The sequence below is a fragment of the Ottowia thiooxydans DSM 14619 genome, assembly GCF_000422885.1.
GTDB classification, from domain to species: domain Bacteria; phylum Pseudomonadota; class Gammaproteobacteria; order Burkholderiales; family Burkholderiaceae_C; genus Ottowia; species Ottowia thiooxydans.
In genome coordinates this window covers 115,344-170,604 of sequence record NZ_AUGX01000015.1, presented here as the reverse complement: position 1 = coordinate 170,604, position 55,261 = coordinate 115,344, and the positions used below count along the sequence as shown (strand labels likewise).

Here is a 55,261-nt window from a genome sequence, read left to right as displayed (position 1 = left end):
CGATTGGGTTACAGGATTGAAGATGCGAAACCATGGTTGTGCATCGCAGCCCGTTGATGCCGCCCACTGCCACCCACCATTGTTGGCAGATAGGTCGTAATCATTGAGGTGCTCAGCAAAATGGCGTTCACCCCTGCGCCAGTCAATACCCAGGTCTTTGGTGAGAAAGCTGCCAACCACCATACGCAGGCGGTTGTGCATGTAGCCAGTCTGGTGCAGTTGCCGCATGGCAGCATCCACCAGTGGATAGCCGGTCTGGGCGTTGCACCAAGCCTGCCAAAGTTCAGGCGCGTCATCCCAGGCTACAAGGTCGTAAGCGGGGCGAAATGATTGGGTCACTACATGCGGGTGATAGTGCAAGATCATGAAGTAGAAATCACGCCAAGCCAGCTCTGAAAGCCAGGTCTGAGCGCCTGGGTCACCCTGCAGAGCGCGCTCTTGAGCCAGCGCAGCGAGTTGGCGAATCGAAACGGTGCCAAAGCGCAAATGCACTGAGAGGTATGAGACGCCTTTGCGGCCGGGGAAATCCCGATCTACGTCATACGCGCGCATGCGCGGCAAGAAGTCTTGCAGCAGTTGCTGCGCCCCTTTCATACCCAAAGGAATCCGCAAGTCCTTCAAGTTGGTCCGGGAGAAGCCAAGGTCTTCCAGAGTAGGCAGGCGCTCACCCCGTGGGAGTTCTGCCAGGTGCCTTGCATAGCGCTCTACCGGATAGGGCTTGAGCTGAAACGCGTCCAATTTTTGCAGCCAGGCGCGTTTGTAAGGCGTGAACACACTATATGGGCTTCCTTGCTGCGTAAGTACCTCATCCCTATCAAGCAGCACATGATCTTTGTAGTCGGTGAACGCAATACCCAGCGAACGCAGATCCTGCGCCACGCGCCGGTCTCGCTCCACTGCTTGAGGCTCATAGTCCCGGTTGGTCAGCACCTCCTGCACACCCAGTTTTTGCGCCAGTTCCACAATGCAGCTTGCCGCAGAACCAGTACGCACCATCACACCGCCGCCCGGAGCTCCGCTGCGCAGCGCCATGGCCTGCAAGGCCTCATGGAGTTCGAGCACGCTGGCGTGGATGAACTCCACGCGCCTGTCCTCCCTATTGGGCAGGACATCCAAAATATCGGTATCGAAGATAAAGGCACAATAAACACGCTCAAACCGACGCAGCGCCTGATAGAGGGCGGATTGATCGTAGCAACGCAGATCGCGCCGTAGCCATACCAGAGCAGAAGAGGTCATGCATGTATTCTCTGCTGTAAGTGCATTGACGCCACGGAAAATACTCATGAGCTTGATTCAGCCCCTTCCCAGCGGTCCGCTAGACATCGTTGGCGATATTCATGGTGAGTTCGAAGCCCTCGTTCAGTTGCTGAGCCATCTCGGCTACGACGATCAGGGCAACCACCCCGAGGGCCGCAAACTGGTGTTCGTGGGAGACTTCTGCGATCGCGGACCTGACAGCCCCGCCGTGCTGGAGTTGGCACAGCAGTGGGTGCAAACGGGTCGAGCCCTGGCCGTTCTGGGCAACCATGAGATCAACCTCCTGCGTGATGACGCCAAGGACGGATCGGGTTGGTTCTTCGATGCCCGCCTTGCACGGGACCAGAAAAAATACGCACCCTTTCGGCGGCCCACCCCGCAGCAGCGCCGCGATATTGTGGAATTCCTATCTGCCTTGCCCATTGGGCTGGAACGCACTGACTTGCGCGTGATTCATGCAGCCTGGCAAAACCCTCAAATTGATGCGGTGCGGCATCTGCCTCTGGGAAGCGTTCGAGACGAATACGACAAGTGGGAACACCTGGGTCAGCAGCAAGCTCGCGAATCCGCGTTGGAAGAACGCATGGCCAAGGAAATGGAGCATTGGGCGCATAGCCTGGAAAGTAACGAGCACCAGCCTCCTTTTCTGCACGCGCACGCAGAGTTCGAGGCGAACAAGCAGATGGTGAATCCGCTCAAGGTGCTCACCTCAGGGGTGGAGCAGAAAGGTGCCATCCCATTTTTCGCAGGCGGTAAGTGGCGATTCGTCTCGCGGGTTCCGTGGTGGGATATGTATGCCGAATCCACGCCTGTGGTGGTGGGCCACTACTGGCGCCGGCTGCGGGCTATTGATCGAACCCTCGTCGGCAAAGGGGACGTAGATCTTTTTGAGAACACTCACCCTCTTTCGTGGCATGGGGCTCGCGGGAATGTGTTTTGCGTTGATTTCTCAGCTGGTGGGCGCTGGCTGGAACGAAAGTCTGGTGGTGTCGTGGGGCATGATTTCAAACTTGCCGCCCTGCGCTGGCCAGAACGAACCCTGCAGTTCGATGATGGGCATGTGCAGCCCACCCAGGGATTTGGAGAAGTAGGCGGCTAAAGGCGGTATCCCTTGGATCACAAGGCGGCCAGTGGGCACTACGGCTTCCTGGCCGCACCGCTCAACTTCAAATGATGACGTAAACCTTGCGGATCCGGGTCTTGATCTCCCAAGTGCCCACAGTGTTTTCCGGGAAGTACAGGCTATCGCCCGCTCCGAAAGATATAGGCTCACCTTCATCTGGTTGGAACACGCAACTTCCCTCCAGCAAATGCATGACTTCGGCGCGAGCGACCTGCCTCCGGAAGCTACCTGGCTCGCACTCCCAGACCCCCGCCTCGGCAGAACCCTCTGGCAAAGTGAAATCTGCGCCGCTAAGTTTAGGAGCAGGCCCAATGGGCATAGACGGTACGCCCGCGTCTGCAAGTGCGGTGATAGAGCTCTGGCGAATGATTTGAATAGACATGGTTTCTTAGTTGTTTAACCTGCTCCGTACTGCACCCAATATGCCGCACTCCAGCCGGTCACTGAAGTGCCAGATCCGAGGTGCAATCCGGGAATAAAGGTGTGGTGCTAGCAGCGAAAATGCCGCAGCGTTTGCCTGTGCAGAGACGTCTTCATGGCCTTCCAAGGAGACCGACGACAGCACTGGTGCAAAAAGCCTCGTCGGAGCATACCAGCAGGGATTGGGCGCCATTCATCAGGCTATGAGATCTGACTGAGGCGCGCGACCGCTGCGGTACGGTTTCCCACCTTCAGCTTGCGCATCAGGTGTCCCACGTGAAAGCGCACGGTGGCATAGCTAATCCCAAGTTGGCGTGCAATCTCTTTATCGGCTGCGCCGCGCTGCAGCAGTCTCGCTACCTCGCATTCCCGAGAGTCGCCCTGGAGTTCTCAAAACTGGCAAATCAGGATGCGCCGCCTTTTGGCTTTAGGCTTCGCTTTGGAAAAACCCATCGGCGCCCTATCAGCTCCTCAGCTTTCGTCGCAATGACAAGGGGATTGGAGAGCCGCGCCTGACGACGCGACAAGACGAGAGAGGGATCAGCCGAGAGGCGGAGTGTTAGGTCCTGGGCTCTTCGGCGCGAGACTCAGGGCTTTTTCATCCGAGCCATCATCAACTCGGTATTGCTTTTTCGATCAGCATTGACCTTCTGCACCGTGGGCCGCTCCCCCAAGCGCTTGAGGTAATCTTTCACGGGCAGGCCGGCCAGCATATCTTGCCCATAGATGATTTTGCTGGCGCTGCTCACCAGGGGTAAGTGCACGGCAGCAGCGCAATCCGCCAGCGTGAAATTCTCGCCAGCAATGAAGGGCGAGAACTTGGCCAGTTGGCCAAACCCAGCGATATTCTTCTCCAGTTGGGGACGAATTTTTTCTTTCAGGTTCTCACTCACCTTGCCGCCAAAGAACGCCTCAGGATAGAGGTTGCGCGCGAGCAGTTCCAGGTGCAATTCAATGTAGCGCAGGATCTCACGCACCTTGGCCGCCTCATAGGGGCTGGCAGGCATGAGAGGCTTCTCAGGATAGGTGTCCTCGATGTACTCGAGGATGACCGTGGACTCGCTCAACGGCCCCTGGTCTGTGATGGCATAGGGCACCTTGCCGAGGGGGCTGGCTGCAGCGTCTGTTTGACCAAGCCACGCCAGTACCTCCTCGAAAGGCACGCCCTTTTCAAGCAATGCCAGTTTGACCTTGTTGTAGTAATTGCTGGCGGCAAATCCGCAGAGCTTCAACATGGGTTGTCTCCCTTTATTTTTTAGAACATCAAAACGTCGTTAGTGAATCAGCTGCTTGTTTTTCCGGCAGCGTGCACGAGCTTGCGAGCCATGCTCCAGCGATGGACTTCGCTGGGACCATCATAGACCCGGAACGCGCGCATATCGGTGAAGATCCGCATCACAGGTGATTCCGCCGTCACGCCCTGCCCGCCCAGCATTTGCACGCATCGATCCACCACACGCCACTCTGCTTCAGAGCAAGCCACCTTGGCCCGGCTGGATTCATAGTTGCACTTCTCGCCCTGATCAAGCAGCCACGCGGTGTGCCAGATATGCAGACGCGAAGTCTGAAGATCTATATCGTTATCTGCCAGCATGAAGCCGACGCCTTCGTGTTCCGCCAGTGGTTTGCCGAAAGCGTGGCGCCTGCTCACATAGTTGAGCGCGATATCGTGTGCGCGCCTGGCTTGCCCCAGCCAGCGCATACAGTGGGTAAGCCGTGCCGGTGCAAGACGAACCTGCGCATAGCGGAAACCTTTGCCGATTTCACCCAGTACATCACTCGCGGGTACCCTGAGGTTTTCGAAGCGCAAGACGCCATGGCCGCCCGTGAAGCACGCATCCATGGCGTCCATGTTGCGCTCCAGAGTGATGCCAGGGCGGTCCATATCAGAGAGGAACATGGTGGCGGAGCCATCTTCCATGCGCGCCATGATGATGATGTAATCAGCGCCATCAGCCCCGGTGATGAACCACTTTACGCCGTTGATCAGGTAATCATCACCATCACGCACTGCCGTGGTCGCAAGCATGGAGGGGTCAGCCCCCGCACCCGGGGAAGGCTCAGTCATGGCGAAACAGGAGCGGGTTTCCCCTGCCACTTGGGGACGCAACCAGCGCTCCTTCTGCTCCACAGTAGCCACTTCTTCCATGAGGTGGATGTTGCCCTCATCTGGTGCATGGATATTGAGTGCCGTGGGGCCTAACCAGGAATAGCCGGCTTCTTCGAACACTGCCGCTTTGGCGATATGGCTGAGGCCCAGGCCGCCCATTTCTTTGGAAGCATGGGGGGTGAGCAGGCCAACTGCCCGCGCACGCCCTACCAGTTCGCGGCGAAGCTCCTCGCTGGGGCCATGATGGGATTTGCGCTCGTCGTTTTCGAGGGGGATGATCTGATCGGCAATGAACTCGCGCGTCTTGTCGCGCAAGGCAATGATTTCCGGCGATAAGGAAAAATCCATGTGAGAGGCTCCTGCTTCTAGGGAAGTGGCGTTGGAATGTCAGGCTAGGTGCATCCTCTCACAGCGGATTCGCCTGAGATGTCACATGCCAGACATAGCAGGGATTTCGGCGGCCCGTCGCTCCCTTCACTCTCGCCATTCCCGGATGGCCGACTTTTACTCCAGCGTCAGGCGCCCGGCATCACCCGCCTGAGATGGCGCGCTCTTCTTTCAGCATGGATTTCGCCTGGGTCGTTAGAACGCCCAGGATGGAAAGAAGCTTCTCGCGATCGCTTTCCGGCAAGGTGGAAAGCAAATGGTCGTGTCGCTGGTGAGCATCTTCCATGCCCTCATGGAAGAGTTTGACGCCATGCTCGGTGAGCGACAGCACCACGCCCCTGCCATCTTCCTCACTGCGCTCGCTCACGATGGCGCCCTTATTGACAAGCGCAGTCACTGTACGGCTGGCGTAGCTCTTATCCAACCCGGTTCGTTGGGCCAGTTGCTTGAGCGATAAAGGACCGTAACTACCCAGGTGCCCCACCGCGCGCCACTCCAGCAAGGTCAGATTCAGCTTTCTACGCATCCGCAATGTGGTCACGGTGGCGGAAATTCCTGCCAACGCGTGAAGCCGCGTCGACAACAGCTCGCCAAACACAAGCTCGGCGGCCTTGGAGCCTTTTTGCTTCTTCATACAACTTTCATCTTCCAGTGCTGGCCCATTTTATCGATCTGATCTAGATCAATCCCGGCGTCAACAACCATTTGAGGAGTCTGCAATTAAGTTGACGATCTCAACTTGTTAGTTTACATTGTCCACAAATTATTGTGATTGCCAAGAGGCAATCCACGCTGAGAAAAGCTCCCGCCAATCGATAAACCCGCCCTAGAGAGACAAATCCATGAGTTCTGAGAAGCACCTTCTGATCGAAGATCACGGCGCGGTTCGTGTTTTGACCATGAACCGGCCAGAAAAGCACAACGCGCTGAATACCATCCTTACCCGCGAATTGCTGGAAGGTTTGCGTGCTGCGGACGCGGACCCAGCCATCAACGCGGTGGTTCTGATAGGGGCAGGAAAATCCTTCTGTGCAGGCGCGGACACCACCGAGTTCTCCGCTTTGCTCCCAGACGCGCCGCAAGCCGTGAATGCAAGAGCAGACCTCACAACATCGCTCCACCTGGTGTTCTCTCAGATGAACAAGCCAGTCGTAGCCGCCGTACGCGGCAATGCCCTGGGCGGCGGCGCGGGCTTGGCGATCGCTTGCGATCTGGTGGTGATCTCCGAAACCGCCCGTTTCGGATATCCCGAGTTGAAGCACGGCATCGTGGCGGCCGTGGTGCTTGCGAATTTGGTACGGCAACTGGGTAAGAAGCAAGCATTCGAGCTTGTTTCGATGGCAGAAGCGATCAATGGCCACGAGGTCAAGGCTCTGGGCCTGGCCAACCGGGTAGTCCCCGATCAGGATGTCTTTGACACCGCCATGCAAATGGCCTCCAAGATGGCGGCCTGGAGCCCTCTGGCCATGGCCACGACCAAGCGCACCTTTCATCGGGCCAGCGACCTCTCCCTGGGCGACGCGCTCGGCGTGGGCCGCGACGCCAACGTGATGATGCGAGGCTTCCGCTCGGCCAGCTCTTCTAGTGAGAAACACTGAGCATGCGACCACTGGAAGGCCTCACGATCCTGGATCTTTCGCGCGTGTTGGCATGCCCATTCGCATCGATGATTCTTGCCGAACTAGGAGCCGATGTCATCAAGGTGGAGCAGCCCGGCTCTGGAGACGAAACGCGCTCCTTCGAGCCGGTGGTGCACGGCAAAGAAGGCGATGTGTCTGCGTATTACCTGGCTTTCAATCGCAGCAAGAGATCCGTCACCGTCAATCTGCGTTCGCCTGAGGGGCAAGAGATCATTCGCCGGTTGGCAGCTAAATCAGATGTGCTGCTCGAAAACTTCCCCACGGGAACGCTTAAGCGCTATGGCCTGGACTATGAAACCCTGAAGCCACTCAACGACCGGCTCGTCTATGTGTCCTGCACCGGTTTCGGAATGACCGGCCCCTATGCACATCGCAAAGGGTACGACACCGTGTTCCAGGCGATGGGCGGCATCATGAGCCTCACTGGCGAGCGTGGTGGCGGCCCTGTGAAACCGGGACTACCAGTCGCTGATCTGACCTCTGGCTTGTGGGTGGCCATTGCCATTCTCTCGGCCATCAATGGCCGTCATAACAGCGGACACGGCAGCCATGTGGATTTCTCCATGTTTGATGGACAGGTCGGCCTGCTCTCGCTCGCAGCGGCTCGCTGGTTCACTCTGGGGGAAATCCCGGAGCGGCTGGGCACGGAACACCCAGGACGCATTCCCTCTGCCGCGTTTGAGTGCTCCGACGGGAATTGGGTCCAGATCACCGGTAGTGACCAGCACTGGAAGCCTCTGTGCGAGTTGCTCGGCCTGGAGGCTTGGGCCAACGATCCGACGCTGCTCAAAAACGCTGACAGGTTGGCCAGACGCGAGGAGGTCATGCAGGGCCTGGGCGACGCGATCAAGAAGCTCAGCCGGGATGAGCTTTGCAAGCGTTGCGACAAAGTGGGGGTGCCAGCCGGCCCCATCCTGAACGTTGAGGAAGTTCTCAGCAACGAACACGTCGCAGAACGCGAAATGGTGGTGAAGTACGACCACCCACACATCGGTGAATTCAAGGGTCTGCGGATTCCATTCCGCTTCGACGGCCTGGATGACCCCGAAACGCAGCGCCCCCCCCTGCTGGGCGAACACACCGAAGGCGTGCTCTCGGACCTGCTGGGACTCCAGCCCGCCGAGATTGATGCTCTACGCGCTCAGAACGCCATCTGATCCATCACTTCCTTCCGACCTCTTCCAAGAAAGTAGCCAACCATGCATATTTTCCCCAAACGACTGCTTGCCGGCCTTTTAGTCGCGGTAGCAGCCGTGGCCCAAGCCCAGGGTGACGCGTTCCCCACCAAACCGATCACCATGGTGAACCCCTACGCTGCCGGTGGTCCGGCAGATATTCTCGGCCGCGAGTTAGCCAAGCGATTGGGCGATGTTCTCGGCCAGCCAGTGATCGTGGACAACCGCCCCGGTGGCGGCGCGTCAGTGGGCGCAGCCTACGTCGCTCGGGCCCCAGCCGACGGCTATACGCTTCTGATGGGCACCGCCGCCGCGCACACTGTCACACCGCTGGCGACCAAAGTGCCCTATGACGGCATCAAGGATTTCGAGTTCGTAGGCATGATCGCCAACGTTCCAAACATCTTGACGGTGAACCCCGGGGTCAAAGCCGGCACTCTCAAAGAGTTCATCGCTCTCGTGAAGCCTCAACCCGGCAAGCTCAGCTACGCTTCTGCGGGCATGGGTAGCTCACCGCATATTGCCTTTGAGATGTTCAAGCACGCTGCGGACATTTCGCTGGTTCACATCCCCTATCGAGGCGCAGCGCCTGCCACCACCGACATGGTGGCAGGTACCGTACAGGCCGGCATGCTCAATGTCTCGGTGGTGGTGCCGTTCATCAAGGATGGGCGCCTGAAAGCGCTGGCTTACGGTGGCGCCAAGCGCTCCCCGGAACTGCCGACTGTGCCCACCTTTGCGGAGGCAGGCCTCAAGGGCATGGAGACCGGTAGCTGGTACAGCTTGGCGGCTCCCGCCAAAACGCCCCCTGCTGTCGTCGAGCGTTTGGCGCAGGCCCTTGAAAAAGTGAAAGCCTCGCCCGAATTCCGGGCTGCGCTGGACAAGCAGAACTCCGAGCTGCTTCCTCAAATGCGCACGCAGGCCAGAGATTTTGCTGCCTTGGATGGCAAGCGCCTCGAACAGCTGGTGAAAGACACCGGTATGAAGCTGCAGGAGTAACGAGTGATGAGCCAACCTGATTTCCAAGCCATTCAAGTGACCATCGCCGGGAGCATTGCGACTTTGCGTCTGGCTCGGCCAGACAGCCGCAATGCGCTGAATCTTCAGATGTGCCACGAGATCGTAGCCGCATGCGAAGTGCTGGACGCCGACGACAACGTCCGCGTGATCTTGCTGCGCGGAGAAGGCCCCGCCTTCTGTGCCGGCGCAGATCTTAAGGAGCGCCAAACCATGAGTGGTGCGGAGGCGCTGGCGCGACGAGTGGACGGTTTCACGGCCTACGCGGCGATGGAGCGTCTAAGCAAGCCCGTGATCGCCGTCGTGCACGGCCCGGCATACGGCTCAGGGTGTGAAATCGCGGGCGCATGCGATTTCGTCCTGGCGAGTACAGAGGCCGTATTCTGCTACCCCGAAGTGGGCTGGGGAACCATTGGCGCGACGCAGCGCCTGCCACGCATCGTGGGAAGACGCATGGCGAAGGAGCTGCTGTTTTCTGGAAGAAAAGTGGCAGCGGAAGAGGCTCGAGAACTCGGGCTGGTCAATCACGTGTACCCCACCGCCGAGTTGGACGCGCGCGTTCAAGAACTTGCGGAGCGCATCGCCAAAGCCAATCCCCTGACCGTCGCGCTGACCAAGCGCAGTATCGACACCGGACTGGAATCAACGCGCGAAGGTGCCATGGCCCAGGAGCTGCTCGCCATTCAGGAAAACCTGCGACACAGCGACTGGAAGAAGGCGATCTCCGGATTCGGCGGATCAGATGCCGCCGCCCCGGCCGCACAAGCTTCGGGAGCGCAGGGTGCTGCTTGATTCAAACCAGATTCCCCTGCCTAAAACGCTGGCCGATGTGCTTGCTTCCACCGTGGCTAGCCGCGGAGCACTGGAGGCGTACGTTGGCCCAGGTGAACGGCGAACGTGGTCCGAGCTTCAGGCATCGGGCACTCGAATGGCTCGGGCCCTCCTTCAATCAGGTGTGCGCCGCGGCGACCATGTAGGTATTTTGCTTGGCAATGAAAGCCTGTGGATTGAGGTTTTCTTTGGCTGCGCCATGATTGGCGCAGTCGCCGTGCCTGTGAACACCCGGTTCAAGCCAGATGAGCTCCAGTATTGCCTTCGGCAGGCCAACATCAAGTTGCTCATTTACGCGAGCAACTTTCTCGGCATTGATTTCCAGTCCATGCTGGCACAGGTGGAACCGGCTGTGCAGTCGAAGTTGCCCGGCACAGCCCTTCCGTCGCTTCAAATGGCGGTTCAGGTAGGCGGCAGCAACTTGCCGGGCAGCGCCATCAGCCTTCAGCAGTTTCTGGCCGCCGGTGAACTCGTCAGCCAAGCAGAGCTGGAAGCAGCCAAGAGTGTGGTGAGCCCCCAGGATATTCTGTTGATTCAGTACACCTCAGGCACCACCTCGTTTCCCAAGGGTGTGATGCTGACGCACTTGAACATGATCGGTGACGCCGCATCAGTGGCTCGCCGTATGGGCGTTCAGCCGACGGACCGCTACTTCAGCATTCGGCCATTCTTTCATGTGGCCGGCAGCACACTTTCGATTCTGGTCAGCCTGGTCTCGGGATGCTGCTTACTGAGCCTGCCCAAGTTTGATGTCGCCCAGGCACTGGACGTGCTTGATACCGAGCGCTGCACGCTAACTTCCGGGAACGACACGATCTTCCTGATGCTGATCGGTCACCCCGATTTCGACAAAGCCCGCATTCATCTGCGCGGAGGTTGGGCGGCGGCCGGACCAGAGGTCATGCTGAAGATCAGCGAACTGATGGGCGTGCCACACATGTGCAATGCCTATGGGCAATCCGAGGCATCACCGAACGTCTTGCTCTCTGATTGGGACGATAGCCTGGAAGACCGCAGGGATGGGTTCATGTTTCCCCACCCTGGCGTAGAGGTCCGGCTGGCGGATGCAGAAACCGGCGAAGCTCTCTCAGAGGCCGGAGCGCAAGGCGAGATTCAGGTGCGCGGCTGGAACGTGATGCGCGGCTATCACAATCAACCTGAGGCGACCGCCAAGGCTTTCACGCCAGAAGGCTGGCTCAAGACAGGCGATCTCGGAGAACGCAACGCGCAAGGGCGTTTTCGCATGGTCGGGCGTTTGAAAGACATGTTCCGGGTCGGTGGTGAGAACGTGGCCCCTGCCGAGGTTGAAGAGGTCTTTCACTCGCACCCTGCCATACAGCAAGCGCAGGTAATTGGCGTGCCGGATGCTCGTCTCGGCGAGGTCACCGCGGTCTTCATACTGCTGAAGGACGGCTGCACGGCAGAGCGGGGTGAACTGATTGCGTGGAGCAAACAGCGCTGTGCCAACTTCAAGGTTCCGCGTTACCTGGACGTAGTGGACACGTTCGAGCATATCGGCATGACCGGCAGCTCCAAGATTCAGAAAAACAAGCTCCGCGAGCATGCCACCCGGCTTTGGAACATCACCGCGACCACCATCGCGCCTTCGCCATGACACCCACCCCCATGAACAACCAGCTTGAGCGCGACGTCGTTCTATGCGAGTGCTTTCCCCGTGACGGCCTCCAGCATGAATCGGCGTTCCTGCCAACGCCCCAGAAGGTGGAGCTCATCAGCCGAATAGCCGATCTGGGCTTCGAGCGCGTCGAGGCCACGTCCTACTCGAACCCGAAGGTGATTCCACAGTTCGCCGATGCGAGTGAGGTCCTGCGTACCCTGCCACGCAAGGAGGGCGTTTTCTACAAAGCCACCTGTGCCAATGTAAGAGCCGTGGAGCGCGCACTGGTGGATGCTGATGCAGGTTATGGCGCGAACGAAATCAGCTTGCTGATTTCTGCCACGGACACCCACTCGAAGAAGAACCTGGCGCGGACCCGAGAAGAGCAATGGCGAAACATTGAAGAAATGATCGCTGCCGCGCAAGGCCGGTTCCGTCTGATTGGAACGATATCAATGGCCTTCGGCTGCTCGTTCGAAGGTTGGGTCGATCCCGCTCAGGTGGTCAAAGACTTAAAGCGCATGTTCGATCTTGGTGTGCATCACATCACTTTGGGCGACACCACCGGCACAGCCACTCCGCTGACCACCCGTGCTTTGTTCAATAGCGTGGCAGACGCCATTCCCGATGCCACACTCATCGCCCATTTCCATGATGCGCGAGGCACAGGCATTGCCAACTACGTAGCAGCCTATGAAGCAGGCGTTCGCTACTTCGACTGCGCACTGGGCGGCGTGGGCGGGCATCCCAGCAAGGTCAAGTACGGCGGAGGTCACACGGGTAACGTGGCCTCGGAGGATTTGATCGATCTGTTCGAGAACATGGGAATACGCACCGGCATCGATCTGAACCGGCTTCTGGAAACGGTAGAGGCCTGCGAGGCGGCCTTGGGGCGCGAGCTCGACGGACGTGTGGCTCGAAGCGGTTTGAACCCTTTGCGAGAGGCTCATTCCCACGCTCGGCAGCAGAACGCAGCAAGCGGGAGACCGGGTTGAGCGCATCTTCCGAGATTCGCTTTGAGTGGGCGGAGCTTCGGCAACGCCAGCAAGACCCGACCTGGCGGTTTTCCCAAGGCCACATCGAGCACGTTCATGGTTGGCTGGTGTCAACCACCACCGCACAAGGCTTGACGGGTTACGGATACGTGCTGACCACACCCATCGGCAAGCCTAATCCGCCCCGCACATACGAGGCGCTGAAAGCCGGTGCCATGGCGCTTCGGGGCATCACGCTGTTCGAGACCGAGCGAATGCATCGCACGCTGTACGAAGCCTGTTCGGGAGTGGCGCCAGTGAGGGCTGGCATCGTTGGCGCAGTCTATGACTTGATGGCCAAACAGCATGGTGTTTCCTTGCACCAGATTCTCGGCGGAGCCATCACGCGCACGGCGCTTGCCGCACGCTTGCTTCCGATCAAAGAGCCCGAGGAGATGGCTCAAGCCGCACGGGAACTAACGGCGGAAGGTTATCGAATCCTGAAGATCAAGCTAAGTGGTGAATGGGAACTGGATACGCAGAGGGTTCAAGCGGTGAGGCAAGCGGCCGGCCCCACCGCCTTGCTGACCGTGGATGCCAACCAGGCCTACGAGACAGATGCTGCGGTGGAGTTGTGCAAGGTGCTCTCGGGTTTTGGCGTGAGCCTGGTGGAGCAACCTGTGGCTGGCACCGACTGGGAGGGCATGGCTCGGATCACGCGCGAATCCAGCATTGCTATCGAGGCAGATGAGAGCATCGCTGGATCACTACAGAACCTGCTCAAACTGATTGAGATGAAAGCGGCTCATTCGTTCAACCTGAAGGTTCCGTACTTCGGTGGCTTGCGCGATACCTTGCTAGCTGCCCAACTGTGCCAGACCGCGGGCATGCAGTGCCGGGTAGGAGCGATCTTCGGGCCACGCCTGGCATCGGCCCAAGCCGCCCACCTGGCGAGCATTCTTCCTGCACCCACTCTGGGGGTCGAGTTGGCTGAGTCCGAGCACATTCTCGACGACCCGTTCTCTGGATTCGACGTGAAGAACGGATCCATCACCGTGTCTGACGCCATAGGTACAGGCGTTGATTTCAATAGCTCGAACCCCGAGCAGCTTTCTATTACCTGGGAGACAACCACATGAGTTCTTTACACACCGGATCAACTTCAGCGTCTCGTAGAGCCATTCTTCAAGCCTTTGCAGGTGGCCTCGCGGCCATTTCAGTTGGCGTCCATGCCGAAGAGTTTCCGAGCCGCGTCATCAAGATCGTGGTGCCCTATCCCCCAGGCGCGATCAATGACGTGTTGGCACGAGCCATTGCCGATCAGATGACGCAATCCCTGAAGCAGTCTGTCATTGTGGAAAACCGCGCGGGAGGCAATACGCTGATTGGCACTCAAGCAGTGGCCACCGCCAAGCCCGACGGCTACACCTTGCTCCAGATGCCGGCCGCTCACGCCATCAATGCAAGCCTGGTTCCCAGCCTTCCCTACGATTCAGTCAAAAGCTTCACCCCCATCACGCTCGCCGCGAGCGCGCCCTTTCTGCTGCTGACACGCAAGGACTCTCCGGTTAAAAACGTGAGAGAGCTGGTGCAACTCGCCAAAGACAAGCCAGGCCACTACTCCTTCGGTTCTTCCGGTACGGGGGGCAATGCCCACCTTATGGGCGAGTTGCTGCAGGCCGTGGCGGGCATCAAGATGCTGCATGTGCCGTACAAAGGCACCGCGCCCGTCATCAACGATTTGATCGGCGGGCAACTGGATTACACCTTCAGCACCTACTCGGGAGCCGCCGCAGCGCTGAAGGCCGACCGCGTGAAGGTGCTTGCCATCACAAGCGCAGAACGCTCACCAGCCTTCAAAGACTACCCCACCATCGCGGAAGCGGGCTATCCCACCTACGACATTGAGGGCTGGTGGGCTTTTGCCGCTCCGGCCAACACGCCGCCAGCGATCGTGGAGCGATTGAACAAGGCTGTCGTCGATGCCGTCAAGGCGCCGGACCTTGCGCCCAAGCTGGCCATGGAAGGAATCCGCGTCAGGGGGACCACTCCCAAGGAATTCGAGACCTTCCTCAATAAGGAGATTGAAACCTGGAGAAAGATCATCAAGGACCGCGGCATCAAGCTTGACGCCTGATACGCTGTGACCTCAAACACATCCGCGCCGCTGGCCGGCATTCGCATCGTTGATCTGACTTCCGCCGTCGTAGGCCCCTATGCCACTCAGGTGTTGGGGGACTACGGTGCCGATGTGATCAAGGTGGAAGAGCGCTCCGGCGACGTCATTCGATGGATCTGCGGACGCTCGCCCACCCCTGGCATGCCAGGCAAGTTTCTGCATCTGAATGGCAACAAGCGCAGCCTCTGCCTGGATCTCAAGCAAGAGGAAGGCCGGCAAGCGCTGCTCAAGCTGGTCGATAGCGCGCATGTTTTCCTGCACAACATGAGACCAGCGGCGTTGGCGCGCCTGGGCCTGGATGCCGAAACCTTGTGCAAACGCCATCCCACGCTGGTTCATGCCTCGGTGGTTGGTTTTGGAAGCAAGGGGCGCTATGCCGGCAGGCCCGCCTACGACTCGATCTTGCAAGGCGGAACCGGACTGGCCAGCTTGTTCGCAAGCCATGGGGCAGAGCCGCGCTATGTGCCGTATGTGGTGGTCGATAGAACGGCAGGCCTCATTGTGTCCAACGCGGTGCTCGCCGCCCTCTTCGCCAGGCAGAGAGATGGCATGGGGCGGACGCTCGAAATTCCGATGTTCGAGAGTTTCGCAGCGCTGCTTCTCAGTGAACATATGTATGGACACACCTTCGACCCTCCCACCGGCCCACTAGGCGATCAGCGGCTGCTCGATGCCAATGCCAAGCCGGTGAAGACCAAGGACGGCTACGTCTGCATCACGACCAATACGGACTCCCAGGTCAAACGCCTGTTCGAAGCCCTGGGACGAAATGATTTGGCGGAAGACGCGCGTTACTCAAGCTCGCTGGCAAGGATAGAGCACGTATCGGAATTCTTCGCGGCCCGCGCGGATGTTGTGGGTCAATTCAGTACAGATGAACTGATGGAACGCCTGCTGAGCCATGACGTTCCCATCATGCCGTGCCATACCCTGGAAAGCCTTCTCGCAGACCCTCATCTGCGTGATGTGGGTCTGATTGAGGACGACACGCACCCTTCCCAAGGCCGCATCAAGCGGATCAATGTTCCTGTTTCGATGTCCGGCTTTGAAGCGAAGCTGCGGCATCACGCACCGCATATCGGCGAACAGACGGAGGAAGTTTTGCGTGAACTCGGTTACTCACCCACTCATATCGAAGACCTGATCACACGCGGGATCGCCCGGGCCCACCGCCCTGCCGATTCCCAGCGCCCCACTTAAAGAAATGATCCACATGCCTCATCTCAACCGCCGTGCATTCGCAGCGCTTGCCGCTTCCGCCCTTTCGAGCCCCGCGCTTTTGGCCCAACCCAAATGGCCTGTAAAACCTCCCAAGCTGGTCGTGGGTTTTGCCGCAGGCGGTGGAAGCGATTTCGTGGCGCGCGCGCTGGCCCAGGAAATCGGAGGGCCTCTTGGGCAATCGCTGATCATCGAAAACCGACCTGGCGCCGGCGGAATCATCGCCGCCCAGCAAGCGGCCTCCGCCGAGCCAGATGGCTATACCTTGCTGCTGGGAAGCGCCGCCACGTTCGTCATCAACCCCGTCTTGATGCCTAACCTGCCTTACGACCCGCAGAAGGATTTCGTGCCGGTGGGTGGCGTAGCGCGTTTCGCATACCTGCTGCTGGGCCGCCCCGGGCTTGAAACCAAGACTGTTCAAGAGCTCATAGCCTTCGCGCGCCAGAACCCCGGCAAGCTCACCATAGGCTCCGCAGGCAACGGCTCCAACACGCATCTGGCCGCTGCAGCCTTCCAGAGAGCGGCGGGCATCCAACTGAGACACATCCCGTACAAGGGGACCAACCCCGCGCTCACTGATTTGCGCTCAGGCACCATCGACCTGCTCTTTGATTCCGTGCCCACGGTGTTGGGGCAGGTCCGCGCCGGGGCCCTACAAGCCCTGGCCTCCAGCGGCAAATCCAGAGAACCGCTTTTTCCTGAAATTCCGACCATTGCGGAAAGTGGCGTGCCCAGTTTTTCTGCCAGCAACTGGTTCGCCGTGTTCGCTCCTGCAAGAACACCTCCTGCAGTGGTTGCCACGCTGAACGCTGCCATCCAACGCGCACTCGGCTCAGACAAGCTCAAGAACCAGTTTGCCTCTACCGGAAACATTGCACTTCCCGGCTCCAGCACTGATCTGGCCCAGTTGGTAGATGAGGAGCGCAACGCCTACGCTCGTCTGATCAAGGAATCCGGCATCCGGCTCGACTAATTTGCCCGTGCGCTCCGTAGGCGCTCAGGTTCTACGCTCCCCGTATCCCCTTTGAATTGAGAGCTTCAGATGAAGACAAGAATCACCGAAATGCTCGGAATCGAGCATCCGATCGTACAAGCCGGGATGAGCTGGGCCTCTTCCAGTGCGGCGCTACCCGCTACGGTTTCGAACGAAGGAGGTTTGGGCGTCATCGCTGCCGGGCCGATGTACGTCGAGGCGTTCAAAGGGGTCCTGGATGAGATGTCAGCCCTCACGAGCAAGCCGTTCGCGGTGAACATCCCTCTGTATCGGCCACAGGTGGATGACATCTTGAATGTGATGTATGAGCACCGGGTTCCCGTCATCATTGCGTCTCAAGGTGGGCCCAAGGCGCATCTGCCGCGCTTTCGCGAATATGGGGCCAAGTGGATCCACGTGGTCTCTACGCTTGAACATGCGCTCAAAGCTGAGGCCGCGGGAGTTGACGCGCTGGTCGTCGTGGGCGCGGAAGCAGGTGGGCATCCGCCTGTGAGCGGGGTCAGCACGCTAGTCACCGTGCGCCAAGTGCTGCGTGAGGTCTCCATTCCCGTCATTGCGGGCGGTGGAGTGGCCGATGGTTGGGGCATCGCCGCGCTCCTCGCGCTTGGCGCGGATGCCGTGCAACTGGGTACCCGTTTCCTCGTGACACCAGAAGCCACCGTGCATGCGGCTTACAAAGAGGCAGTTCTGAACGCCCGCGCAGCAGACGCCGTGTTGGTTGGCCGCCGCAGCCTGCCCGTACGAGCGCTGAACAATGCATTCACAGAGGCGATTTTCGATGCGGAGCAGCGCGACGTTAGCAAAGAGGAATACGAAGCTCTGTTCAAGAAAAGCACGCTCAAACAAGCCGCACTTGACGGAGATGTGGCGTGGGGGAAAGTCGAAGCCGGCCAATCTGCTGGGCTTGTGAAGACTTTGGAGCCTGCCGGCGAACTGATGAGAACTTTGGTTCGCGAGCTGGAGGACGCTTGCGGCCGGATGGAGGCCATGGCTCGAAGGACGGCTTTGGCGTAATGGACCGATCAATGGCCTGATTAATGGCCTGACTCTAAGACGCCCCTGGTGTCAGAGAACTCGCAAAGCCCGCTATGCATGTTGCATACGGGCTTTTTTTTGAGAATATTTAACACTGACCTACTCCACCTGCACGCCTGCCCGGCGGAGTGCCCCGTTATCCAGCTACTATTCGCAGATTAAGCACTGTCGCTCAAGCGCTACGTGATGTTCGGGTGACTGCGGAGCGCCCGTGCCGCGCGCCTGGGGCTGGTAGTCAGGAGCGCCATGTCGGCCCGCCATCGCGGCGAACAAACTTTCTCAAGGTTAATCTCATGTCTGTCGAAGGAAGCGCGGGCGATCTGATCAAGGTCGTAAGTTTGCTGGGCGCCGCCGTAGTGGCCGTCCCGCTGTTCAAGAAAATCGGCCTCGGTTCGGTGCTGGGGTATCTGGCCGCCGGCTTGGCGATCGGCCCGTTCGGGCTCCAGCTGTTCAATGATCCGCAAGCCATCTTGCACGTGGCCGAGCTGGGCGTGGTGATGTTCCTGTTCGTGATCGGGCTGGAAATGCAGCCCTCGCACCTGTGGAGCCTGAGACGCCAGATCTTTGGCCTGGGCAGCCTTCAGTGCCTGGTCTGCGGCATTCTGCTCACGCTGGTAGGCATAGGCTTCGGCTATTCGTTGGCTGTGTCCTTCGTGAGCGCGATGGGCTTTGTACTCACCTCGACGGCCATCGTCATGCAGTTGCTAGGTGAGCGCGGGGATATCGCCGCACCACGGGGGCAGCGTATGGTCTCCATCTTGCTGTTCGAAGACCTGCTGATCGTCCCGCTGCTGGCCATTGTGGCCTTCATCGCACCTCCAGCGCTCGACCCCACCGCAGTGGCTCCCTCACGCTGGGGCACGATAGGCTTGGCACTGGGTGCACTCGCCGCGCTGGTGGCAGCAGGCGTGTGGCTGCTGAACCCGTTCTTCCGTATCTTGGCGAACGCGAAAGCGCGTGAGGTGATGACGGCCGCTGCGCTGCTGGTGGTGTTGGGTGCTGCGCTGCTGATGCAACTGGGTGGCTTGTCCATGGCCATGGGCGCTTTCCTTGCCGGCGTGCTGCTGTCCGAGTCGACCTTCCGGCATCAACTGGAGGCTGACATCGAACCCTTCCGCGGTTTGCTGCTGGGGCTGTTTTTCCTGGGCGTGGGCATGTCGCTGGATCTCAGCGTGGTTGCCGCCAATTGGCAACTGATCGTGGCGGGCGTGCTGGCGCTGATGGCCACCAAAGCACTGTGCATCTACGGCGTCGCACGTTTGGCCAAGAGCTCGCACGCTGACGCGCTCGACCGGGCTGTACTGATGGCACAAGGTGGCGAATTCGCTTTTGTGCTGTTTGCTGCAGCCCTGGGCGCACGTGTGATCGACCCCACGGTCAATGCCAACATGACCGCCATCGTGGTGCTTTCGATGGCGCTGACGCCGTTGGTCGTGCTGGTGCACCGGCGATTCGGTCCACGCGCGGTGGTGTCCATGGAGGGCGTGGAAGCGGCGCATGATAGACAGGCCAGTGTGCTGGTGATCGGTTTCGGCCGTGTAGGCCAGATCGCTAGTCAAGGTGTGTTGGCGCGCGGCGCGACGCTGACCATCATTGACAACGACACACAGGTCATCCGAGACGCACATGCCTACCTGGGCTTCAAGGTCTACTACGGCGACGGCGGTCGGTCCGATGTTCTGCATGCCGCAGGCGCACACAATGCAAATGCCATCTTGGTCTGCGTGGATGACAAAGCCGCCGCAACCCGCATCGCTCAGAGTGTGAGGGAAGAATGCCCGCACGCCCGCGTGCTGGTACGCGCCTTCGATCGCGAACATGCGGTCGAACTGGTCAAGACCGATGGCGCTGATGTGGTGGTGCGCGAGACCTTCGAATCAGCCATGAAGATGAGCTACGAAGCCATGCTGGCCACCGGCGCCACCGAAGATGAAGCCGACGCCGTACTCTCAGATCTGCGCCGGCTCGATGGTGAACGCTTCGACTTGGAAGTTGCAGGGGACGCCTTTGCCGGCCGAGCCTTATTGAAGGCAGGACTGGCCAAGCGTGAGAACCGCGACACTGGAGCCCAAGCGCCCGCCTGAACGAAGCAGGCTTGGCCCAAAAGCAAAGCCCGCAGGAGTTAGCACTCTGGTCTTTAGGCTATAAAACTGCGGCAAGCCATAGCGCAGCACTGTGCCGCTCTCGCCTGAGTGAGCCAGCTCAGACAGCCATAGCCATCGACCGTCAAAAGCAAGGTGAGACCGAGGCGGTGAGACGAAGCCGGGCGCAGGTCAGTCTCACAAGTGGGCGCAGTGGGGGTTTCCATGGTGAACACCAACGTACGAATGCCGTCGGCGCATGTCGGGGGTTGAACGGTTTGCGGGCTAGCACCAAATAGTGGAGTTCCAGATATTTCAATATGTGGAACTTTTTTTCTTTATTCGTTCTGCCAGCCTCTGTTCGATCGACTTGGCGTGCGACTGCAGGATGCTCAGCACTTGCGGCAGCCGCCGCGGCCCCACGCGCTCCTTGATCGCGGCTACGCTCATCGAGGCGACGACCTTGCCATCCGGCCCCATGATGGGCACGGCGACTCCGCCCACACTTTCCACGACGAAGCCATTGCTCAGTGCATAGCCCTTTCGCTGAGCTTGCTCCACTGCAGCGCGAACCTGCGCCACCGTGACACGGTGAAGCGGCTTGAGATACTCATGCACGCGTTGGTAGGCAGCCTCACGCATCGTATCGTCGAGCGTACCCAGCAGAATGATTCCGCCAGCTCCCAAGCCCAGCGGGCGGCGCGAACCCACGTCCACCGTAAAGGCTTTAACAGGGTATGAGCCGGTTTGCCGGTCCAGGCAAACGGTGTCGAACCCCGAGCGAGCCATCAAGAAACTGGTGTCTCCAGTGCGATGGGCGACTTCCAACATGTGTTCACGGGCGAGTTCCACCAGATCTATACGCGAGGTGGCCACGCTGGCCGCCAACAGCGAGATCTCCGGCCCCAAGGCATACCGGCGGCTAGCAGGATCACGCGCGGCGAGGTCGTGATGGCACAGCGTATCAAGAATGCGATGCACCGTTGGCTTGGTCAAGCCTGTGGCAGCCTGCAGATCAACGAGCCGAGTCCCCTCAGGGGAGGCGGCGAGGAGGCGCAACAACGCGATAGCGCGGTCTAAGGTCTGAGTGGTCATAGTCAGCTGAGGTTCGCCATAAATGGTCCAAATTATGGACCATTCTCAAAACACTTGATCCAGGCATCCAGCGAAATGTAAATTTCCCGAATGAGTATTCCGCAGTGCGGACCATTCATTACCTCCCACCCCTACTTTTGACAACCGTTCTCTAAATCCGGCCTGGAGCAACCCCTCACATGTACCAAGTTTTCGACCTGCTCAATGGCGCCCGCATGACAGCCCCCTATGCCGAAGCCTGCCTAGCCAACGGTGTAACCGCCGTTCACATTACGCTGAACAATTTTCATGGCATCAATCCGGTACCCGACCTGCGCCATTCGCTCAATCAACTGGCCAACTACCGCAAGCACCTGAGGAGCTTGTCCTCGCAAGTCATGCTCGTGGAAGAGTTCGCAGACTTCGAACGCGCCAAGAAGGCCAACAAGCTGGCTATCGTGATGGGCTACCAGAACGTTCCAGGTGTCGAGCATGACCTCAACTTGATATCACTCTTCAAGGACCTGGGCGTGCGTGTGATACAGATTGCACACAATATTCGTAATCTCTATGGCGATGGCTGCGCGGAGCAAGCCAACGCGGGTTTGTCCTCGCTGGGACGTGAACTGGTGTCAGTTCTTAACGAGCTGGACATCGTGATCGACTTATCGCATGTTGGCGACCAGAGCGGACTGGATGCGATCAAGTACTCGAAGCAGCCAGTCGCGGTCACCCATGCAAACTGCTTCACCGTTTGCCCAAATGCCCGCAACAAAAGTGATGCCGTGCTGGACGCATTGAAAGTCAACCATGGTGTGCTCGGCATCACCTACCTTCCACCGGTCGTGCTTATGCCAGGCCAGAAGCCGGCCATGGCTGACGTGGTCACGCACATCAAATACGCGGTCGACCGCATCGGATACGAACATGTGGGTATCGGATCTGACTTCATACATGACCAACCCGCGGAGCGCTACCAGGAGTTTGGTCGCAAACCCGAGGTGTATGGCACCTGGCCATGGCTCTACCCGATCAACAGCATGGAAGAGCAACAACAAATGTTGTCCTCACTGAGTGGCCTCGGTCTGGATCAAAGCCAGATACAGACTGTGGCTTACGACAACTTCATGCGCCTTTTCCGCACGGTCATGGAACACTGAACCAAGTCTCCCGCACTACCCTATCCACGCCTAAAGTCCAATCGCCAATGTCAACAAAAGTCAGTGCCGGTCCCCATGCGAACATGATCCCGCTAAAGATCGTCAGCACACTGGCTACCCGCCGTGCGATCGAAATGGTGGTGGCCAATGCTGAAACTGCACAAAGGCATCCCGCGGTAGCCATCATTGGGGCAGGCTCGGTACTTGTGAAAACCTTGCGTGACAACAGCGGCGACTGGTTCCTGGGACCCGAAGGCCTGACGCAGCAGCTCATCGCGCAAGGCGTTTTGCGTGAGGGTACGACTGTGAACTTGTTGCGCTCGCCTACGGCCATGGCATGGACGGGCGGCCCTCCTCCCGAACTCGCTGACCGCCGCGACGTGCGAACGCTGCTGCTGTCAGTTCGGTCTGTGAGCTACAGCATGGCCGAGAGCGGGCGCCACTTCCTTCGGATAGCCGACGAGCTAGGCATCGGCGATGCGGTTCGTTCAAAAGCCGTGCTGCCTGCACCTGGGGAACTGGTGGGCGAGGTGCTGCGGACTGCTCGTGCCGAACTCGGCTTCCAACAACTCGCCGAACTGCTCGAATTCGACGAGCTGCACATTCTTGCGCTGCCTACCGAATTCAGCTCGAGCATCACTTACCAACTTACCCGTTTCAATGGATCTCGCGACGATGAAGCGGCCGCAGCCTGGTTAGGGCACCTTCGCTCGCCCACCTTGCACGCTACATGGCAACGCCAGGGTCTGAACCCTTTCTGCTGACGCAAGACTGCAGACAGCACTGCTGCGACACCAAAACCAACATCCACGATTGAAAACAACATGAAAACCGTCAAGCAATCCTTCGCAGCCCTACGAGGACTGTGCGTTACTCGCCACTTAGGACTGGCTCTCGCCATGACCGCGCTCGCACCTGGGCTCGTACAGGCGCAGGCCTACCCCGCACGCCCCGTCAAGATGGTGGTTCCATTTCCAGCGGGAGGCGCCACCGACAACCTTGCTCGCGTGATAGCGCCCAAGTTCGGAGAGATGCTGGGTCAGCCCGTCATCATAGAAAACAAAGCCGGAGCCAACACCATCGTTGGCGCGGATAGCGTGGCCAAAGCGCCGAATGACGGCTATACGCTGCTGATGACCACCGACTCCACACTGTCCATCAACCCCTGGCTGTACTCGAAACTGCCCTACGATTCCATCAAGGACTTCGCGCCCATCACCATGATTGCGGCGGTTCCGCAGGTGCTCGTCGTGCATCCCTCCGTCCCAGCCAATAGCCTCAAGGAATTGCTGGCGCTTGCCAAAGAAAAGCCCGGTAGTCTGAACTACGCGTCATACGGCGCGGGAAGTCCTCCGCAGCTGCTGACCGAGCTTCTCAAGGCATCGACCAAGACAGACTTCGTTCATATCCCCTACAAAGGCGGCGCCCCCGCCACCGCCGACCTGCTGGGCGGCCAAGTGCAAATGCTGTTTGGCAGCGTACCCACCAATCTGCCTCACATCAAGGCCGGCAAACTGCGAGCGCTCGGAGTCACCGGTAGCCAACGTTTCGCGGCCTTGCCCAATGTGCCGACGATCAGTGAGTCAGTTCCTGGCTACGATGTCACAGTGATGTTTGGCCTGCTCGCCCCAGCAGGTACCGCCAAGCCCATTCTGGAAAAGCTGAACGCGGCCATGGTTGCCACCCTCAAAGACCCGGAGATCGCTCGCAAGCTCCGTGAACAGGCATTTGAGCCCGCGGGGAGCACCCCCGAAGAGTTCGTGCGCATCGTTAGCAAGGACAGCGCCCGCTGGTCCAAGCTGATCAGTGACCTGGGCATCAAAGGTGAATGAAATGCACACTACAAATTCCAATGCGGTAGATCCCCTTGCCGAGCTTCGTGTACCCCACATTCGCCGTGAAGACGTGGACAGCGCCGAGTGGCAGGCTCGGGTCGACCTGGCTGCGGCCCACCGCATCATTGATATCTACGGCTGGACCAACCTCATCTATAACCACGCCACGTTGCGAGTACCCGGCCAGCCCGACTTCTTCCTCGTCAAGCCGCACAATTTGCTCTTCAATGAAGTCAAGGCATCGAACCTCCTGAAGCTTCGTATTGACGGGAAGATGACGACTGAAGCCGAGAACGTGAACACTGCAGGCTTCACCATCCACACGGCAGTGCTGCAGGCAAGAAGTGACTTGAACAGCACCGTACACGTACACACAGAGGTCGGTATGGCGATGTCAGCCCATGACAAAGGGTTGCTACCCATCAATCAGGGGGCAATGCGTTTTTACAACCGGCTGTCATATCACGCGTACGAGGGTATGTCCAAGGACTTGGACGAACGCGAAAGCATCGCGAGCGATCTCGGTCCCAGCAACAAAGCCATGATCATGTACAACCACGGCTTGCTCACCGGTGGAAGCACGATGGTGGAGGCGTTGACCTCCATGCTCTACCTCATCACATCCTGCCGCACCCAATTGCTGCTGGAAGCCACAGGTTCACCGATCCGCATTCCTTCACCGGAGATTTGCGAACACGCAGCACTTCAATGGGAGGCCATTGCCAATTTCGGTACCCGCGATGAATGGCCAGCTTATCTGCGCATGGCGGACCGAGTGGACACTTCATATCGCGACTGATTAACGCCCTCAGTGGTGGCCGTTCAATGAACGGCCTCTGACACGCACATCTCCCAGATCAATCGGCCAATCGATCTATTGGCGAAGTTGCAATTCTTCGCCTCGTACAGCGCTCGCGATCAGCCTCCATATAGATTGATGCGATTGACGGAACCAGTTGAGATGTCCCAGCGCGTCCAAACCATACGCGCGGGGGTTCACTTGCACCACCTCGCTTGGCGCGTGAGGGAGCGTGCGTAGCAGGTCGCTGACTGTGCTCGGGGTTGCGATGTCGTCATCATCGGCGTAAAGCAGCGTGAGTGGTGTCCGAACGCTTGCATGAAAGTCTTCTTCGGGCAATCGGCGTACGGCGTTGGTGGCATAGCCACCAGCCGCGCACCATTGGCCCCATTGGCGCCCAACTTCAGAAGGCAGGTTTTCACCGAGGCCTAAAGCAGATGTAGGAGCGTAGCCCTTCAGACGGATGCCAAGCGGCACCAATAGAAGCAAGCCCAAGCGTGCCTTCATGGAGAAGGCCAGCCGCATGCCCTTGAGCCAACCGGTGGAGGCCGACACCCCAACCAGCCGCGCGACTTTTTCGTGGTTCGGCAACAATCCGATCATCTGGCCGCCCGCGCTGTGTCCGATCAAAACAACTTTCGGGACGCCCGTACGCGCTACAAGCCAATCCACTGCCGCCACTTGGTCAAGCTGACCCCACTCCGCTAATGTGGCTCGGCAGTTCGCCAAAGGCCCGCGCAACGAAAGCCCTATGCCGCGATAGTCGAACACGAGCACATTGTGGCCTTGATCAGCCAACCAGCGCGCGAAGCGCAGATAGAAATGCTGCTTCACACCTGTGGCTGGAGACAGCAACACCGGCAACCCGCTTGCAACCGGCGACGCGCGAAGGAAGTGTCCGCACAGCAGTTGCCCATCAGCGCAGACGATCTCAACGACTTCAGCGTCTTGATTGGCGATATTCTTGAAGTTGGTCATTTGGGGCGATGCTCGGTTGCACTGGGGGGACTAGCGGAACTAGCGGAGATGGCGTCTATGCTCTTCACGTGCTCGAGCCATCGAACCACTGTCTGAAGTTCTGCCTCGCTAAAGCCGGCCGTCAATTGAGCGTTGATCCGGCCGAGGGCCTCGCGCAAGCTGGGCAACTGAGCGCTGCCCAGGGGTTGAATCCAGACCCGCTGTGTGCGGGCGTCTTTTACGCAAGGTCTGCGCCTGACCCATTCAAGCGCCTCCATTCGCTGCACCAATCCGGAAACGGCTGACGGCACCAGATCGAGCTCCTTGGCGAGCTCGCCCATCGTGGCGCCGTCATTTTTTAGCAGGACAAAAAGCACGCCACCTTGCGCCGGTGAAGGTGCCGGGCCATCCGCGGATGTATACCGATCCTGTTCTGATGCCGTCCACAGTTGCAGTCGACGCTGTGCGCTGTTGATCAAATGAAGGAGACGTGGTCGTGCTGGCATGACATTGGCTGCTTAAATTATTTCGCATGCGAAGTATATATCGCTTAGCCCTCCCATTCGATAACTAATTCAAACATGTAGACGGGCCGACCGCTCCATCTTTAACGAGTCAGCAGACCACGCTGAATACGAGCGTCTCTGAGAGGGGGTTTTCGCGAGCGGGACGCTCATTTGCCCGTGCGTCAGTCACACAGGAAGATGCAAGGCAACAAAAAACCCGCTATGCCTATGAAGCATGCGGGTTTCGGAAGGTTCTTTTGACTATTTTAGATAGTCAAATGGTGCCGCTTGTCGGATTCGAACTGACGACCTACCGCTTACAAGGCGGGTGCTCTACCAACTGAGCTAAAGCGGCGAACCAACTAGCATTCTAACCTGGAAATAGAGGGTAAATCTCTACTTGATGCGTTTTAGTGCAGGACGTTTGTGTTTTCCTGGCGACGCTGGAGCTGGCGGCTCCGGGTCTGTGTCTTGCGTGCCTTCAGGCTCCGGACTTGGCACCAGTTGAATCCCACCACGAGCGGGCTCTGGCGCGACGAGTGCAGTCACCGAGCCATCTGTTTCGCCGTTATCGCTGGCTGATTCTTCCACTGGCGCGGCACCCGGGGTTGCGATCGGGAACGCCATGCCTTGCCCATTTTCACGTGCATAGATAGCGATGATGCGGTCCATGGGCACGATGATTTCACGTGCCACTCCACCGAAGCGAGCTTTGAACTCAACAAAATCATTGCCCAGCTTAAGAGAGCTGGTGGCATCGAAGCTGATGTTCAGAACAATTTCGCCGTTTTGCACAAACTCACGCGGGACCTGCACTCTCTCATCGACCACTACGGCGATATAGGGAGTCAGGCCATTGTCAGTGCACCACTCGTACAGCGCCCGTATCAAGTACGGCCGCGTGGACGTGGAATCGAGCGCGCTCATCATCGGCAAAGTATCCTATCTGCGCATTACTTGCGCATGACCTTTTCGGAAGGCGTCAGCGCTTCAATGTACGCAGGGCGCGAGAAAATGCGCTCTGCATATTTGAGCAGCGGAGCCGCGTTCTTGGACAGATCAATGCCGTAGTAATCCAGGCGCCACAGCAGCGGCGCCAGAGCGACGTCGAGCATGGAGAAGTTGTCGCCCAGGATGTACTTGTTCTTGAGAAACACTGGCGCCATTTGCGTCAGGCGATCGCGGATATTCGAGCGTGCTTTTTCAAGCACTTTATCGTTGCCCTTGATGGCACGATTTTCCAGCGAACTGACATGCGCGAACAGTTCTTTCTCGAAGTTGAGCAAGAAGAGGCGAACGCGCGCGCGATCGACTGGATCGCCGGGCATCAACTGGGGATGAGGGAAGCGTTCGTCGATGTATTCGTTGATGATGTTCGATTCATACAGAATCAGATCACGTTCGACCAGGATTGGAACCTGACCATACGGATTCATCACGCCGATGTCTTCGGGCTTGTTATAAAGATCTACATCACGGATCTCGAAATCCATGCCTTTTTCGAACAAGACGAAACGGCAGCGATGCGAGAAGGGGCAGGTTGTTCCTGAATACAGCACCATCATGGTGAGAGGCTCCTTAAAACCAAAAGAGTGGAGAGGGTGCCGCTACCGGCGCCCCCCCACTCTGTGTCGAACCAGCCATGACAGCCGGTCGAAGAATGAAACTTACTTGACGTCTTTCCAGTACGCCGCGTTCAAGCGCCATGCAATGAAAGTGAACACAAGCAGGAACATCAGCACCCAAACGCCAATACTCACACGCTTGTTTTGACCTGGCTCACCCATCCATTGCAGGTAATTGACCAGATCGCCCACCGCCTTATCGTACTGCAGTGGCGTCATCGTGCCGGGAGTGACTTGCTCCCAGCGCCCGGTGAAAGCATGGACTTCATGACCGTGCTCTTGGCGGGTTTCAAAAATGGGCTTGCGCTCACCTTGCAATTCCCACAGGGGATGCGGCATACCGATATTCGGGAAAGCCAGATTGTTCCAGCCTGGAGGACGGCTGGAATCACGGTAGTAGCTGCGGAACAACGTGTAGATGTAATCAGCGCCAGTACCGCCAGAACCAGCACGCGAACGTGCGATCAAGGTCAGGTCTGGTGGATTGGAACCGAACCAGGCTTTGGCTTGGCGCGGATCAATGTTCGCCTTCATGGTGTCGCCCACTTTTTCGGTGGAAAACAGCAGGTTGTCCTTGATTTGCTGCTCGGTCAGACCGATGTCGGTCAGACGGTTGTAGCGCATGAAGGCCGCAGAGTGGCAGCTCAGGCAGTAGTTAACGAATAACTTCGCGCCATTTTGCAACGAGGCGGTGTCGTTTGTTTTACCAGGGGCTTTATCCCATGGGATGCCTGCCGATGCGGCATGTGCGCCGGCGACCAGGTTAACAGCGAGCAGCAGGCCGAAGACCAGTTTCTTGCAGAAGTTCATTTTTGGCGTCTCCAGCGGCTTCAGTGTGGGTTGAACGTAATACGTTCAGGCACAGGTTTAGGCTCGCCAATTTGGCTCCACCACGGCATGAGCAGGAAGAATCCAAAGTAGAAAATAGTTCCTACCATAGCGACCAGTTCGTTGGTCATCCAGCTGAGAGAAGGGGTGCTGAAGATGGGGCCGGGCGCCATGATTCCAAGGATCATGAGGACGATGAACCACACCACAAAAACGCCGTAGAGCACTTTGTGCCAATCAGGCCTGTAGCGGATGGAGCGGGCAGGACTGTGATCCAGCCATGGCAGGAAGAACAAGATAATGACCGCGCCGCCCATGACCACCACGCCCCAGAACTTGGCATCGAAGGTCTTGAGCAGGACGATAGCCACCAGAGCCACCACAGCGATGGCTATTTTTATGACCATCGAAGACTTGCTCTTGAGGAAAGTCAGTACTGCAGCCAGCGCAATGATGATGGAGAGCACATTGACCATCAGGTCAGTGGTGGCCCGCAGCATCGAATAGAACGGCGTGAAATACCACACAGGGGCAATGTGCGATGGTGTTACCAGCGGATCTGCCGGAATGAAGTTGTTGTACTCCAGGAAGTAGCCACCCATCTCTGGCGCGAAAAACACGACAGCGAAGAAGATCATCAGGAATACGCTCACGCCAACGATGTCGTGTACGGAGTAGTAAGGATGGAAAGGAACACCATCCGCAGGCGCATCAGGCGACCAGCGGTTGCCCTTGGGACCCGCCTTGATTTCAATGCCATCCGGGTTGTTGGAGCCCACATCATGCAGTGCCAACAAGTGAGCAACCACCAAGCCGATCAACACCAGCGGCACAGCGATGACGTGGAACGCGAAGAAGCGGTTCAGTGTGGCATCACCCACCACGTAATCTCCACGGATCAGCAGCGCCAGATCAGGGCCGATGAAAGGCACAGCGGAGAACAAGTTCACAATCACCTGCGCGCCCCAGTAGGACATCTGGCCCCATGGCAGCAAATAGCCCATGAAGGCCTCAGCCATCAGGCACAGGAAGATCGCGCAGCCGAAAATCCACACCAGTTCGCGTGGTTTACGGTAGCTGCCGTAGATCAAGCCACGGTACATGTGCAGGTAAACCACGACGAAGAACGCCGAAGCCCCTGTGGAGTGCATGTACCTGATGAGCCAGCCCCACGGTACATCACGCATGATGTACTCGACTGACTCAAATGCCTTGGCAGCATCTGGTTTGTAGTGCATCACCAGGAAAATGCCGGTGACGATCTGGATCACCAGCACCAACATGGCCAGTGAGCCGAAGAAGTACCAGAAGTTGAAGTTCTTCGGTGCGTAGTACTCCGACATGTGTTTGCGGTATTCCGCGAACGCCGTCGGAAAACGGTTGTTAAACCAGTTGCCCACTTTGGCGCCAATAGGCGCGTTGGGAGAGATTTCCTTGAATTCAGCCATGTCCCGCCTCTACCTTCTTCAAGCTTTTTTGTCTTCGCCAATTAACATCTTGGCGTCTGACAGGTACATGTACGGGGGCACTTCGAGATTATCTGGTGCCGGCTTGTTCTTGAATACACGGCCCGCCAAATCGAAGGTGGAACCATGGCAGGGGCAGAAAAAGCCGCCTTCCCAGTTGTCTGGCAACGAGGGCTGAGGGCCCGTTTGCAAGCGATCGACTGGCGAGCAGCCCAGGTGCGTGCAGATGCCCACCACCACAAGGAACTCTTCCTTGATGGAACGCCATTCGTTCTTGGCATATTCCGGCGTAGGAAAGGCTGTGCGATCCGAGTTGGGATCAGCCACCTCGCTGTCCGTCTTTTTGAGGTTGGCCAGCATCTCCGGTGTGCGCCGAAGAATCCAGACTGGCTTACCGCGCCATTCGACGGTCATTTTTTCGCCGGGCTTGATACTGCTGATATCAACTTCCACAGCGGCCCCGGCAGCCTTGGCTTTTTCCGAGGGCAGGATGCTGGATACGAAGGGCACGGCTGCAAAGCCAGCCCCCACGGCACCAGCACAACCCGAGGCGATCAACCACGTGCGCTTGCTGGCATCGAGGGGAACGGGGGTAAATGTGTTGGACGGAGCGTCACTCATGGCTGTCCTATGGGTATGTTCTTGGTATGTAATGTCGCGACACCAGCGTCTTTAAACTGGAAGTTGGCCGGGAAAAACTGCCTGAATCAGCCCCAGCCAATATACAAACCATAGCAATACTTACAAGCACTGCAAGGGTTTGAACGCTGCATGGCGCCGATTTTCGGCGGAATTGCTCCCATGAACTTCCAACTCATGACACTACGGTCAACGCGCGATTGTAGCGGAGCCAATCGAGGTCATGAACAGGAGGGAATGTCTGTGCCCGTTCTCGCACGCCGGGGTTGACAAGCATCAACGCCTGACAATACTTGCGCGATCATCAACTTTCACAGAAGAGGGCAATTATGGGAATGGTTTCGGAGTTCAAGGAATTCGCGGTCAAGGGCAACGCCATGGACTTGGCGGTGGGCGTCATCATTGGCGCAGCCTTCGGCAAAATCGTCGATTCGATCGTGGGCGACTTGATCATGCCCATCATCGGTAAGTTGATAGGGGGCTTGGACTTTTCCAACTACTACATCCCGTTGGCGGGTCAATCTACAGGCATGGCTTTGGCCGAAGCCAAGAAGCTGGGCGCCGTTTTCGCCTATGGTAATTTCATTACCATCCTGGTGAACTTCGTCATCCTGGCCTTTATCATTTTTCTGATGGTCAAGCAGATCAACCGTCTGAAAAACGAAGAACCCGCTGCCGCACCGGAAGCTCCCGCGGAAGAGGTTCAACTGCTGCGCGAGATTCGGGATAGTCTGAAACGCTAATTTTTTTCTCAGCGTTGCGCTACACACACGTAGCGCCGCCTTTCTGGCGAAACAGCGGAATCGGCTTTACGCCGCGGCGGCAGGGCATCCGAGATCCGCACTAGGCGAATTTATTCAGGGACGAGTTGGCGTGCCATGCGAATGGCGGCCATCAGGCTGGCAGGGTCTGCCCGGCCGCTGCCGGCGATATCGAACGCGGTTCCGTGGTCAGGGCTGGTACGCACGAAGGGCAAACCAAGCGTGACGTTCACGCCCTGCTCCACGCCCAGGTATTTCACCGGAATCAAGCCCTGGTCGTGGTACATGGCTACCACTACATCGAACTCGCCCGCGCGCTGGGAAGTGGAGCGAGCACGCATAAACACGGTATCGGGCGCGAAAGGCCCGAGTGCATCGATCCCCTCTGCCCGCGCCGCTGAGATGGCAGGGGCGATGATTTCGATTTCTTCACGCCCAAAAAGCCCGCCCTCCCCCGCGTGTGGATTCAGCCCCGCCACCCCGATGCGGGGTGGCCTCTGGAGCGCAGCACCCACAGATTGATGCGTGATGCGCAACGTTTGAAGAATATTTTCCAGGGTGACCTTTTCAATGGCGTCACGCAGGGACAGATGAATGCTGACCAGCACCGTGCGCAACTCATCATTGGCCAGCATCATGCGCACTGGCACGTCCTGGACGGGCTTACCCAGATGCGAGGCGGCTTCTGCCTGCAGCAGCTCGGTATGGCCAGGAAACCGCGTGTAAGGCTCGCCCGCCGCGGCCAGAGCCTCCTTGTGCAACGGTGCGGTGATGACAGCGGCCACCTCACCGCGGAGTGCCGCGCGCGCAGCCCAGAACACGCAATCACCGGCCAACTTTCCCGCAGCAGCGCTCACCTCGCCAAACAAGACCAATGGCGCTGGCTCCACGATCTGCAGCACAGGAATGCATCCCGGAGGAACGTTCCGAGCGTCAAGGGGTGCCTCTATAACGGCCACGGACAAGCTGGCTCCATGGTCCCCTTGCACGATGCGCGCCGCACGGCGCACAGTTGCGACGTCACCAGCCACAAAGCAGCCCTGCGTCAACTCAGGTGCTTCCTGGAAGGCTTTGGCGATGATCTCGGGCCCGATACCCGCAGCATCGCCCAAAGTGATGGCCAGGGGCAGCTCTCGTAGGTTCTTGGTCATTTGGTTTAGCGCACTTTCTCGCGCACGGAAAATCCAGGCGGGATCACGCGGGATTATCGATATCGATGAACTCGTGCGAAATACCCAATTGCGCCGCCACGTGGGCGCCCAGCGCTGGCGCTCCGTAGCGCTCGGTAGCATGGTGGCCGCACGCAAAGAAAGAGACACCGCACTCGCGCGCCAAGTGAGCCTGTGGCTCGGATATTTCGCCAGTGATGAAGGCTTGAGCGCCGGCCGCGATGGCCGCCTCGAAATAGCTCTGCGCTCCGCCAGTGCACCACGCCACTCTTTCGATGGCCTGGCGTTTGCCGTGAATGCCCACTACCGGGCGACCCAGGGCATGCTCCAGTTGCCAAGCCAGTACGTCGGCGTCGGCAAAAGTTTCGCCATCTGCCCGGCCACCAATGAAGCCCAGATCCTGTTCGCCGAAACGCCCGGTGGCCTGCAGGCCCAGAACCCTGCCCAATTGAGCGTTATTGCCCAGCACGGGATGTGCATCGAGCGGGAGGTGGTAGGCCAGCAGATTGATCTCGTTCGCCAGAAGCAGGCGCAGGCGTTCTTTCATCCAACCGGTGACCGTGCCGTTTTGCCCTCTCCAGAACAAACCGTGATGGACCAGAATGGCATCAGCGCCAGCCTCTACGGCGGCTTCAATGAGGGCTCGGCTGGCTGTCACACCGGACACCAGCTTTCCAATTTGAGCGCGTCCTTCCACCTGCAGGCCGTTGGGCCCGTAGTCCTTGAAGCGCTCAGGCTGCAGTTCGGCATCGCAGGCAGCCACCAGGGCGGTGCGGTCAGTAGGGAAAGTTTCAGACATGGAATCCATTGTCGGTGATCACGCCGGTCAAACGAGGTTCACTTGGCAGGTGTTCAAAAAGCTGTCAGCCTCAGCCTACAATTGTTTGCGCTCCGCATTCAATACGCCGTCATCAGGCTCTTCATGAAACGTCTTTGGCTTTTGTTCGCCCAAGTGGCCACTGTGCTGCTAGCCGCCTATTTTGTCGTTGGCACACTCAAGCCCCAGTGGCTGGGCCGTGCGGCGAACAGCGTGGGCACGGTTTCCATCCTGGAGGCGCCAGCCCCTGTCGCCGGCACCACAGCGGAAGGCAGTTTCAGCGCGGCAGTCAAACGCGCTGCACCTGCGGTGGTCAGCATCAACACCAGCAAGACTTCGCGCCATCCCAACGCGAAGGACCCGTGGTTTCGCTTTTTCTTCGGCGACCAGGGCGAACAACAGCAAGCCGGCTTAGGTTCAGGCGTCATCATGAGCCCGCAAGGCTATGTGCTAACCAACAACCATGTGGTCGAGGGCGCTGATGAGATTGAGGTACTGCTGGCCGATGCACGCCGCGCGCCGGCCAAGGTGATCGGTACCGACCCGGAATCCGATCTGGCCGTGCTGAAGGTCGATCTGGACAAGCTTCCGGTGATGGTCTTGGGCAGCTCAGACCACCTTCAGGTGGGCGACAGAGTCCTCGCCATTGGAAATCCCTTTGGGGTTGGACAGACCGTGACCAGCGGGATCGTCAGCGCCCTGGGGCGCAACCAGCTGGGGATCAATACCTTCGAGAACTTCATACAGACCGATGCCGCCATTAACCCGGGCAATTCAGGCGGAGCCCTTATCGACGTGAATGGAAATCTGATGGGGATTAATACCGCCATCTATTCACGTTCCGGCGGAAGCATGGGTATAGGCTTCGCCATCCCGGTTTCCACCGCTAAACAGGTGATGGAAAGCATTGTCAAAAATGGCCAGGTGGTGCGTGGCTGGATCGGCATAGAGCCAGGAGAGCTGACGCCCGAGCTGGCACAGACCTTTGGCGCCAACACCCTTCAAGGGGTGATCGTGACGGGTGTGCTCAATGGAGCACCCGCGTCGCAAGCAGGCCTGCGGCCGGGCGATGTGATCACCCAGGTGGGTGGAGAACCCGTACGCACGGTTTCTGAGCTGCTGACGCGCATCGCGGCACTCGTTCCGGGCCAAGCATCGGATTTCACGCTGCAGCGGCGTGGCGAGCAGGTCCAGGCCAGTGTGACCCCTACGCAGCGGCCACGGCCACGCCAGCAGCAAGGTCGTTGAGAGCTGCACTCTGAGGGGCCTCTGCCAAAGGAGCGGGGGCGGCTCTCAAAACAACTCAAAACATTTGTCCGTCAGACTGGCTCGCAACCTCCGAGCAAACAGTCTGTTTAGGAACGCCATGATGGATGTTCGCGGGCTAGGCGCGGATCTAAAAAAATTGAACCGTTCACGCTGAGGTCGAAGTGCCGCGCAAGGCTTCGACAGGCCCGAACGGTATTTTTTTAAGCCACTTCTCGCTTGGGCTATACCCTGGAACCTCAGGACAGGCCGAGCTCGACCCCCATTAGCAGCTTGCCTATCAATTTAAGCAGAGGAGCCTTGGCCGAATACTGGACAAAAGCAGCCGGGCCTTCAGGCTCTCAATCTTGCTTCACCACATCAGCAGCCTTCTCGCCTTCCTCTGCGTCTTCAGGCTTTTTGGTATGCCGGATAAACAATTGCGCCGCCCAGATACCCACTTCGTACAGCAGGCACATTGGAATCGCCAGCGCCAACTGGGAAACCACATCGGGCGGCGTCACGACGGCAGCGATCACGAATGCCAAAACGATGAAATAGCCGCGGAACTGTTTCAACTGCGCAATGGTCACTACGCCAATGCGGGCCAGAACGACCACGGCGATCGGCACTTCAAACGACAGGCCGAATGCCAAAAACATCGTCATAACGAAGCTCAGGTACGCCTCAATATCTGGAGCCGCCGTGATGCTCTTGGGCGCAAATTGCTGGATGAAGGCAAATACCTTGCCAAACACGAAGAAGTAACAAAACGCCACCCCCGAAAAGAACAGCACGGTGCTGGAAACCACCAGTGGCAGCACCAGCTTCTTCTCATGCATATACAGGCCAGGTGCCACGAACGCCCACACCTGATAGAGCACGACCGGCAATGCAATCAGAAAGGCCGCCATGAGCAGAATCTTCAGCGGCACCATGAATGGCGAAATGACCGATGTGGCGATCATGGTCGCGCCCGCGGGCAAATTCGCTATCAGCGGCTGGGCGAGCAAGTCATAGAGCTCTCCAGGGCCTGGGTAGAACGCCAGAACCCCGGCCACCACCCCGACTGCCAGCAAAGCTTTGATAAGCCGATCGCGCAGCTCCATCAAATGCGTGACGAAAGGCTGCTCGGTGCCTGCGAGTTCGTCTTCGGATTCGGGCTTGGGGTTGGACATCTCGGTTTTTTACCTACAACAGATGACTTCGCCGCTTCACGGCGTCAATTACGAATGGAGATCGCGGGATCTACCGCCGGTCATTGACGCTTGGAAACGTAAATTCAACCGCCATTTTTCTACTATTTAATCTTGGGTCGATAGCGCGCCACACGCGCCGCCCCTGATTGCGCTTGGCGGCGCACACCATGACGCTGCTTGTACCACTGAGGCGTGGCACCTCGCTTCACACGCCACTTCTTGCCTGGATTTTTGTACGAAGGTGGAGGCGGCTCCCAGCTGTGGGTGCTGGCGCTACTGTCTGATCCTTCAGAATTTTCCAGGCCTGAGGTTGCGCTGGACCACTCTTTTTCAAAATCGGATTGGGTAGAGTGGATGCTTTTTTCGACCTCGCGGCCGGCATCTTCCACCGTTTCCTTCATTTTCTTGAGTTCATCTAGGTCCATGGCGCGATTGACCTCGGCCTTGACATCAGACACATAGCGCTGCGCTTTGCCCAACAAAGTGCCAACGGTACGCGCCACGCGTGGAAGCTTCTCCGGCCCGATGACGATCAACGCCACCGCGCCGATGAGCGCCATCTTGGAAATGCCGAGATCTAGCATACAGGTTTGATTTCAGCGTAAGGCAGCGAGCAGGCAGCGGGTTCGCTGCCAAAGCTCAGGCGCCGGAGCCTAAAAGGAAAGATCAGCTCTTTTCTTTGGCTTGCACGTCGATGGTGGTCTTCTCGGCCGCTGCGTTGGCGACTTGACCGGCTGGTGACTTCGTGCCATCAGCTTCGGTAGAGCCGTCTTTCATGCCGTCCTTGAAGCCTTTCACAGCACCGCCTAAGTCGGTGCCCATATTTTTCAGTTTTTTGGTGCCAAAGATCATGACCACGATCAGCAGCACGATCAGCCAATGCCAGATAGAAAAGGAACCCATTGCAAATTCTCCTTGCGAATCAGTAGATTTTAGACGCCGACAGACCCATTAGGGTTCCCCGAGGGCTCGATAGTCGTTTTAATTGAGGCATCTTCACCTCAAAAGCTTACCCGCGCAACCAGGGGCGCGGACCTCCCATCACGTGAACGTGCAGATGATGCACCTCTTGACCGCCTTCAGCGCCTGTGTTGGTGACGATACGAAACCCGCCTTCCGGATAGGGCCGGCAGCCCTGCTCCATCGCCAGCTTGGGCGCCAACACCATGAGCCGGCCCAGCAAAGCCTCATGTTCAGTGCCAACGTGCGCCATGGAGGGGATATGTGCCTTGGGCACAATCATGAAATGCACTGGCGCCCAGGGAGCAATGTCATGAAAGGCGAACAGTTCATCGTCTTCATAGACTTTTTTGGATGGAATCTGGCCGGCGATGATCTTGCAAAAGATGCAATTGGGGTCGTGAGGGGTGTTCATGATCGATGAGTGTGTTCCGCGCTGGATCGTACCCCGACGTCATGCAAGTGCTGCTTGATCCAGTTGTCGCCGGTGGTACGGCCAAGATCAAACAGCCGGCGTATGAAGGGCGCGTCGGCACGTGATTTGGAAGTAGAGCCGAATTCAGCCAGAGCAGCGCCGCCGTCTACCCGGTGCAACAGCACGTTCTTGTAGCGAGCGGGATCGATCCGGCCTTCGGCCAGAAGACGCCGCACAAACTCTATGGCGCGAATTTCAGCGAGAAGCGGCGCATTGAAGGTGATCTCATTGACCCGCTCTATGATCTCATGCGAAGTCGCGCCGGGCACGTAAGGCGTCTCAACGGGATTGATCTGCACGAGCACGACATCACATGACTCGGTTTCATAGATCAAAGGGTAGATCGCCGGATTCCCGGAATATCCCCCATCCCAGTAGTGCTCGCCGTCTATCTGCACAGCCTGGAATACGCTGGGCAGGCAAGCTGAGGCCATGACCGCATCTGCGGACAAACGCGCCCCACTAAAAATCTCTCCACGCCCCGTACGCACGTTGGTAGCGGTCACGAACACCTTGATGCGGCTGTGCCTGGCCAGAAGGTCGAAATCGACTTCGCGCTCAAGCAGATTGCGCAGCGGGTTGAGGCCAAGCGGATTGACCTGGGAGGGAGAGAACCACTGCGTGAACATACTGGCCATCGCTTGGGCGCCAGGCAAGGGCAAGCCGGCCATGAAGGTGCCCATCACCCCGACGCCATCCCAAAAGCGCGCGAGCGCTTGCCGAGCGGCTTCGCGCGCATCCTGACCCTCCAGGCCATCCAGCTCCGCCTTGGCGAACGCGTAAGCCAGCACGACCGCATTCATGGCACCCGCACTGGTGCCGCTGATGCCATCAAAATCGACGCGCCCGTCTTCCAAAAGCGCATCAAGCACGCCCCAGGTAAATGCGCCATGCGAGCCGCCCCCCTGGAGTGCCAAATTGACAGATTTGCTCTGGTGCCGATGCCGGCCACCGGCCGGCCGGGCCGGGCTGCCTTCAGGCATTGATCGCCTGATCGGCGTTCATACGCATCATCCCTTTAACGATGCGGTACAGGAACCACAAGGAAATGATGGCCCAGGCAATGGCTCCGGGAATATAGAGCAGCAAAAACAGTGGGAACGTCACGAGGTAGAGCACCCCAGCCCACAGCACCGAGCGGATACGCCAGCTGAAATGGCTTTCCTGCCAGCTTCCGGCAGCGTCGTCCTTTTTCACGAGATCAATGATCAGCGCGACGACCAAAAGCCCGATGCTGACCTGCGCGCCAGGCACCACGGCAGCCACGGCGACGATGAGATGCAGTATGTAGCTCACCCACCCCCAGGTCTTGAGCGACTGGTTGCGTTCGGAGCTGATCGCCTGCACATCGATGATGTCTTTACTCATGGCTTGGGTCCTTTTTCGTCGGCGTCCCGCGCAAGGGCCTTGCGCAAAGCTTTTTCCTCAATACCGCTGACACCTTCACGGCGCGCGAGCTCCTTCACCACGTCATCAGGTGAAAAACCATAGTGCGCGAGCGCGATCATGCTGTGAAACCAGAGATCGGCCACCTCATAGACGATTTTGGCAGGCTCGCCCCCGTGATCTGCATCCTTGGCAGCCATCACCACCTCTGTGGCTTCCTCTCCAATTTTCTTCAGGAAGGCGTCAGGGCCTTTGGCCAGCAGCCGAGCCACATAGCTGGAAGACGCGTCGCCCCCCGCCGTGGGCTTGCGGCTTTCGATGACGGCGGCTAAACGCGCCAGGGTGTCTTCTGAACTCATGCCCTTATTTGTAGATGGATGCGGGGTCTTTCAAGACCGGCTCGACCGAGACCCAGGCCTCTTTTTCATATTTCTGGAAAAAACAGCTATGGCGACCAGTGTGACAGGCTATACCAGGCTCATGACCGAGCTGAGTCACCTTGAGGAGCACGACGTCATTGTCACAATCCATGCGGATCTCATGCACAGTCTGCACATGGCCGGACTCCTCGCCCTTGGGCCAGAGTTTGCCGCGGGAGCGGCTGTAATACACGGCACGCCCCGTCTCGGCGGTCTTGGCAAGCGCCTCGCGGTTCATCCAGGCGAACATGAGTACGTCGCCTGAAGATTGCTCCTGTGCAATCACTGGCACAAGGCCCTGGGCATCCCAGCGGATTTCATCGAGCCAGTTCATGACACTCCAAAGACTTTTTGCTTAGTTTTTCAAGTAGTGCGCGCAAAGATCAGAGCACGCCTTGCGCCAGCATGGCGTCGGCGATCTTCACGAAGCCGGCCACGTTGGCACCTTCAACATAGTTGACACTGCCATCTGTCCGCTCGCCGTGGCGCACGCAGTTGCCATGAATGTCTTTCATGATCTCGTGCAGGCGCAAATCCACTTCGCTGTGCGACCATGAAAGGCGCATGGCGTTCTGGCTCATTTCGAGACCGGAAGTGGCCACGCCACCGGCGTTACTGGCCTTGCCAGGCGCATACAGCGTGCCAGCTTCCAGGAAGTGATCCACCGCATCCAATGTACTGGGCATGTTGGCACCTTCGGCCACACACACAACGCCGTTGGCGATGAGGTGCTTGGCATCGGCCCCGTCCAGTTCGTTTTGCGTAGCGCACGGCAACGCAATGTCGACGGGGACATGCCAAGGGCTCTTGTCAGCTTCGAAATTGAGTTTGTGCAGTTGGCAGAAGTCGCTCAAGCGGCCACGCTTGACGTTCTTCCATTCCATGATGTCTTCGAGCATGCCGGGAGTAAGACCGGCCTCGTGCACCAAGGTGCCACCAGAATCTGAAAGCGTGATGATCTTGGCGCCCAGCTCCATGGCCTTTTCTGCGGCGTACTGAGCCACGTTGCCAGAGCCGGAAATGCTGACGCTGCGGTTTTCAAAGCCCATCTGCTTGCGGCGCAGCATCTCCTGCGCAAAATACACCGTGCCGTAACCAGTGGCTTCCGGGCGCATCAGGCTCCCGCCAAAGGCAATGCCCTTGCCAGTGAAAACACTGCTGGCGTCATTTGCCAGCTTTTTCATCATGCCCGCCATAAAGCCAACTTCACGTGCGCCCACGCCGATGTCACCCGCAGGGACGTCAGTGTCGGGGCCGAGATGACGGTACAACTCAGTCATCAAAGCCTGGCAAAAACGCATGACTTCGCCGTCACTCTTGCCCTTGGGATCAAAATCAGAACCGCCTTTTCCACCGCCCATGGGCAGAGTCGTCAATGCGTTCTTGAAAGTTTGCTCGAAACCCAGGAATTTGAGAATCGACAGATTGACCGACGGGTGAAAGCGCATACCGCCCTTGTAGGGGCCAATGGCCATGCTGTGCTGCACGCGGAACGCACGATTGACCTGTGTCTGGCCTTTATCGTTCACCCAGCTCACTCGAAACTGTATGGCGCGGTCTGGCTCAACCAAGCGCTCCAATACGCCGTACTCGCGATACTTAGGATTTTTTTCCAGGAACGGCCAGAGGCTGACTACGACCTCTTTCACGGCTTGCAGAAACTCGGGCTGATGCGGATCGCGCTGTGTCACTGAATCCAGAAATTCCTGCATGCTCGCTGTCGTCAAAATGGTTCTCCTAGGTTTTTGTTTGCTTGATAAAAATCCAGCTCTTGCCGTCTTCACGAGCTTGCCGGCAGGCTAAAAACCTGCTCCAGATTGCCTCTAGTCGAACCTATGATCGAGTTCGAAGAAGCTCAAGCCTTCAGATGCGTACGGTAATGCCTCGCTCGTCCATGCGATGCTTGGCCTGGGCCACCGTAAACTCCCCGTAGTGGAAGATGCTGGCCGCCAGCACCGCGTCGGCGCCACCGATCTGAACGCCGTCGGCCAAGTGGTCGAGTGTACCCACGCCGCCGGAGGCGATCACAGGCACCGGAACGGCGTCAGCCACGGAGCGCGTCAATTCGAGATCGAAACCAGACTTGGTGCCATCCCTGTCCATGCTGGTGAGCAGGATTTCTCCGGCGCCGTACTCGGCCATCTTGCGAGCCCACTCTACGGCGTCCAGGCCCGTGTTCTTGCGACCGCCGTGGCTGTAGACGTCCCAGCCTGGACCGCGCTCGAGCAGGTCATCGCCTCCTCGCCGCTTGGCATCAATGGCAACGACGATGGCTTGGGCGCCATACTTTGCCGAAGCATCACGGATAACCTGCGGGTTCGCGATAGCCGCTGAATTGAAGCTGGTTTTGTCCGCACCGGCGTTTAAGAGCCGCCGCACGTCTTCCACCGTACGAACACCACCACCCACCGTGAGCGGGATGAATACCTGCGAAGCCACTGCCTCGATGATGTGCAAGATCAGATCACGCCCATCGCTGGTGGCGGTGATATCTAGAAACGTCAGTTCGTCTGCGCCCTGCTCGTTGTAACGAGCAGCAATTTCAACTGGGTCGCCAGCGTCTCGCAACTCGACGAAGTTGACACCTTTGACCACGCGGCCACCGGTGACGTCAAGGCAGGGGATGATGCGTTTAGCAAGCATTTATAGGCGCTTCAACCGTTGAGCTCGTCAGCCCGCTCCTGGGCCTTGGCAAAGTCGAGGTCACCGCTGTAGACGGCACGGCCACAGATGACCCCCTGAACGCCCTCACCCTCAACCGCGCACAAGGCTTCGATATCCGCCATGTTCGAGAGTCCGCCGGAGGCGATGACGGGAATGCTCAGGGCTTGCGCCAGCTTCACAGTGGCATCGATATTGATGCCACTCAACATGCCGTCGCGGCCGATGTCGGTGTAGATGATGCTCTCCACGCCCCAGTCTTCGAATTTTTTGGCGAGATCTATGACTTCATGGCCGGTCAGCTTGCTCCAGCCATCGGTGGCTACTTTTCCGTCTTTCGCATCCAGGCCAACGATGATGTGCCCGCCAAAGGCCGTGCATGCGTCTTTCAGGAAGCCGGGGTTCTTGACCGCTGCTGTGCCAATGATGACGTACGCCAAACCGGCATCTATGTAGCGCTCAATGGTGTCCAGATCGCGGATTCCGCCTCCCAGTTGCACTGGAATGTCATCGCCAACTTCCTTCAAAATGGATTTGATGGCATCCATATTCTGTGGCTTGCCAGCGAAAGCGCCATTCAGATCGACCAGATGCAGTCGGCGCGCGCCGCGTTCGAGCCACTTTGCGGCCATGGCTGCGGGGTCTTCGCTGAATGTAGTGGCCTGGTCCATATCGCCTTGTTTGAGGCGAACGCAGTGACCGTCTTTGAGATCGATGGCGGGAATCAGAAGCATGGCGAATAGATGGAGCGTTGCGTGGAGCCAGGAAGGACGCTCACGCCGAATGCGCAAGCGCCCAACCGGGCGGCCTTGAATTCAAGGTTCCCAGTGGAGGAAATTGCGGTAAAGGGCGAGCCCTTGAGCCGCACTTTTTTCAGGGTGAAACTGAGTCGCGAAAATATTATCGCGTGCGATGGCGGCGGCGAAACGTCCGCCATAGTCTGCCTGACCCGCGCAGTGGCGCGCCTCAGACGGCTGTGCGTAGTAGCTGTGGACGAAATAGAACCAGCTGCCATCCGGCACATCTTGCCACACGGCATGAGGCTGGGCTTGCGCCACACGGTTCCACCCCATTTGCGGCACCTTGTAACGGCTGCCATCGGGCGCGTTACGCCCCGCTAAATCGAATTTCACCACCTGACCGGGAATCAGCCCGAGTCCTGGAGTTCCTTCGGCGGTACGGCCTTCGGCGCTGTGATCTAGCAACATCTGCATACCCACGCAAACGCCGAACAGCGGCTTGCTACTCGCCGCCTCCAACACTGCCTCAAGCAGGCCAGAATCATTGAGCTGGCGCATGCAATCCGCCATGGCACCCTGCCCAGGCAGCACCACACGATGGGCGTCTCTCACCACGTTGGGGTCAGAGGTCACGACCGCCTTCACGCGCGTATCAGCCGTGGCATGCATGACCGCCTGCGCCACGGAGTGCAGGTTGCCCATGCCGTAATCGATTACCGCGACTGTCTGGTTAACTATAGGATTCATATTTCGTTGCGCGTTTTGAGTGCGCAGAGCGATGATTTTATTCAGTTTTTGGCTGCGGCCGGTTCGCGTGCCCAAGGACGGCCGGAGCTAATAGGGAGATCGCCCGAAAGTACAACCGGCCGCTGGATAACGAAAGCATCTGATGCCGTCAGCTCGTATCGTCTCATACAGAAAAATAACCGCTCTGTGGGTTACCATCATCTGCGTCATCTGGGCGAGATCGCCACCCAGGTAGTTCGGTGAGGATTTCAGGAGGCGGACAGCCCAAGACACGCCCCTCAGATGAGCCGCTCATTCAACGTTCAATGCGTTCATGCGTTCTTACGATTTCATCTTAAGGCCCACAGCCTGCACCATCACTTGCCTGATTCTTTCAGGTCTTTCGGGCTGCGGTGGTCCCAGCGCGCCTAGCCACGTTTTTTTCGGGGCTTATTTCCCTTCCTGGCTTCTGTTTGCGGTGCTCTGGGTATTGCTGGCGGTGGCGGTGCGCCTGCTCATGGTGTTGACGGGCTCCGGTACAAGCTGGCCATGGCCGCTTGCCCTTTGCCTGGCGAGCGGATTTCTGCTCGCATTGGCCTCCTGGTTTCTTATTGCAGGAGCACTGCCATGAAGGCTGCTGGCGAACATAGCCCGGCCGTCTGGCGGCGCGCCGTGGTGATCATTCTGGTGGCCGTGGCGGTGGGCGCCGGGGCATGGCTGGTGCATCAACAGGGCAAGGCGATTTCCTCGGATGATGCAACGCTGGATGCCGAGGTGGTGCACATTGCTTCAACGGTGGGCGGTCGTATCAGCCGCATCTCAGTCAAAGAGAACAGCAGCGTCCGTGCCGGTGAAGAGCTGTTCCAGATTGACCCGGAACCTTTGCAACTGGCCGTTAACCAAGCGGAAGCCGATCTGGCTCTTGCCCGTGCCACCCTGGCCACGCAGCAGCGTGGTGTAGCAACGCAACGCTCCGCGGTGTCACAAGCGGCGGATCAAACACGGCGAGCGGAGACAAATCTCGCCCTTGCTCGCCGCACGACAGAAAGGCTGCGCCCCCTGGCAGCCAAGGGCTACGTACCGCAGCAGCAGTTGGACCAAGCGGAAACCGCAGAGCGTGATGCGCAGACCACCCTGCGCCAGGCGCAGGAGCAAGCGCGCGCTTCCGTACAGGCGGTGGGAAACGAAGACGGCGGCCTGGCGACCGTCCGCGCCCGCGAGGCAGCTGTAGGGCTGGCCCGGCACGCGCTAGCCAGTGCGACGGTTCGTGCACCCCATGATGGCCGAGTGGCGGGGTTGACTGTTACCAGCGGGGAAATCGTGGCTCCCTCCCAATCGCTCTTCACTCTGGTGGTGTCCAAGGAGTGGTCGGCCGTCGCCAACCTGCGCGAGTCTGATCTCTCAAAAATAGCTGTGGGCGACTGCGCCACTGTGTATTCCATGATCGACCGGCGCACGGCCCTGCGAGGCACGGTACAGGGGATTGGGGCCGGTGTGCTCGATGCCGAACGCATTGCATTGCCCCGTAGCCTGCCTTATGTGCAGAAATCAATGAATTGGGTCCGTGTGGCTCAGCGGTTTCCGGTGCGCGTGGACATCCATCAGCCGCCCGATACTCTGATGCGGCTGGGCGCCAGCGCGGTGATAGAGATCCGCCATGGCAGCGCCTGCCCCTGAATCTTTGACGGCGCGGCCGATGCCCATGCCAAGTGCTCGCGCTTTGCTCGCCCTGCTCAGGCCAACCCCGGGCCGGCTTGAATTCGCTTTCCGGCTGACACTTGTCTGCACGCTCAGCGTAGCAGTGGCTGAGTGGTTCCACACGCCTGAGGTCGCATTAACGGCCTATGTGGGATTTTTCTTGTTACGCGCAGATCGCACCACCAGCATCGTGATGGGCATGGGAATGCTGGTGATGGCTTCTCTACTCATCGGGCTGGTTGCCTTGATAGCCAACGGCCTTATTGGCCGGCCAGCAGCCTTGCTGGCGAGCATGACGCTGATCGCCTTTGGATTGTTTTTCCTCACTTCAGCGAGCAAACTGGCGCCTGTGGGAGGCATCCTGGCCTTGATCACCACGTATGCGCTCTCGCTGATCGGAATGCTGCCGGTTGGAGAACTCGCGACACGCGCCCTGCTCTACGCCTGGCTCATGGTGGCGATCCCTGTGGGCGTATCCACCGTCGTCAACCTGCTGATAGGGCCCGCACCACGCCGCCTGGCCCAATCGGCGTTGGCACGCCGGCTGTGGGCCGCAGCCGGCGTACTTCGCTCCGGCGACGATGAAAGCCGCAGCGAACTGCGGCAACTGCGGATGGAAGGCACAGGCGACATCCAATCCTGGTTACGGCTGGCCAGTTTGGAGCACACGAGTCCGGCGAAAACGATCAATGCCTTGGGCCACGCCAATGAAGCCACCGCGCGGGTACTGGTCCTCGTGGATACGCTTGATCCGGTTCTGCCAGACGAAAACGCACGAAGCGCCATAGCGAACACGCTCGAAGAGATGGCACGCATCCTGGATCGCGGCGCGTACCCTGTAGAAGTGCAATTGCCGGCGCTCGCAGATGCATCGCTCTCCGAACAGGCCGGCCGGGCCCTGATGGCTTTGCGTCATGCGCTCACGGGCTTTACGGATGCGAATGAACCTGCACCGCCCAATCCGGACCCGCCTTCAGGCTTTTTCGCGGCCGACGCGTTTCGCAATCCCACGCACGTGCGGTTTGCGATTAAGGCCACCGGCGCGGCCATGTTTTGCTACCTTTTCTATCACGCGCTAGGTTGGAATGACATCCACACGGCGTTTATCACCTGCTTCATCGTGGCCCTGAGCACAACGGGTGAAACGGTTCAGAAACTCAGCCTTCGCATGACGGGCTGCCTGGTGGGTGCGGCCATTAGCCTGGCGGCGTTGCTGTGGGTGCTTCCGGCTATAGAAGGCCTCGCAGGCCTTTTGGCACTGATTTTTGTGGTGACCTTGGGGGCCACCTGGGTGGCCGCAGGAAGCTCGCGCATCTCCTACGCCGGCTTTCAGATCGCTTTCGCTTTTTACCTGTGCGTGCTTCAGGGAAACGGCCCCTCCTACGACTTCGGGGTTGCACGTGACCGAGTCATTGGCATCTTGATCGGTAATGCCGTCATGTACCTCGTTTTTACGCGCCTATGGCCAGTGAGTGTGGCTTCGCGGATCGACTCCGCGCTGGCATTGCTGCTGAGCCGACTGGCACGCATTGCCGAAGCTCCGGGATCTCGCCTGGCCAGCGTTCAGCTTGCAAGCTTGGAAAGTGGCCAATCTGCCGCCGCCGCCGACCTGGCTCTTTTGGCTTATGAGCCGGCTAGCGTGCGGCCCAGCCCGCAATGGATCGCTCAGCGCGAGCAGACCTTGCACACCACTTACGCACTCGCCGGCCCCCTGATACTCCAACCCGGCAACCCTAAGCTGGCCGGGGTGCTCAATACATGGGCCCGACAGCTTGAAACTGCAGTACCAACACCAGCGGTTCAGTTGCCAGCGCTCCCCTCCTGGCTGCGGCAACCCTTGCTCGCAGTGTCAGATGCCGTACAGAAGCAAACCGATGCCACTCTCCCCCCCACAGAGGCTCCGCATGCCGTGCGTTAGGCTCATCGTCTCTTGCATCGCACTTGGGCTGCTGGGCGCCTGCGCCGCCCCTACGCCCCAGTTGGCACCTCCCCGACCCGACGCCGCCTGGTATCCCAACGCCCCTCAGAAGGATTTCGTTCTACCTTCCCAGCCAGCTCTGGCTGAACTAGCCGCCACGCCGGACGTCGACCCCTCGCGCCTGTATTCACTTGCAGAGCTGATCGACCTCGCACAGCGCAACCATCCTGCGACCCGAATTGCATGGATCGCGGCGAAAAATGCGGCGACGACGGCCGGTATCGCTCAACGAAGCTGGTTGCCCAGGCTTTCAGCCACAGTGCTGGCAGGTGCGCGGCATCGGCAGGGAGATGCAGGGGGCCAATCCGTTTCCATTGAGAGCGAAAGAAATGGTCACGCGGCAGCCGGGGTGCTTTCCCTGCAATGGCTACTGTTCGACTTTGGAGAGCGCGCGGCTATTGCGCAAGGGGCTGAGCATGAGGCCATGGTCGCCAACATAGGGTTCACCGCGGCCCATCAGCAAATTATTGAAGCCGTGAGTCTGGCCTACTACTCTCATGGAGCTGCGCGAGCGCGCATAGGCGTGGCGCAAGGCGCGCTCGCCAATAGCCGCGAGATTCTCGAGGCTGCCCAGGCGCGCTTCAAACAGGGCATTGGCACAGTGATTGAAGTGGCTCATGCAAAGCAAGCGGTCGCTCAAGCGGAATTTGCAAGAGTGCAGGCCCAAGGAAGGGAGCGCGACACCTATCACTCATTGATTGCCGCCATGGGTATCTCTCCCCTGACCCCTCTGAAGCTGGCGGAGGCGCCTACACCTCGGCTTGGGCTGGCAGACAAGGAGCCCATCGAACGACTGGTGGCTGATGCCTTGGCTCGACGCCCGGATATTCAGGCCGCGTACGCAACACTTCAGGCCAGCCGCGCAGGGGCCAGGGCTTCGGAAGCCGCCCGGATGCCCAAAGTGTTCCTGGCAGCCTCGGCCTCCCGCAGCAGCGGCGCCAATGTGACCACTTTCCCAAGCGCTGGGCAAGACGGCCCCACGCTCAACCTGGCTGGCAGCGGCTCAGGCGTCGGCGCTTTCATTGGCGTTACGGTACCTCTTTGGGACGGGCAGACACGATCTTCCATGCAGATGCAGGCGCAGCAGCGCGTTGAAGCAGCCCAGGCACGACTTGATCGAGTACGTCAGCAAGCAGTGCAACAGATCGTCGTGGCACAAGACGCACTTTTCAGCGCGCTTGCCTCTGTGCAGGCGGCGACCGAACTGCGCCTGGCTGCTGGCGTGACCCAGGATGCGGCCTCAGACGCTTACCGCCACGGTGTAGGAACCGTGACCGCAGCCACCTTGGCGGAGACACAACTGATCGAGGCGGGTCAACTCCTCGCCGATGCACGTGCAGCCGCCCAATCAGCGGCGGTGACCCTGGCTCTAGCAACGGGCGCGCTGGGCTCAGCGCCAGCCCCCTAAGGTGTAGAAAGCGCCGCTTGCGGCGGCGCCTCACGCCCTAGAGCACGCCCTTGGTAGAAGGAATCTGCCCTTCTGAACGCGGGTCTAAGGTAAGGGCCATACGCAACGCACGGCCAAAGGCCTTGAAAACGGTCTCGGCCTGGTGATGCGCGTTGACGCCTTTGAGGTTGTCTAAATGCAGCGTCACAAAGGCGTGATTGACGAACCCCTGGAAAAACTCGTGGAAGAGCTGGGTGTCAAAGCTGCCAATCATGCCGCTGGTGAATTTCACATCGGCCACCAGCCCGGGGCGGCCAGAAAAATCGATCACCACACGTGAAAGTGCCTCATCCAGGGGCACATAACTGTGGCCGTAACGTGTGATGCCTTTTTTATCGCCCACGGCCTCCTTGACTGCCTGCCCGATGGCAATGCCCACGTCTTCCACGGAGTGGTGACCATCGATATGCAGATCGCCCTCGCATTGGACATCCAGATCAATCATGCCGTGGCGGGCAATTTGATCGAGCATGTGGTCAAAAAAGCCAATTCCTGTAGACAGGCGCGATTGCCCGCTGCCATCCAGGTTAAGGCGTACTTTGATTTTGGTCTCAGCGGTGTCGCGGGAGACTTCTGCGGTGCGTGGAGTATTCATAGGGATGCTTGCAGAGCGGCCAGCATCTGCTCATTTTCTCTCTCGGTGCCTACAGTCAGGCGTAGGCAATTGGCCAGTAAAGGATGCATTGTAGAAACGTTCTTCACCAACACCTTGCGCGCCTTCATTCCTTCAAAGGTTTTGGGGGCATCCGGCAAGCGCACCAGCAGCATATTGGCCTCACTGGAATAGGCGTGAACTCCTGGCAGAAGGTTCAGCGCAGACAGGAGTTTTTCCCGCTCCGCACGAATATCAACCGCCTGGGCCGCAAACACCTCGCGGTGCTCGAGCGCGAACAGCGCGCACTCTGCGTTCAGCACGCTCACGTTATAGGGGGGGCGCAGCTTATCGAGCTGCGCCACGATGCGCGCCGGGCCCATCAAATAGCCAAGACGCACGCCTGCCAAGCCGAATTTGCTGAGCGTTCGCATCACCAGCACGTGCCGATGGCGCTCAGGCGCAGCATGCACCGATTCGATCCAGCTGCGCGCAGCGAAGGGTTGATAGGCCTCATCCATAACCACCAGCCCTCCCTGCGCGCCCTGGGCATCTATCAGGCGCTCAATCACCCCTTGGTTCCACAGGGTGCCGGTGGGGTTGTTGGGGTAGGCCAGGTAAAGGACAGCGGGGCGATATTCATCGATGGCATTCAGCATCGCGGATTCGTCGAGCTCAAACTCGGCCGTGAGCGGTATACCACGAAAGGCGAGCCCCTGGAACTGCGCGCTCATGCCATACATCACGAATCCCGGCAGAGGTGCCAGGATGACCGCGGGCTCTGCAGAACCCGGGGTGTCGCAGGCCATGGCCAGCAAGCTAATGAGCTCGTCCGAGCCATTGCCCAGCATCAAGGACCAATCCGGGGGAAGGGCCGCGTAATGCGCCAGTGCTTGCTTCAAATCATGTACTCGCTCGCCCGGGTAGCGATTGATGGCCACCTCACCAAGCCTGCGGCCCAGTTCGGCACGCAATGCCGACGGCAGCCGGTGCGAGTTTTCCATCGCATCCAGCTTCAGCATGCCGGAAGAATCTTGCACGGCGTAGGCGTGCATGCCTTGTACATCCTGGCGGAGACGCGAGAGCGGATCGTGGGAGTGGGTTTCCGTATTCATGAAGGGGGCAATCGTGGAGCGGCTCATTCAACACAGCGCGCTCAGAACGTGTTGACGATCTATTCGGACTCCGAATAGATCGTCAACACGCTCCAAGCAGGACGCCCATGCTACAAGAACTCACCCGCACGTGCCTCGGAGGGCGTCATGCCATACCGCTCTCTGAAGTTGCGGTTGAAATAGGACAAATCACCAAAACCCGCGTCAAAAGCGAGCGTTTGGATAGCACAACCACTCAATCTCGGATCTACCAGCCGGCGGTACACCAGCGCCAGGCGCTGCTCCATGACCAACGAACTGAAGGAGAGTCCCTCCTGGGCCAGCAACATATGGAGGTAACGGGGCGTAATGCCATGCCGCCGGGCTACCGCACCTACAGACAGCGCTCCATCCGTGAAATGCGCTGTGATGTCGCGCTTGATAGCCAACAGGCGAGCCGCGCGCGCGCCACGACCTTGAGCTATGTGGGCCACGTCTCCCGTAGCGCCCGCGGCGAGGGCCGCGAGATCATGCAAGTGCACGGTGGCTGCACGGCGCAATTCGGGCGTGGTCAGATCGTCGTGATCGCGCAGCATGTACGCATAGCGCATCAACATCGAGACTACCGGATGCCCTCGTAGCGGCTGCAACATGGCGGAGTCCACATCGACCTGCATGGAGCTCAGCATTGAGCGGTTCAAAGTAACCTGGCACAAGTGCGTAGGGATGTACGTCACGACCGATTCCGGGTGGTGGGATCCAGCAAAAACCATATCCCCGCCGCCCAGACGACATTCACTGCCACGAACGCTTATGGAGCCACTTCCCTCATAGATCCCCATGAGCAAAACGCTGTCGTCGGGGACCATCGAAGCGGGGTGGGTACAGCGAGATGGCGAAGCCTCCCCGATCTGGATGGACACTTGCTCGAACCTGGTCACCGTGCCTTCAATAGCTAGCGGAGAACCGTTCAGCGGTTCGACATGAATTCCCCCAAGAAACGCCTCAAATTGCTCTTGAAACGCCTTCAGGCGACTCAGATCATGAATCGGTGGGCAGCTTAACCGCTGAGTAGGGGATTGATCGCTCGGCGGAGCTCCCATGTTGACCTCCTCTCCTTGCTTATCTTTGTTTCTTCGCTTCAGTATGGCTCAGTACAAAAAGTTACCTGGACCATTTCACTTTAGTCCGTGTCGATTTCGCTACAGCCCAAGGAGAAAGCACCACTTCGTTCTATCGTGCATTTTCAACAAATGAATTTGGGAGGAACTAAAGGTTACGGCGGCGGGGCTGCTTCAAGTCTCTGCCCTGGTCTTAGAGCGTTTCCATGATCTTTTCGAGAGTCCGAAAAAACACGAACACGTTCTCACACACCGATTTCGGACACACGGTTCGCTGGGGCAGCACATCATGCTTGCGCCGGTTTTTCACGCCCATCTTTGAACTTCCGCACTTGCTAGAAACGTTCTGTCATATGAAGCACAAAATCCTCGCCCTCGCCAGCCTGCTCCTGCCCTGGACACTCGCTCAGGCTCAAACCCCCGCCCAGGCCTACATAGCGCTTGACGGCTCCGTTAGCCAGATCCGCTGGCTTGATTTCGCTGGCATGGTGGGTGCGGGCCCCACCTATGCGCAGGACTTCCTGTTCGACGTACCCCCCTCCAGCGGTGTCGCCACCAAATTGGGGCTCCACATCGAACGCGGCTCGCTGCTGGCCACTTATCACGGAAATCTAAGCGCCCAGCCCCTGCCGGCCTATGTAGGCTCAGTGATAGGTCGCGGTTCCGCATTTGGTCTGCCTCTCCGTTACCAGCCCGACACCGCCGCACGCAAGCCGGCGCTGCGCAGCATGGGCGGAATCATGCGTTTGAATCTGAGCCAACTGGTGCTCAGAAACAGTGCCGGACACGATTTGCAATTCGAATTGTTCGCCGTGGATGCCGAGGAGACGACGCCCATTTCAGGTTCAGACTCCGAATCCATCTACTTCACCACCGATGGCGGAGACTGGGGCAACCCGGCTCAGCTCACGCCCGTCGCAGGAAACCTGCCCGCTACCGTACTGGCCGCCTACCCCGATCCGAAGCGCGTGGTCTTGCGAAGCAAGTTGCCCCTGCTTCCTACAGAGTACGCTGCGAGCGCCTGGATGCACTCAACCGTGAACCCAAGCTCAATCATCGCTGGCCTGGATACCGAACCTGGCTCCGCAGAGCAGTCCGAAGCGCAAGCGGTTGCATTCGGCATCATCCCATCCATTCCTGAAGTCAGCGTCAGCTGCGCACCCGCCACGCTGCTCGATGCGGCGGGCCAGACCGCCACCTGTACGGTCGGGGTGACGAACCCTCCCCGTTCGGCCTATGCCATTGCGCTAAGCTTGGCCGGCGATGCAACCCGTTTCAGCAGCGACTGTGCCAGCGTAAACTTCGCCGCATTCCAAAACGAGGCTTCCTGCACGATTACCGCCACCCCGAATACCACGCGTGGAGACGGTGCGGCACCTATCAGCGTATCAGCCAGTACAAATCCAGACGACCCAGCCTGGATCGTCAGGGGTGACCCGCAAACAGTGACTGTGCAGGACAATGACAATGGAGCTCCAGTGGCTGGCGTCACCGCCGTGCCAACGCTGAGCGAGTGGACGCTGATGGCACTGGGCCTGCTGTTAAGCGTATTGGGAGTGAGCCGGATGCGGCGCGGCTGAAGCCGGACTCTCTGAATACGTTTACGAGCGCATTCAGAGATCGTCAACACATTCTCAGGAAGACAGCCGCATTTCCGCTGCAGCCGCGTGTGCCTGCAGTCCTTCGCCCAGCGCAAGAACACGGGCGATTCGGCCGAGCGTTTGAGCGCCCGCCTGGCTCACCTCAATCAGGCTGCTGCGCTTTTGGAAATCGTAGACCGACAGCGGAGACGAGAAACGTGCCGTACCGCTGGTGGGAAGCACATGGTTGGGGCCAGCGCAGTAGTCACCCAAGGACTCACTGGTATAGGCACCCAGAAATATGGCGCCAGCGTGTTTGAGCAAGGGCTCCCAGCGGTGCGGATCATTGCTGCTGATCTCCAGATGTTCTGGAGCGATGCGGTTACTGATCTCGCACGCTTCTTCCATGCTTCGCGTGTGGATCAAGGCGCCGCGGCCTGAAAGGCTTTTGGCAATGATCTCAGCGCGAGGCATGGTGGGAAGAAGGCGGTCAATCTCCCGCTTGACGGCATCGATATACGCCGCATCCGGGCTGAGCAAAATGCTTTGCGCCAATTCGTCGTGCTCGGCCTGACTGAATAGATCCATGGCTACCCAGTCGGCAGGCGTACTGCCATCAGCCAGAACCAGAATCTCGCTCGGCCCGGCAATCATGTCGATGCCCACGGTACCAAACACGTGTTTCTTGGCACTGGCCACGTAAGCGTTGCCGGGGCCGGTGATCTTGTCCACCTTAGGCACCGTCGCCGTACCGTAGGCCAGCGCCGCAATGGCTTGCGCGCCGCCAATGGTGAAGGCGCGACTCACACCGGCGACGTGGGCGGCTGCCAGCACGAGCGGGTTTTTTTCGCCCCGCGGCGTGGGTACGACCATCACAATCTCACCCACACCGGCCACGTGGGCCGGCATGGCGTTCATCAGCAGGCTGCTCGGGTAGGCCGCTTTGCCACCGGGTACGTAGATACCTACCCGATCCAGCGGAGTGATCTTCTGCCCCAGCAAAGTGCCATCTTCATCGCGATAGGTCGCCGTTTCTCCGCCTTGGCGTTTTTGCCATTCGTGATAGCGCCTGATGCGAGCGGCCGCAACCTCCAGAGCTTCGCGCTGAACGGCAGGCAGGCTTTCAAAAGCTGCCTTCAACTCTTGCGGTGTCAGTTCAAGGCCACCCATGCTGGCAGCCGTGACGTGATCGAATCGTTCGGTGTATTCCAGCACCGCCGCATCGCCACGACTGCGCACATCAGCCAGGATGTCCCTCACCCGATGCTCGATGGCCGCATCCTGCTCAGCGCTCCAATGCAGGCGCGCTGCAAACTGCTGCTCAAAATCAGAACTGGCGGTGGATAAGCGGGCGGGTGTGGCTGTGAAGGTCATTGTTGGGAGGTTCCTCTCGGCTCCATCAGGCAGCTACTGGCACTGGGCCAACGGCTGCGGCGAAAGAATCGATGATGCGGCGAATGGGGGCGGTCTTGAGCTTCAGCGCGGCCTGGTTGACCACCAGGCGTGAGCTGATATCCATGATGTGCTCAACCTCCACCAGATTGTTCGCCTTAAGCGTCTTGCCGGTGCTCACCAGGTCGACGATGGCATCGGCCATGCCGGTGAGCGGGGCCAGCTCCATGCTGCCGTAAAGCTTGATGAGATCGACGTGCACGCCCTTTTCCGCGAAGAAATTGCGTGCAATGGCGGTGTACTTGGTGGCCACGGTGATGCGGCTGCCTTGGCGTATGGCGCGCATGTAATCAAAGCCCGCAGGTGCGGCCACGGCCATGTGGCATTTTGCAATCCGCAGATCCAGCGGCTGATACAGGCCTGCACCGCCATGCTCAATCAGCACGTCTTTACCGGTTACGCCAAGATCAGCTCCGCCGTACTCCACATAGGTGGGTACATCAGTAGCACGTACCAGGACCACACGAACACCTTCCTGGTTCGTGGGCAAGATGAGCTTTCTGGACTTTTCAGGGTCTTCGAGCACCTCAATGCCTGCAGCCGCCAGCAAGGGCAGCGTTTCTTCAAAGATGCGGCCCTTGGAGAGCGCGAGAGTAATCATGATGCAACCCTCTGAATATCTGCCCCAATCGCCCGCAGCTTCTCTTCCATCTGGTCGTAGCCGCGGTCGAGGTGATAGATGCGGTCAATCAAGGTTTCACCTTCGGCCACCAGCCCGGCGATGACCAGGCTGGCAGAAGCTCGTAAGTCGGTCGCCATGACGCTGGCACCGGACAAATTCTGCACACCA

General features: G+C 58.8%; 57 protein-coding genes, 1 tRNA gene and 1 pseudogene (2 of these 59 only partly in view). 24 read left to right on the top strand and 35 right to left on the bottom strand.

Annotated features, from left to right (window positions below):
• Positions 1 to 1,239, bottom strand: the 5' portion of a protein-coding gene (locus G518_RS0115155; RefSeq protein ID WP_028603281.1) for a cryptochrome/photolyase family protein. It extends 240 nt beyond the left edge of the window; only the first 1,239 of its 1,479 coding nucleotides appear in the window; its start codon is at positions 1,237 to 1,239; its stop codon lies beyond the left edge, outside the window.
• Positions 1,240 to 1,285: 46 nt separating this feature from the next.
• Between G518_RS0115155 and G518_RS0115150 the strand changes: the two genes are divergently transcribed.
• Positions 1,286 to 2,359 carry a metallophosphoesterase gene (locus G518_RS0115150; protein ID WP_028603280.1) on the top strand — a complete coding sequence of 358 codons (1,074 nt, stop codon included), beginning with the start codon at positions 1,286 to 1,288 and terminating at the stop codon, positions 2,357 to 2,359.
• Between the two features lie 67 nt (positions 2,360 to 2,426).
• On the opposite strand, the gene G518_RS0115145 is transcribed toward G518_RS0115150, so the two are convergent.
• The 5 genes and pseudogenes from G518_RS0115145 to G518_RS0115130 all read right to left on the bottom strand — a co-directional run bounded on the left by G518_RS0115145 (position 2,427) and on the right by G518_RS0115130 (position 5,934).
• Entirely contained in the window at positions 2,427 to 2,765 is a 339-nt protein-coding gene (locus tag G518_RS0115145) for a cupin domain-containing protein (RefSeq protein ID WP_028603279.1), read from the bottom strand.
• A gap of 239 nt (positions 2,766 to 3,004) precedes the next feature.
• Positions 3,005 to 3,166, bottom strand: a pseudogene (locus G518_RS41540) (helix-turn-helix domain-containing protein); the annotation flags it as partial.
• Positions 3,167 to 3,390: 224 nt separating this feature from the next.
• On the bottom strand, positions 3,391 to 4,038 hold the full coding sequence (locus G518_RS0115140; protein ID WP_028603278.1) for a glutathione S-transferase: 648 nt from the start codon (positions 4,036 to 4,038) through the stop codon (positions 3,391 to 3,393).
• 47 nt (positions 4,039 to 4,085) lie between these two features.
• On the bottom strand, positions 4,086 to 5,261 hold the full coding sequence (locus G518_RS0115135) for an acyl-CoA dehydrogenase family protein (protein WP_028603277.1): 1,176 nt from the start codon (positions 5,259 to 5,261) through the stop codon (positions 4,086 to 4,088).
• A gap of 181 nt (positions 5,262 to 5,442) precedes the next feature.
• The gene (locus G518_RS0115130) at positions 5,443 to 5,934 is read right to left on the bottom strand and encodes a MarR family winged helix-turn-helix transcriptional regulator (RefSeq protein ID WP_028603276.1); all 492 of its coding nucleotides are present in this window, start codon (positions 5,932 to 5,934) and stop codon (positions 5,443 to 5,445) included.
• Between the two features lie 208 nt (positions 5,935 to 6,142).
• Here G518_RS0115130 and G518_RS0115120 point away from each other — a divergent pair, with 208 nt between their 5' ends.
• The 12 genes from G518_RS0115120 to G518_RS0115065 all read left to right on the top strand — a co-directional run bounded on the left by G518_RS0115120 (position 6,143) and on the right by G518_RS0115065 (position 20,065).
• Entirely contained in the window at positions 6,143 to 6,898 is a 756-nt protein-coding gene (locus G518_RS0115120) for an enoyl-CoA hydratase/isomerase family protein (protein ID WP_028603275.1), read from the top strand.
• Positions 6,899 to 6,900: 2 nt separating this feature from the next.
• Positions 6,901 to 8,097 carry a CaiB/BaiF CoA transferase family protein gene (locus G518_RS0115115; protein WP_028603274.1) on the top strand — a complete coding sequence of 399 codons (1,197 nt, stop codon included), beginning with the start codon at positions 6,901 to 6,903 and terminating at the stop codon, positions 8,095 to 8,097.
• Positions 8,098 to 8,139: 42 nt separating this feature from the next.
• Positions 8,140 to 9,114 (top strand): Bug family tripartite tricarboxylate transporter substrate binding protein, encoded by a 975-nt coding sequence (locus G518_RS0115110; protein WP_028603273.1) that lies wholly within the window; start codon positions 8,140 to 8,142, stop codon positions 9,112 to 9,114.
• 6 nt (positions 9,115 to 9,120) lie between these two features.
• Positions 9,121 to 9,924 carry an enoyl-CoA hydratase/isomerase family protein gene (locus tag G518_RS0115105; RefSeq protein WP_051236733.1) on the top strand — a complete coding sequence of 268 codons (804 nt, stop codon included), beginning with the start codon at positions 9,121 to 9,123 and terminating at the stop codon, positions 9,922 to 9,924.
• A complete protein-coding gene (locus G518_RS0115100) occupies positions 9,914 to 11,578 on the top strand; it encodes an AMP-binding protein (RefSeq protein WP_028603271.1) in 1,665 nt (554 codons plus the stop codon). The genes G518_RS0115105 and G518_RS0115100 overlap by 11 nt, the downstream gene beginning before the upstream one ends.
• On the top strand, positions 11,575 to 12,576 hold the full coding sequence (locus G518_RS35295) for a hydroxymethylglutaryl-CoA lyase (RefSeq protein ID WP_245597974.1): 1,002 nt from the start codon (positions 11,575 to 11,577) through the stop codon (positions 12,574 to 12,576). Before G518_RS0115100 ends, G518_RS35295 begins: the two co-directional genes overlap by 4 nt.
• Positions 12,573 to 13,694 (top strand): mandelate racemase/muconate lactonizing enzyme family protein, encoded by a 1,122-nt coding sequence (locus G518_RS0115090; RefSeq protein WP_028603270.1) that lies wholly within the window; start codon positions 12,573 to 12,575, stop codon positions 13,692 to 13,694. The genes G518_RS35295 and G518_RS0115090 overlap by 4 nt, the downstream gene beginning before the upstream one ends.
• The gene (locus G518_RS0115085) at positions 13,691 to 14,692 is read left to right on the top strand and encodes a Bug family tripartite tricarboxylate transporter substrate binding protein (RefSeq protein WP_028603269.1); all 1,002 of its coding nucleotides are present in this window, start codon (positions 13,691 to 13,693) and stop codon (positions 14,690 to 14,692) included. Before G518_RS0115090 ends, G518_RS0115085 begins: the two co-directional genes overlap by 4 nt.
• A gap of 6 nt (positions 14,693 to 14,698) precedes the next feature.
• Positions 14,699 to 15,934 carry a CaiB/BaiF CoA transferase family protein gene (locus G518_RS0115080; RefSeq protein WP_028603268.1) on the top strand — a complete coding sequence of 412 codons (1,236 nt, stop codon included), beginning with the start codon at positions 14,699 to 14,701 and terminating at the stop codon, positions 15,932 to 15,934.
• A 13-nt stretch (positions 15,935 to 15,947) separates the two neighbouring features.
• The gene (locus G518_RS0115075) at positions 15,948 to 16,925 is read left to right on the top strand and encodes a Bug family tripartite tricarboxylate transporter substrate binding protein (RefSeq protein WP_028603267.1); all 978 of its coding nucleotides are present in this window, start codon (positions 15,948 to 15,950) and stop codon (positions 16,923 to 16,925) included.
• A gap of 69 nt (positions 16,926 to 16,994) precedes the next feature.
• A complete protein-coding gene (locus tag G518_RS0115070; protein WP_036594783.1) occupies positions 16,995 to 17,960 on the top strand; it encodes an NAD(P)H-dependent flavin oxidoreductase in 966 nt (321 codons plus the stop codon).
• Between the two features lie 314 nt (positions 17,961 to 18,274).
• Positions 18,275 to 20,065, top strand: coding sequence for a monovalent cation:proton antiporter-2 (CPA2) family protein (locus G518_RS0115065; RefSeq protein ID WP_028603265.1), 1,791 nt, complete (start codon positions 18,275 to 18,277; stop codon positions 20,063 to 20,065).
• 312 nt (positions 20,066 to 20,377) lie between these two features.
• Here the strand turns inward: G518_RS0115065 and G518_RS35290 are convergent, their stop codons facing one another.
• Positions 20,378 to 21,157 (bottom strand): IclR family transcriptional regulator, encoded by a 780-nt coding sequence (locus G518_RS35290; RefSeq protein WP_051236732.1) that lies wholly within the window; start codon positions 21,155 to 21,157, stop codon positions 20,378 to 20,380.
• A 179-nt stretch (positions 21,158 to 21,336) separates the two neighbouring features.
• Here G518_RS35290 and G518_RS38500 point away from each other — a divergent pair, with 179 nt between their 5' ends.
• Genes G518_RS38500 through G518_RS0115040 form a run of 4 tightly spaced genes read left to right on the top strand, consistent with a single transcriptional unit; the run spans position 21,337 to position 24,930 of the window.
• A complete protein-coding gene (locus G518_RS38500; RefSeq protein ID WP_051236730.1) occupies positions 21,337 to 22,296 on the top strand; it encodes a dipeptidase in 960 nt (319 codons plus the stop codon).
• A gap of 47 nt (positions 22,297 to 22,343) precedes the next feature.
• Positions 22,344 to 23,060: a substrate-binding domain-containing protein gene (locus G518_RS38495; RefSeq protein ID WP_084651846.1), complete on the top strand. Its 717-nt coding sequence runs from the start codon at positions 22,344 to 22,346 to the stop codon at positions 23,058 to 23,060.
• A gap of 60 nt (positions 23,061 to 23,120) precedes the next feature.
• Positions 23,121 to 24,128, top strand: coding sequence for a Bug family tripartite tricarboxylate transporter substrate binding protein (locus tag G518_RS0115045; RefSeq protein WP_051236726.1), 1,008 nt, complete (start codon positions 23,121 to 23,123; stop codon positions 24,126 to 24,128).
• Between the two features lies 1 nt (position 24,129).
• Positions 24,130 to 24,930: a class II aldolase/adducin family protein gene (locus G518_RS0115040; protein ID WP_084651844.1), complete on the top strand. Its 801-nt coding sequence runs from the start codon at positions 24,130 to 24,132 to the stop codon at positions 24,928 to 24,930.
• Between the two features lie 75 nt (positions 24,931 to 25,005).
• Here G518_RS0115040 and G518_RS0115035 read toward each other — a convergent pair whose 3' ends face one another.
• From G518_RS0115035 to petA, 8 genes are all read right to left on the bottom strand, one after another.
• Complete coding sequence (locus G518_RS0115035; RefSeq protein ID WP_036594780.1) at positions 25,006 to 25,908, bottom strand: alpha/beta hydrolase family protein; 903 nt, start codon at positions 25,906 to 25,908, stop codon at positions 25,006 to 25,008.
• The gene (locus tag G518_RS35275) at positions 25,905 to 26,393 is read right to left on the bottom strand and encodes a MarR family winged helix-turn-helix transcriptional regulator (protein WP_051236724.1); all 489 of its coding nucleotides are present in this window, start codon (positions 26,391 to 26,393) and stop codon (positions 25,905 to 25,907) included. The genes G518_RS0115035 and G518_RS35275 overlap by 4 nt, the downstream gene beginning before the upstream one ends.
• Before the next feature lie 279 nt (positions 26,394 to 26,672).
• Positions 26,673 to 26,748 (bottom strand) — tRNA-Thr (locus G518_RS0115025).
• A 41-nt stretch (positions 26,749 to 26,789) separates the two neighbouring features.
• Positions 26,790 to 27,323, bottom strand: a complete 534-nt coding sequence (locus G518_RS0115020) for a ClpXP protease specificity-enhancing factor (RefSeq protein WP_028603261.1) — start codon at positions 27,321 to 27,323, stop codon at positions 26,790 to 26,792.
• Between the two features lie 23 nt (positions 27,324 to 27,346).
• Positions 27,347 to 27,958: a glutathione S-transferase N-terminal domain-containing protein gene (locus G518_RS0115015; protein ID WP_028603260.1), complete on the bottom strand. Its 612-nt coding sequence runs from the start codon at positions 27,956 to 27,958 to the stop codon at positions 27,347 to 27,349.
• Between the two features lie 102 nt (positions 27,959 to 28,060).
• The gene (locus G518_RS0115010) at positions 28,061 to 28,828 is read right to left on the bottom strand and encodes a cytochrome c1 (protein ID WP_028603259.1); all 768 of its coding nucleotides are present in this window, start codon (positions 28,826 to 28,828) and stop codon (positions 28,061 to 28,063) included.
• A gap of 20 nt (positions 28,829 to 28,848) precedes the next feature.
• Positions 28,849 to 30,294 carry a cytochrome b gene (locus tag G518_RS0115005; protein WP_028603258.1) on the bottom strand — a complete coding sequence of 482 codons (1,446 nt, stop codon included), beginning with the start codon at positions 30,292 to 30,294 and terminating at the stop codon, positions 28,849 to 28,851.
• Positions 30,295 to 30,312: 18 nt separating this feature from the next.
• Positions 30,313 to 30,933 (bottom strand): ubiquinol-cytochrome c reductase iron-sulfur subunit, encoded by a 621-nt coding sequence (petA, locus tag G518_RS0115000; RefSeq protein WP_028603257.1) that lies wholly within the window; start codon positions 30,931 to 30,933, stop codon positions 30,313 to 30,315.
• Between the two features lie 347 nt (positions 30,934 to 31,280).
• Between petA and mscL the strand changes: the two genes are divergently transcribed.
• Positions 31,281 to 31,694, top strand: a complete 414-nt coding sequence (gene mscL / locus G518_RS0114995; protein ID WP_028603256.1) for a large conductance mechanosensitive channel protein MscL — start codon at positions 31,281 to 31,283, stop codon at positions 31,692 to 31,694.
• 110 nt (positions 31,695 to 31,804) lie between these two features.
• Here mscL and pdxA read toward each other — a convergent pair whose 3' ends face one another.
• Both pdxA and G518_RS0114985 read right to left on the bottom strand, forming a co-directional pair.
• Positions 31,805 to 32,863: a 4-hydroxythreonine-4-phosphate dehydrogenase PdxA gene (pdxA, locus tag G518_RS0114990; protein WP_028603255.1), complete on the bottom strand. Its 1,059-nt coding sequence runs from the start codon at positions 32,861 to 32,863 to the stop codon at positions 31,805 to 31,807.
• 43 nt (positions 32,864 to 32,906) lie between these two features.
• Positions 32,907 to 33,680, bottom strand: a complete 774-nt coding sequence (locus tag G518_RS0114985) for a Nif3-like dinuclear metal center hexameric protein (RefSeq protein ID WP_036594831.1) — start codon at positions 33,678 to 33,680, stop codon at positions 32,907 to 32,909.
• A 123-nt stretch (positions 33,681 to 33,803) separates the two neighbouring features.
• On the opposite strand from G518_RS0114985, the gene G518_RS0114980 reads away from it, so the two are divergent.
• Complete coding sequence (locus G518_RS0114980) at positions 33,804 to 34,946, top strand: trypsin-like peptidase domain-containing protein (protein WP_028603253.1); 1,143 nt, start codon at positions 33,804 to 33,806, stop codon at positions 34,944 to 34,946.
• Between the two features lie 359 nt (positions 34,947 to 35,305).
• Here the strand turns inward: G518_RS0114980 and tatC are convergent, their stop codons facing one another.
• The 12 genes from tatC to hisH form a co-directional block, all read right to left on the bottom strand.
• The gene (gene tatC, locus G518_RS0114975) at positions 35,306 to 36,121 is read right to left on the bottom strand and encodes a twin-arginine translocase subunit TatC (RefSeq protein ID WP_028603252.1); all 816 of its coding nucleotides are present in this window, start codon (positions 36,119 to 36,121) and stop codon (positions 35,306 to 35,308) included.
• 122 nt (positions 36,122 to 36,243) lie between these two features.
• Complete coding sequence (gene tatB / locus G518_RS0114970) at positions 36,244 to 36,726, bottom strand: Sec-independent protein translocase protein TatB (protein ID WP_028603251.1); 483 nt, start codon at positions 36,724 to 36,726, stop codon at positions 36,244 to 36,246.
• An 82-nt stretch (positions 36,727 to 36,808) separates the two neighbouring features.
• A complete protein-coding gene (gene tatA / locus G518_RS0114965) occupies positions 36,809 to 37,045 on the bottom strand; it encodes a Sec-independent protein translocase subunit TatA (RefSeq protein ID WP_028603250.1) in 237 nt (78 codons plus the stop codon).
• Positions 37,046 to 37,151: 106 nt separating this feature from the next.
• On the bottom strand, positions 37,152 to 37,517 hold the full coding sequence (locus G518_RS0114960; protein WP_028603249.1) for a histidine triad nucleotide-binding protein: 366 nt from the start codon (positions 37,515 to 37,517) through the stop codon (positions 37,152 to 37,154).
• The gene (locus G518_RS0114955) at positions 37,514 to 38,560 is read right to left on the bottom strand and encodes a patatin-like phospholipase family protein (protein WP_028603248.1); all 1,047 of its coding nucleotides are present in this window, start codon (positions 38,558 to 38,560) and stop codon (positions 37,514 to 37,516) included. The genes G518_RS0114960 and G518_RS0114955 overlap by 4 nt, the downstream gene beginning before the upstream one ends.
• Positions 38,553 to 38,945: a DUF4870 family protein gene (locus G518_RS0114950; protein ID WP_028603247.1), complete on the bottom strand. Its 393-nt coding sequence runs from the start codon at positions 38,943 to 38,945 to the stop codon at positions 38,553 to 38,555. Before G518_RS0114950 ends, G518_RS0114955 begins: the two co-directional genes overlap by 8 nt.
• The gene (locus tag G518_RS0114945) at positions 38,942 to 39,322 is read right to left on the bottom strand and encodes a phosphoribosyl-ATP diphosphatase (RefSeq protein ID WP_028603246.1); all 381 of its coding nucleotides are present in this window, start codon (positions 39,320 to 39,322) and stop codon (positions 38,942 to 38,944) included. Before G518_RS0114945 ends, G518_RS0114950 begins: the two co-directional genes overlap by 4 nt.
• Before the next feature lie 4 nt (positions 39,323 to 39,326).
• On the bottom strand, positions 39,327 to 39,716 hold the full coding sequence (hisI, locus tag G518_RS0114940; protein WP_028603245.1) for a phosphoribosyl-AMP cyclohydrolase: 390 nt from the start codon (positions 39,714 to 39,716) through the stop codon (positions 39,327 to 39,329).
• A 49-nt stretch (positions 39,717 to 39,765) separates the two neighbouring features.
• Positions 39,766 to 41,109, bottom strand: a complete 1,344-nt coding sequence (gene gdhA / locus G518_RS0114935; protein ID WP_028603244.1) for an NADP-specific glutamate dehydrogenase — start codon at positions 41,107 to 41,109, stop codon at positions 39,766 to 39,768.
• A gap of 136 nt (positions 41,110 to 41,245) precedes the next feature.
• Positions 41,246 to 42,025: an imidazole glycerol phosphate synthase subunit HisF gene (gene hisF / locus G518_RS0114930; protein ID WP_028603243.1), complete on the bottom strand. Its 780-nt coding sequence runs from the start codon at positions 42,023 to 42,025 to the stop codon at positions 41,246 to 41,248.
• Positions 42,026 to 42,036: 11 nt separating this feature from the next.
• Entirely contained in the window at positions 42,037 to 42,777 is a 741-nt protein-coding gene (gene hisA, locus G518_RS0114925; RefSeq protein WP_028603242.1) for a 1-(5-phosphoribosyl)-5-[(5-phosphoribosylamino)methylideneamino]imidazole-4-carboxamide isomerase, read from the bottom strand.
• 81 nt (positions 42,778 to 42,858) lie between these two features.
• Positions 42,859 to 43,530, bottom strand: a complete 672-nt coding sequence (hisH, locus tag G518_RS0114920; RefSeq protein ID WP_028603241.1) for an imidazole glycerol phosphate synthase subunit HisH — start codon at positions 43,528 to 43,530, stop codon at positions 42,859 to 42,861.
• 313 nt (positions 43,531 to 43,843) lie between these two features.
• Between hisH and G518_RS35270 the strand changes: the two genes are divergently transcribed.
• The 4 genes from G518_RS35270 to G518_RS0114900 are packed head-to-tail and all read left to right on the top strand — an operon-like array spanning position 43,844 to position 48,593.
• On the top strand, positions 43,844 to 44,140 hold the full coding sequence (locus G518_RS35270; RefSeq protein WP_051236722.1) for a hypothetical protein: 297 nt from the start codon (positions 43,844 to 43,846) through the stop codon (positions 44,138 to 44,140).
• Positions 44,137 to 45,186: a multidrug transporter subunit MdtN gene (gene mdtN / locus G518_RS0114910; protein WP_028603240.1), complete on the top strand. Its 1,050-nt coding sequence runs from the start codon at positions 44,137 to 44,139 to the stop codon at positions 45,184 to 45,186. Before G518_RS35270 ends, mdtN begins: the two co-directional genes overlap by 4 nt.
• Positions 45,167 to 47,125: an FUSC family protein gene (locus tag G518_RS0114905; RefSeq protein WP_028603239.1), complete on the top strand. Its 1,959-nt coding sequence runs from the start codon at positions 45,167 to 45,169 to the stop codon at positions 47,123 to 47,125. Before mdtN ends, G518_RS0114905 begins: the two co-directional genes overlap by 20 nt.
• Positions 47,112 to 48,593, top strand: a complete 1,482-nt coding sequence (locus G518_RS0114900; RefSeq protein ID WP_028603238.1) for a TolC family protein — start codon at positions 47,112 to 47,114, stop codon at positions 48,591 to 48,593. Before G518_RS0114905 ends, G518_RS0114900 begins: the two co-directional genes overlap by 14 nt.
• 37 nt (positions 48,594 to 48,630) lie before the next feature.
• Here G518_RS0114900 and hisB read toward each other — a convergent pair whose 3' ends face one another.
• The 3 genes from hisB to G518_RS38490 form a co-directional block, all read right to left on the bottom strand.
• Complete coding sequence (hisB, locus tag G518_RS0114895) at positions 48,631 to 49,227, bottom strand: imidazoleglycerol-phosphate dehydratase HisB (RefSeq protein WP_036594775.1); 597 nt, start codon at positions 49,225 to 49,227, stop codon at positions 48,631 to 48,633.
• Entirely contained in the window at positions 49,224 to 50,339 is a 1,116-nt protein-coding gene (gene hisC, locus G518_RS0114890; RefSeq protein ID WP_028603236.1) for a histidinol-phosphate transaminase, read from the bottom strand. The genes hisB and hisC overlap by 4 nt, the downstream gene beginning before the upstream one ends.
• A 110-nt stretch (positions 50,340 to 50,449) precedes the next feature.
• Complete coding sequence (locus G518_RS38490; RefSeq protein ID WP_051236721.1) at positions 50,450 to 51,421, bottom strand: helix-turn-helix transcriptional regulator; 972 nt, start codon at positions 51,419 to 51,421, stop codon at positions 50,450 to 50,452.
• 371 nt (positions 51,422 to 51,792) lie between these two features.
• Here G518_RS38490 and G518_RS0114875 point away from each other — a divergent pair, with 371 nt between their 5' ends.
• On the top strand, positions 51,793 to 53,019 hold the full coding sequence (locus G518_RS0114875) for an IPTL-CTERM sorting domain-containing protein (protein WP_028603235.1): 1,227 nt from the start codon (positions 51,793 to 51,795) through the stop codon (positions 53,017 to 53,019).
• A gap of 54 nt (positions 53,020 to 53,073) precedes the next feature.
• Here G518_RS0114875 and hisD read toward each other — a convergent pair whose 3' ends face one another.
• The 3 genes in view from hisD to murA are tightly spaced (at most 25 nt apart) and all read right to left on the bottom strand, a layout consistent with a single transcriptional unit that may run on beyond the window.
• On the bottom strand, positions 53,074 to 54,393 hold the full coding sequence (gene hisD / locus G518_RS0114870) for a histidinol dehydrogenase (RefSeq protein ID WP_028603234.1): 1,320 nt from the start codon (positions 54,391 to 54,393) through the stop codon (positions 53,074 to 53,076).
• A 25-nt stretch (positions 54,394 to 54,418) separates the two neighbouring features.
• Entirely contained in the window at positions 54,419 to 55,072 is a 654-nt protein-coding gene (gene hisG / locus G518_RS0114865; protein ID WP_028603233.1) for an ATP phosphoribosyltransferase, read from the bottom strand.
• Positions 55,069 to 55,261, bottom strand: partial view of a UDP-N-acetylglucosamine 1-carboxyvinyltransferase gene (gene murA, locus G518_RS0114860; RefSeq protein ID WP_028603232.1) — the 3' end only. The gene runs 1,115 nt beyond the window's last position; the window shows 193 of its 1,308 coding nt (coding positions 1,116–1,308); its start codon lies beyond the right edge, outside the window; the stop codon is at positions 55,069 to 55,071. The genes hisG and murA overlap by 4 nt, the downstream gene beginning before the upstream one ends.

Excerpts from the sequence above, each read along its gene's own strand:
- G518_RS0114950 (WP_028603247.1), bottom strand. The coding sequence starts at position 38,945 with ATGAGTAAAGACATCATCGATGTGCAGGCGATCAGCTCCGAACGCAAC.
- G518_RS0114980 (WP_028603253.1), top strand. The coding sequence starts at position 33,804 with ATGAAACGTCTTTGGCTTTTGTTCGCCCAAGTGGCCACTGTGCTGCTA.
- G518_RS0115045 (WP_051236726.1), top strand. The coding sequence starts at position 23,121 with ATGAAAACCGTCAAGCAATCCTTCGCAGCCCTACGAGGACTGTGCGTT.
- hisH (WP_028603241.1), bottom strand. The coding sequence starts at position 43,530 with ATGAATCCTATAGTTAACCAGACAGTCGCGGTAATCGATTACGGCATG.
- hisC (WP_028603236.1), bottom strand. The coding sequence starts at position 50,339 with ATGAATACGGAAACCCACTCCCACGATCCGCTCTCGCGTCTCCGCCAG.
- G518_RS0114900 (WP_028603238.1), top strand. The coding sequence starts at position 47,112 with ATGCCGTGCGTTAGGCTCATCGTCTCTTGCATCGCACTTGGGCTGCTG.
- hisA (WP_028603242.1), bottom strand. The coding sequence starts at position 42,777 with ATGCTTCTGATTCCCGCCATCGATCTCAAAGACGGTCACTGCGTTCGC.
- mdtN (WP_028603240.1), top strand. The coding sequence starts at position 44,137 with ATGAAGGCTGCTGGCGAACATAGCCCGGCCGTCTGGCGGCGCGCCGTG.
- G518_RS38490 (WP_051236721.1), bottom strand. The coding sequence starts at position 51,421 with ATGGGAGCTCCGCCGAGCGATCAATCCCCTACTCAGCGGTTAAGCTGC.
- hisF (WP_028603243.1), bottom strand. The coding sequence starts at position 42,025 with ATGCTTGCTAAACGCATCATCCCCTGCCTTGACGTCACCGGTGGCCGC.
- G518_RS0115105 (WP_051236733.1), top strand. The coding sequence starts at position 9,121 with ATGAGCCAACCTGATTTCCAAGCCATTCAAGTGACCATCGCCGGGAGC.
- G518_RS0114955 (WP_028603248.1), bottom strand. The coding sequence starts at position 38,560 with ATGCCTGAAGGCAGCCCGGCCCGGCCGGCCGGTGGCCGGCATCGGCAC.
- petA (WP_028603257.1), bottom strand. The coding sequence starts at position 30,933 with ATGAGTGACGCTCCGTCCAACACATTTACCCCCGTTCCCCTCGATGCC.
- G518_RS0114960 (WP_028603249.1), bottom strand. The coding sequence starts at position 37,517 with ATGAACACCCCTCACGACCCCAATTGCATCTTTTGCAAGATCATCGCC.
- G518_RS0114985 (WP_036594831.1), bottom strand. The coding sequence starts at position 33,680 with ATGTCTGAAACTTTCCCTACTGACCGCACCGCCCTGGTGGCTGCCTGC.
- tatC (WP_028603252.1), bottom strand. The coding sequence starts at position 36,121 with ATGTCCAACCCCAAGCCCGAATCCGAAGACGAACTCGCAGGCACCGAG.
- G518_RS0115035 (WP_036594780.1), bottom strand. The coding sequence starts at position 25,908 with ATGACCAACTTCAAGAATATCGCCAATCAAGACGCTGAAGTCGTTGAG.
- G518_RS0115005 (WP_028603258.1), bottom strand. The coding sequence starts at position 30,294 with ATGGCTGAATTCAAGGAAATCTCTCCCAACGCGCCTATTGGCGCCAAA.
- G518_RS0115115 (WP_028603274.1), top strand. The coding sequence starts at position 6,901 with ATGCGACCACTGGAAGGCCTCACGATCCTGGATCTTTCGCGCGTGTTG.
- G518_RS0115135 (WP_028603277.1), bottom strand. The coding sequence starts at position 5,261 with ATGGATTTTTCCTTATCGCCGGAAATCATTGCCTTGCGCGACAAGACG.
- tatA (WP_028603250.1), bottom strand. The coding sequence starts at position 37,045 with ATGGGTTCCTTTTCTATCTGGCATTGGCTGATCGTGCTGCTGATCGTG.
- mscL (WP_028603256.1), top strand. The coding sequence starts at position 31,281 with ATGGGAATGGTTTCGGAGTTCAAGGAATTCGCGGTCAAGGGCAACGCC.
- hisI (WP_028603245.1), bottom strand. The coding sequence starts at position 39,716 with ATGAACTGGCTCGATGAAATCCGCTGGGATGCCCAGGGCCTTGTGCCA.
- G518_RS0115070 (WP_036594783.1), top strand. The coding sequence starts at position 16,995 with ATGAAGACAAGAATCACCGAAATGCTCGGAATCGAGCATCCGATCGTA.
- G518_RS0114945 (WP_028603246.1), bottom strand. The coding sequence starts at position 39,322 with ATGAGTTCAGAAGACACCCTGGCGCGTTTAGCCGCCGTCATCGAAAGC.
- G518_RS38500 (WP_051236730.1), top strand. The coding sequence starts at position 21,337 with ATGTACCAAGTTTTCGACCTGCTCAATGGCGCCCGCATGACAGCCCCC.
- G518_RS0115145 (WP_028603279.1), bottom strand. The coding sequence starts at position 2,765 with ATGTCTATTCAAATCATTCGCCAGAGCTCTATCACCGCACTTGCAGAC.
- G518_RS0114905 (WP_028603239.1), top strand. The coding sequence starts at position 45,167 with ATGGCAGCGCCTGCCCCTGAATCTTTGACGGCGCGGCCGATGCCCATG.
- G518_RS0115015 (WP_028603260.1), bottom strand. The coding sequence starts at position 27,958 with ATGATGGTGCTGTATTCAGGAACAACCTGCCCCTTCTCGCATCGCTGC.
- G518_RS38495 (WP_084651846.1), top strand. The coding sequence starts at position 22,344 with ATGTCAACAAAAGTCAGTGCCGGTCCCCATGCGAACATGATCCCGCTA.
- G518_RS0115010 (WP_028603259.1), bottom strand. The coding sequence starts at position 28,828 with ATGAACTTCTGCAAGAAACTGGTCTTCGGCCTGCTGCTCGCTGTTAAC.
- hisB (WP_036594775.1), bottom strand. The coding sequence starts at position 49,227 with ATGAATACTCCACGCACCGCAGAAGTCTCCCGCGACACCGCTGAGACC.
- G518_RS0115140 (WP_028603278.1), bottom strand. The coding sequence starts at position 4,038 with ATGTTGAAGCTCTGCGGATTTGCCGCCAGCAATTACTACAACAAGGTC.
- G518_RS0115020 (WP_028603261.1), bottom strand. The coding sequence starts at position 27,323 with ATGATGAGCGCGCTCGATTCCACGTCCACGCGGCCGTACTTGATACGG.
- G518_RS35295 (WP_245597974.1), top strand. The coding sequence starts at position 11,575 with ATGACACCCACCCCCATGAACAACCAGCTTGAGCGCGACGTCGTTCTA.
- G518_RS0115120 (WP_028603275.1), top strand. The coding sequence starts at position 6,143 with ATGAGTTCTGAGAAGCACCTTCTGATCGAAGATCACGGCGCGGTTCGT.
- G518_RS0115130 (WP_028603276.1), bottom strand. The coding sequence starts at position 5,934 with ATGAAGAAGCAAAAAGGCTCCAAGGCCGCCGAGCTTGTGTTTGGCGAG.
- G518_RS0114875 (WP_028603235.1), top strand. The coding sequence starts at position 51,793 with ATGAAGCACAAAATCCTCGCCCTCGCCAGCCTGCTCCTGCCCTGGACA.
- G518_RS35290 (WP_051236732.1), bottom strand. The coding sequence starts at position 21,157 with ATGACCACTCAGACCTTAGACCGCGCTATCGCGTTGTTGCGCCTCCTC.
- hisG (WP_028603233.1), bottom strand. The coding sequence starts at position 55,072 with ATGATTACTCTCGCGCTCTCCAAGGGCCGCATCTTTGAAGAAACGCTG.
- G518_RS35275 (WP_051236724.1), bottom strand. The coding sequence starts at position 26,393 with ATGCCAGCACGACCACGTCTCCTTCATTTGATCAACAGCGCACAGCGT.
- G518_RS0115110 (WP_028603273.1), top strand. The coding sequence starts at position 8,140 with ATGCATATTTTCCCCAAACGACTGCTTGCCGGCCTTTTAGTCGCGGTA.
- tatB (WP_028603251.1), bottom strand. The coding sequence starts at position 36,726 with ATGCTAGATCTCGGCATTTCCAAGATGGCGCTCATCGGCGCGGTGGCG.
- pdxA (WP_028603255.1), bottom strand. The coding sequence starts at position 32,863 with ATGACCAAGAACCTACGAGAGCTGCCCCTGGCCATCACTTTGGGCGAT.
- G518_RS0115075 (WP_028603267.1), top strand. The coding sequence starts at position 15,948 with ATGCCTCATCTCAACCGCCGTGCATTCGCAGCGCTTGCCGCTTCCGCC.
- G518_RS35270 (WP_051236722.1), top strand. The coding sequence starts at position 43,844 with ATGCGTTCTTACGATTTCATCTTAAGGCCCACAGCCTGCACCATCACT.
- hisD (WP_028603234.1), bottom strand. The coding sequence starts at position 54,393 with ATGACCTTCACAGCCACACCCGCCCGCTTATCCACCGCCAGTTCTGAT.
- G518_RS0115150 (WP_028603280.1), top strand. The coding sequence starts at position 1,286 with ATGAGCTTGATTCAGCCCCTTCCCAGCGGTCCGCTAGACATCGTTGGC.
- G518_RS0115085 (WP_028603269.1), top strand. The coding sequence starts at position 13,691 with ATGAGTTCTTTACACACCGGATCAACTTCAGCGTCTCGTAGAGCCATT.
- G518_RS0115065 (WP_028603265.1), top strand. The coding sequence starts at position 18,275 with ATGTCTGTCGAAGGAAGCGCGGGCGATCTGATCAAGGTCGTAAGTTTG.
- G518_RS0115040 (WP_084651844.1), top strand. The coding sequence starts at position 24,130 with ATGCACACTACAAATTCCAATGCGGTAGATCCCCTTGCCGAGCTTCGT.